The following is a 57671-nucleotide window of genomic DNA, read 5'->3' on the forward strand; positions in this document are numbered from 1 at the left end:
GAAGTTGTCGACATTGCGGTTGAGCGTCATGCGTCCGATGATCTGCACCGGCACGTCCTCTTCGGGGACCAGCTTGGTCGCATCGAGCACGTCATACGGCTGCGCGGCGGCGAAGTCCTCGTCGAACACCTGCACGCCCAGGTCCCACGCCGGGAAGCTGCCAGCATCGATGCTTTCGAACAGGTCACGACGGTGGAAATCGGGATCGGCACCGGCAATCTTTACCGCCTCATCCCAGATCAGCGATTCCATGCCCAGCACTGGCTTCCAGTGGAACTTGACGAACTTGCCCTCGCCCGCCGCATTGACGAAGCGGAAGGTGTGGACGCCGAAACCTTCCATCATGCGCAGGGTGCGCGGGATGGCGCGGTCGCTCATCGCCCACATCATCATGTGCATGGTTTCGGGCATCAGGCCGACGAAATCCCAGAAGGTATCGTGAGCGCTGGCTGCCTGCGGATAGCCGCGGTCGGCTTCCATCTTCACCGAATGAACCAGATCGGGAAACTTCAGCGCATCCTGGATGAAGAATACCGGGATATTGTTGCCGACAAGGTCCCAGTTGCCTTCGTCGGTATACATCTTCACTGCGAAGCCGCGCACGTCGCGCGGGGTGTCAACCGATCCGGCGCCACCTGCCACGGTCGAGAAGCGCACGAAGACCGGACAGGTCTTGCCCGCTTCCTGGAACAGCCCGGCCTTGGTCAGTTCGGGAATGGCCTTGGTCACCTCGAACACGCCATGTGCGCCCGATCCACGGGCGTGGACGATGCGTTCAGGGATACGTTCGTGGTCGAAGTGGAAGATCTTCTCGCGCAGAATGAAGTCTTCGAGCAACGTCGGTCCGCGGGTGCCGGCCTTGAGACTGTTCTGGTTGTCGGACAGGCGATGGCCGAAATTGTCGGTCAGGTAGGCAGAGGCAGGCGCTCCGTCCTTCGCGTCCTGATGCGTTTCGCCGGCATTGCCGGTCTCGGTTGCGTAGGGCGCCTTGCCTGCGCCAGGCTGATGGTCTGACAAGCCATTGTCGAGGGCGGGCGAATGCTGCGCGTCGGAAGCTTTTTTGCCGGTTTTGGCCATGGGAAATCCTTTTCGTTGGGCGCGTCGCGCGCGCAAAAAAACACCCTCCACGCCGGGGCGCGAAGGAGTTGCAGGCCTGTGTGGCCTGATCCGGTCAGACCGCCGCGCGCCGGGGGAGGGGGGGGTAGCGCGCGACGGTCCTAGGGGGTTAAATCAGTAGGTGCGGCCGAATTCCCGGGCCTGCTTCTTCTTCATTGCACGAGAGATGGCCCAGGTGCCGCCTGCTGCGGCAATCATGCCCAGCGGGCCCATACGGCGGGCCAGCGTCGCTGCGGCCAGACCGACTATGGCGCCGGTGCCTTCACTCATGCCAGGGGTACGTTCGGCAATCTTCTTGCCGACAACTGCGGAAATGATCTTGCCAATCATGGATTACCTCTTTGGAACTCCTCCAGAACCGTGGGGCGGGGATATGGTTCCGGAAGGGCATCAACATCCTTGACCGCCACGGCGAAGAATGCGAACATGCATTCCAATAAAGTAGCGGCCCGCTCGCCGCCAGGCAAACATGCGCTAGCATGGGGCCGCCGATTGGGAGATCGACGTGCCTGCTGCTTATCCGCTTTCATCCTGTATCGAATGGCAGTTCGCCGAAGCCGGTGACCTTGCCCAGCGTATCCGCGCTGCGAAGGCAGGGGGCTTCGACCTGGTCGAATTCCACCTCTGGCGCGACAAGCCGGTGCAAGAAATCGGCGCTGCACTGGCCGAAACCGGCATCCAGCTCACCGGGATTTGCGTCGATCCGCGCCGCTCGATCGTAGATCCGGTCGAGCGTGCCGAGATGGTCAACGCCGTGGCAGAAACCATTGCCATCGCCCCTGCCCTCGGCAACCCGCCGCTCATCGTCGCCTCGGGCTTCAAGGTCGAAGGCATGAGCGAGGAAGATCATTTCATCAACGCCGTCGCCGCACTGAAGGAAGCCGCCGCGCTCGCCGAAGCGGCAGGTGTCACCTTGCTCCTCGAACCGCTCAACACTCGACTGTTCTCGGCGATGTACCTTGTCAGCACTACGCTCGGGCTGGACCTGATCGAGGCCGTCGGCAGTCCCGCCCTGCGCCTGCTCTACGATGTCTGGCACAGCGCCGTTATGGGTGAGGACATTGCCGAAGTGCTGAAAGACCGCATCCACCTCGTCGCGCACGTTCAGGTCGCCGATATGGACGACCGCAACGAGCCCGGCACCGGCACCCTGGATTGGGCCCATGTGATGGGGACCCTCGAAAGCCTTGGCTACAACGGCAGCATAGGGATGGAGTACTTCCCTACCCTGCCGATGGACCAGTCACTGGAGTTGACCCGCAAGACGCTGGCGCTCTGACAAGACCCAAGCTGCGATCCGGGAGAGGGATGTGGCAAACGACAGACTGAGCTTGGCCGAACGCGTCAGCTACGGCATGGGCGATATGGGCACCAGCCTTGCCTACAACATGGCGAGCGGATTTCTGCTCTTCTACTACACCAACGTCGTCGGCATGCCGGCGGCAGGTGTGGGCACAGTGTTCCTCATCGCACGCCTGCTGGATGCGGTTATCGACCCCGTGGTTGGCATCCTGGTTGACAAGACCCGCAGCCGCTGGGGCCGCACGCGGGGCTACTTCCTGTTCACCGCCCTCCCCTATGCCCTGCTCACGGTGGCGCTATTCCACGTTCCCGCGTGGAGCCACGGCGCGCAGCTGGTCTATGCTTTCGTCACTTTCAAGGCGCTGGGCATCCTGATGTCGGTTCAGGCGATCCCCTATACCGCGCTCATGCCGATGATGACGCTCGACCCCAAGCAGCGCCTGAAGCTCTCAGGCATGCGCGGCGTCGGGACCTCGATCTCGGTAGTGCTGGGCACCGCGGCCGTGATGCCGCTGGTCGGCGTGTTTGGCGACGGAGACCAGAACAAGGGTTTCCAGTACGTGGCAATGCTCTTTTCCGCGATCGGCCTTGCCTGCACGCTTGCCCTGTTCGCCAATTGCAAGGAACGCTTCGAGGACGGGTCCTCACCCGATTTCGCCATCGGCCCTGCAGTCAAGGAAATGCTGCGAAACAAGGCGTGGGCCGTCGTCTTTGTCTCGTGCCTGCTCTACTTCATCCGCTTCGGCCTGATGATGAGCGCGACCGCCTATTTCGCGATCGACGTGATGCGGCAACCCTGGCTGATCTCGGTCATGCTCCCCGCCGTCTCGGGCATGCTGCTGCTGTCCTCCTTCGTTGCACCGCCGATCCTTGCACGCACCGGCATCAGGAAGGGCAGCGCCTGTGTTCTCGGCCTGGCCGCGCTGATCTTCGCGGTCTTGCCATTGGCGCAGAGCAACACGGGCCTGTTCCTCACTCTCTACATTGCCGCCTGCCTTGCCACTTCGATCACCATCACCGCCGCCTTCGCGATGATCGCCGAGACGGTGGACTACCACGAATGGAAGTTCGGCACCCGGCGCGAAGGCCTGCTCTCGGCAGGCATCAGCCTCTCGACCAAGGTCGGCATGGCCATCGGCACAGCCGGGTTTGCCTTCATGCTCGGCGCGGCAGGCTATGCTCCCGACGCCGTGACCGAGACCGCGCGCGAGGCGATCCGCTGGACCTACTACGGCAGTGCCGTCGTCTTGCTCGCCCTGCAGACGGTCGTCGTGCTGATGTGGCCAATGGATGGCATGCACGTCACCATCCGCAACGACATCGCCGCACGCCAGCCCGCAGCTGCGGAGTAAGGTGGAACGTCCGTTGAGACTCTGCAGGCCGCCGCGCCGGCTTGTCACATAAGCCCGAGCTTGCCGCCGCTTGCGGCATAGGCCCTGAACGCCTCGAACCGTTCGGGTGAGGAGACGGCGGCTCGCATGCCCTCACGGTCGCCCAGCAACATCACCGTCGTGCTGCTCTTGCCAACCTGGGTCCAGCCCTTGCCTGGCACCGCGCCGCGCATGAAGGCCAGAATGCGGTCCTGCCACTGCCTGACCACGCGGCTGTCAGCCGCTGTCCACGAGCGGTCGCCGAGGCCGATGTTGCCGAAGACATAGGGCAGTTGCGAACTATGGAACGCGCCCCACGATTGCCCACCCTTCACCACCGGGTAGGCATAGTCGTAAAGGTAGGCATAGACCGGCTGCGCTGCACTACGCGTGCGCTCCTTCGACCACAGCAGCAGCCCTGCCATGTAGCGATCCCGCGCGATCAGCGCGTTTGAAGCAACGGCTTCCTCATCGGTGGCATGGGGATAGAGCGCCAGCAGGCGATCTGCCGAAGCACCATAGCGCGCGCGAACAGCCGCTGCGAATTGCGCCGGGGTGCGCACCGAGATGTCGATCATCTCGGCGCTGTTATAGCCGGTGATCAGGGGCACCAGGCTTGCGACCGGGCCGCTGGCGCGGATCGGATCAAACGGCACCACCTTGCCATCGACGTTGGGCACAAACATCAGGCGCGGCGGACCGCTGTTCGCGCCGGGAACGTAGCGCGTCGCCTCGATCAGAACTTCGGGCGGAACATCGCGCATCTGCGCCACTGTGATCTTGCCCAGCCTTGCGGCAAGATCGCTGCCGATCTTCTCGTTCTCGGCAAGAGGTGGTACGTCCACCGCCATGCTTGCGCCGCTGAACGCAATAGCCTTGTCAAACAGGCCCCTGACCATGGGAGAGATCAGCAAGTCCGCCACGGAGGCCGCACCGGCGCTCTCGCCAGAAACGGTCACGTTGCCCGCATCGCCGCCAAAGCGCGCGGCATTGGCGCGGACCCATTTCAGCGCTGCGATCTGATCGAGCAGACCGTAGTTCCCCGAAGATCCGAGCGGCGATTCCGCCGTCAGCGCCGGATGCGCCATGAAGCCCAGCACGCCGACGCGATAGTTGATCGTCACAACCACCGCCCCACGCGACGCCAGTTTCGCGCCATCGTAGATCGGCAGGCTCCCTGCCCCACCGCCGAAGCCGCCACCGTGTATGAACACCAGCACCGGCTGCTTCTTTACGGCCGCGCCTCTGGGGCGCCAGACGTTCAGCGTGAGGCAGTCCTCGCTCATTGGCGGGGCGGCAAGAAATTCGGCCGTGTAGGGTCCCCATGGTGCAGGCACGCCCTGCTGGCACACCGGTCCGAACGCCGAGGCATCGCGTACGCCCCGCCAGGATATCGCTGCTTGCGGTTCCCGCCAGCGAAGCGACCCCACCGGTGGCGCGGCATAAGGAATGCCTAGAAACGCCTCGGCCCTGCCGCTCGCCTTGCCACGAATTTCGCCACCGGTCGTGGTAACCACGGTTTGCGCCGTGGCCTGCGCGCTGAAACCAAGGGCAAACGCCCCCAAAAGCGCCAGCCTGAAGTGCTCGCGCTCGGCAAGTCCGCCGAAGGTGCGAACGCTGGTCGAAGACAGCGCGGCAGCGCCCCTGCGAATCCTGGCCGATATCATCTCGCTCTCCCATCCTTGCGCTCTCGCCGCGAGATTTCCTCACGCTCGCAAGGGCATGTATGAGAATAGTATGATTATTCTAAATAGGCGGTCAAGCGGCACTTCCACGGCGGAGGATCGTGCTGAAACAAAAAAGGGGGACGGTGCGATCGCTCGCGCCGCCCCCTTGAAGTTAAAGAACTCTGGTCATCAGAGCCCTTCGGGTCGCGGGGCCTGATTAGCGCCAATCCGGACCGGTGAATGTGAGACAATTCACACGTGCGGAAAATTTCACGCACTGATATCGTTTGCAAAGGGCCCGTTCAGCCTGACGATCGCGAAGTTCAGGCACGCGGCAAAGCTCACCCACGCAAGGTAAGGCACGATCAGCCAGGTCGCGAGCACCGAGAAGGGTCGCAGCATCACGCACAACGCCAGAACGGAAAGCCAGAGCGGCACCACCTCGATCAGCGCCCAGTCGGGCCGCTTGCGCGTGAAGAACAATGGTGACCACAAAAAGTGGCACACGAAATTCGCGGCAAACAGCGCGATGACGGTCATCCGCCCTGCCTCGTTGCTCGCGCCGTTCCAGCTCAGCACGGCAGCCCAGGCGGCAAGGCCGAGAATGACCGTCCACGCCGGGCCGAACAGCCAGTCGGGCGGTTGCCATGACGGCTTCTTGAGATTGCGATACCAGGGGCCGATTTCGGTCAGGATTCCGCCCGCCCCGCCGAGGATCAGGGCCCAGAGGACGGCGGCAATGACATGAGGCTGCATGGGGCAAGGGTCTGCGCGTTATCGCCCGGTCATGCAACCTGCATCTGCAGGCGGCGTCTTGCGCACAAAGGCGGATCAGCTATGCCACTGCAATGATGCAGTTTTCCTGCCATTGCGGCGCAGTCACAGTGCAGATCGCGAAAATGCCTGCCTTCGTTCACGCCTGCAACTGCTCGCTCTGCCGCAAATCCGGCGCGCAGTGGGCCTACTTCGCCCCGACGGAAGTCCGGACCGCTGGAGTAACGAGCAGCTACGTCCGCACCGACAAGCCCGGCGCGGGAGCACAGATCCACTTCTGCGCCGCCTGCGGCAGCACCACGCATTTCGTGCTCACGCCAGAGACGATTGCGCAGCACGGCAACACCGTGACCGGCGTCAACATGGCGCTGGCCGATGAAAGCCAGCTCACAGGCCTGGAAATGCGCTTTCCCGACGGTGCCGCATGGGCCGGCCAGGGTCCGTTCGGCTACGTACGGGAAAGCGTTGTCATCGGCTCGGCGGATCAGCCGCAAAGCTCCTGAATGTAGGCGAACGCCTCTGCCGAAGGCTTTGTCGGCTGCAGTTCCAGCCCGACCGTTCCGGCATACCCAAGTCGCTCGAACAGCGCGAGCGCAGCCGGCCAGTCGATCTCGCCTGATCCTGGCTCACCCCGACCCGGCGCATCGGCGATCTGCACATGCACCACCTGATGCATCGCTGCGGCGAGCGCTATTTCCGGGTCCTCACCTTCGACGACCGAGTGGTAGAGGTCGTAGAGCACCTTCACGCGCGTGCTGCCTACCATATCGGCCACCACCACGCTGTCCTGCGTGGTCGAACACAGCACGCCGGGGTGATCATGCCGGGTGTTCGCGGATTCAAGCAGGATGGTCACATCGAGCTTTTCGGCGATCGGCACGATCTTGCGCAGCGCATCGGCAAAGATCGCAAGCTGCACCGGCCGCTTCAGCCAAGGCACGCCGCGCCCCGAAGTGACCACGACGTTCGAGCAGCCAAGGAACTTCGCCGCCGAAGCCGCCTCGCGGAAGGTCTCGAGAAAGCCCTCATGCGTGGCAGGATCGACCAGCTGCGTCACATAGTCCGCTACCGTGCTGATCAGCTCCACGCCATGTGCGTCGAGCGCCGCCTTGATCGCGACGAGATCGCGGCCCTTGAGCAGGAAGAGTTCGACCTTGCGGAAGCCCGCAGCCGCTGCTGCGGCAATGCGGTCTTCCACTTTCTCGCCGGCTTCGGTGAAGCCATATTCGAGGTTTACCGAAAGTTCGAAGGCCATCGCTCACGAACCCCAGATGCGGCGGGCCATCGCCTGGTGACGGCGGACCTGCTCGAAGGCATCGCGCATGTCATAGGCATGGCCTTCCCACTCGGAGACCATCGTGCCGGTGAACCCGCCATCCTTGAACAGCGGCAGGATCGTGTCGTAATCGATCGCTTCCTCGACCAGATCCTCGCTCACGCCATAGAACTTGCCGTGGATGTGGATGGTCCGGTCGACCAGCGCCGCCCAGCTCTTGGGATCGTGGTTGGAGAGGATGAAGAACGCGAGGCAAGCCGCCTGGATTTCCAGCGGGCCGTGACCCTTGGGCGCCGCCCATTCGCGCAAGCGCCCGGCCTTCTCGTGGCTCATCCCGTCCTCGAGCCAGACTTCCTTGAGCTTGTCGAGCAGGTCTTCCTTGGCACCCTTGGCGCGCGCGGCATCGAGCATCGATTCCGGAATGCGGCTTGCCGTGCCGCCGAAGTCGGGGATCCAGCCAAGGTACGGCGTATCCAGCTTGTCGTACATCTCGCCATAGGCCTGCACGGCGGGGTGCCCGGCCCACATCGGCGCATGGACTTCCACCCCCATGCGGATGTCCAGTTCCTCGGCATAGGGCGCGATTTCGGGCAGCAGGTGCACAGGCAGAGCAAACTGGTAGCGCACCAGGCTGAATCCCAGCTTCTTGGCCGAGCGGAGCTGGCGCTTGTGGTATTCGACCAGCGCTGCATCCTCGATCGGCTGCGCGCCCGGCTTGAGGAAGCGGTCGGAATTGATTGCGCAGGAAACGGGGTTCAGGCCGGTCTCAGCGATCATCTGCCTGAACTCTTCGGCGAACTTGTCCGAAACGTCCGGAAACTCGCGGAAGTTCTGGAAACCGATGATCTCGATATTCGGGCCCAGCCCACGCTTGGCCACTTCGGCCAGCAGCGTATCGAGTTCGAACTGGCGGGTCAGATACTCGTTGGTGAAGGAATAGAGCGTGACGCCCGTCTGGGGGCCGGTTGCGGTCGTGGTCATATTGCCGGTCCTCTCTCAGGCAGCTTCGACGGTGAGCGTGGAGGTTTGCGGATTGGTGCGCCGCATCCCCGGAATGTAGGGTGGGCTGATGAACAGGTTCAGCGAAACCTCGCGGGTCTCGCCCACCTCGGCGCGCAGCGAAGGCAGCACCAGGAACGCCGAATCACGGATGAACCAGAAGGTGTCGACCTTCTCGCCGTTCTGGGACAGCGGCCATTGCTGGCCGTCGTATTCGATCAGTGCGTCAGACAGATCCACAGCTTCGCCGTCCACCGCCAGCGGCCCCACTTCCACCACCGAAAACGGCAGCGAGCGATACCACGGCAAGCGCATCGCCAGCTTGAGCCCGCCTGCCGTGGCGGCAAGACCTTCTTCCCCGATCACCCGTTCGACTGGCAACACACTCGCTCTCCCGATAATTAGAATTTGCCTTCTAATCACCGCTTGACAGTGGGTCAAGGCCTGTGCAGATAAAACGGAACTTCAGTTCTATTCTAATAAACGGGCAGGTGCCAGAGGGTCATGGCGGAATTCGATTACATCATCGTGGGCGCAGGCTCGGCTGGCTGCGTTCTTGCCAACCGCCTGAGCGCCAACCCCTCAAATCGCGTGCTCCTGATCGAAGACGGCGGTGACAATCAGCACCCCTTCATCAAGATGGCCGGCGGCTTCATCAAGATGATGGGTAACCCCGATTACTTCCGCGTCTACCAGACCGAGCCGCGCCCCGGCATGCGCGGCGGCATCCACACTTACGGGCGCGGGCTTGGCGGCTCCTCGGCGATCAACGGCACGTGGTATCTCACCGGTATGCCCAAGGATTTCGACAGCTGGGCCGACCACGGTCTCGCGGGCTGGGGCTGGGATGAGATCGCCCGCTGCTACACCAAATTCGAGGATTACCGCGATCCTGGCGCCCACCCCGGCAGGGGCAAGGGCGGCGAACTGCAGGTCACCGCCTCAACCTACCAGTCCCCGGTGCTCGATGCACTGGTCGCTGGCTTCGGCACGCAAGGGATGCCCTGGCTGGATGACATCACCACGCCGGGCAAACAGGGTGTGGGCCGCAGCCAGTATACTGTCGACCGCAAGGGCGTGCGTGAAAGCTCGTACAAGGCCTTTGTCATGCCGATCCTAGGCCGCCACAATCTCACGATAGCCCAGCACACCGCCGTTTCGCGCGTGATGATCGAGAATGGCTGTGCCACCGGCGTCGTCACCGAAGCCCACGGGCAAGAGCGCATCCATACCGCCGCCAGGGAAGTCATCCTCTCCACCGGGGTCTACGGATCGCCCCAATTGCTCCAACTGTCGGGCGTCGGCCCCGGCGCGGTGCTGCAGGAGTTGGGCATCCCGGTGATCAAGGACCTCGTCCGCGTCGGTCAGAACCTTTCCGATCACACCAAGTTCGGCGTCTCGTTCGACTTGACCAACCACCCCGGCACCAACCGCGAATTCTTTGGCTGGCGGCTTTACCGCAATGCGCTGCAATACTTCCTCACCGGCAGCGGCCATCTTGCCCGTGTCGGCATGCCGATCACCGGCCTCTATGCCAGCGAGGGCACGCCCGAGGACTGGCCCGATCTCCAGGTCGGCGCTGCGCCCTTCGCCATGCGTACGGTGAACGAAATGGCCGCCCGCCCCGGCAGCCCGCTAACGCCCAATCCCGGCCTCACCTTCTCGGGCTATCACCTGCGCCCGAAAAGCCGCGGCGCGATTCGCCTCACCTCGCCCGATTATCGCGACGCCCCGGTCGCGGACGCCGCGATCTGGTCCGACCCGTCGGACCGGGCCAAGAGCCTCGAACTGTTCCGCCTCTTCCGGGCCATCGCCGGGTCGGAACCGTTGAAGACTTACATCGGCACCGAACGCATGCCCGGCCCCGACGTGCAGGATGAAGCCGCGATCCTTTCGGAACTGGCCAAGATGGTCGAAGTCGGCCTTCATGGCACCGGCACCTGCGCCATGGGCACCGATGAGACCAACTCGGTCACCGATACCCGCGCAAGGGTCCACGGCATCGGGTCGCTGCGCGTTGTAGACTGCTCGATCATGCCCACGCCCATCTCGGGCAACACCAACGGTCCGGCCATGGCCGTGGCGGAGCGGGCTGCGGAACTGATCCTCGAAGACGCGCGCTAGAGCGCCACAAAAAAGGGGAAGGCGGCGGTGCCCCCTTCCCCGATCGAGTGCCTGTCACGTTGGTGGAGGTGACGAGGGTGGATTGGGTCTCAGCCTTGCGGCCTCCAGATCCCCGCCATCGGCCCCCCTTCACCGAACAGCGCGTTCAGTGGCTCGTTGCTTTTGGCGGCGCGGGAGAGTTTGTCGGCGAGTGGGTCGTCGACGGGTCCGTTGTGGCCCTGGAGGTGGTGGATCCATGCGCTGAGGCCCTCGCGGATGGCGGGGCAGGTGCGGCCTTGCGCCTGGTTGTGGGCCAGCGTTTCGAGCCAGCGCTGCGGGATCTTCTGCGATCCGTCCATGGCGATCTGGATCAGGCGGTGGTTGAGGCTGGGGTTGGCAAAGCGGGCGATCAGCGCGTCGGCATAGGCGTCGAGGTCCTGGCCCGGTGTGGGCGTGATCGTCGGCGCGGCCTCGTTGCGCATCAGCTGTCCGGCAAGGCGGCGCAAGTCCGGGTCGGCGATGGCTTCGTGCACGTAAGCGTAGCCGGCGCGCAGGCCGCAATAGGCGAGCAGCGAGTGCGCGCCGTTGAGCATGCGCAGCTTGGCGGTCTCGTAGGGCGCGACCTCGGTCACCAGTTGCGCGCCGACCGCTTCCCAGCGCGGGCGCGGGGCTGCAAAGCGGTCCTCGATCACCCACTGGCTGAACGGTTCGGTAACGACGCAGGCCTCATCAAGAAGCCCACCCAGCGCCGCGGCCACGCTGGCGCGGTCTTCGTCGGTGGTGGCCGGCACGATGCGGTCGATCATGGTCGAGGGGCAGGTGCAGTTCTGGCTGAACCAGTCCACCAGATCAGGCTCGTGCCGTTCGAGGTACTGCAGCATGAGGCTTTCAAGCTTCGCGCCATTGTCGGCCAGGTTGTCGCACGACAGCAGCGTCACGCCCGGCAGGCCCGCCTTGGCCCGCGCCAGCAGCCCTTGCGTGACGAAGTAGTAGAAGCTCAAGGAGTGGGCGAGGTCGAAGTCCAGGCTGCCATCCGCAGCGCGGCAATAGCCTTTCTCGGTCACCGTCAGGCTGACGATGTGCGTGGATGGCGCGGCGACGGCAGCGATCACCGCATCGGGCTCCTCGCTGGCCACCAGCACATTGCGCACCGCGCCGACGATGCGCAGGGCCATGCCTTCGGCAGACTGTTCGGCCACGCTGTAGAGCCCGCCTTGCGGGTTCATCTGCCGCGCAACGCCGGGCGAGCGCAGCGAGACGCCGGTGATCATCCAGTCGGCATCGTCCCTGCGCTCGGCACCCAGGTTCATCGCCGCATCGGTGTACCAGGCCTGGTGCGCGCGGTGGAACGCGCCGATGCCGAAGTGGACGATGCCCACGGCTTGCGCGTCGCGATCGTAGAGCGGGCGGGCGATGGCAGCAGGCAGTGCGGCCAGCGCTTCGGGAGAGAGCCTCACAGCTTGTAGGCCTTCCTGGCAAGGTTGTACGACAGGTCCTGCGCCAGTTCAGCCGCTTCCCAGTCCTCGATGCGGTGTTCGGCGACAAGCTGCGCCAGGAAGCCGCAGTCGATACGCCGGGCAACGTCGTGCCGCGCCGGGATCGAGAGGAAGGCGCGGGTATCGTCGTTGAAGCCGACGGTGTTGTAGAAGCCGGCCGTCTCCGTCGTCATCTGGCGGAAGCGCTTCATGCCCTCGGGGCTGTCGTGGAACCACCATGCCGGGCCGAGCTTGAGGCAGGGGTAGTGCCCGGCGAGCGGCGCCAGTTCGCGGGCGTAGGCGCTCTCGTCCAGCGTGAACAGGATGATCGAGAGGTCCCGCTCGTTGCCGAACTTGTCGAGCAGGGGCTTGAGCGCATGGACGAAGTCGGTCCGCGTCGGGATGTCGGCGCCCTTGTCGCGGCCGAAGCGTTCGAACACCTGGGCATTGTGGTTGCGGAAACTGCCAGGATGGATCTGCATGACGAGGCCATCGTCAAGGCTCATGCCCGCCATCTCGGTCAGCATCTGCGCGCGGAACAGTTCGGCCTCGGCTGCGGTGAAGGTGCCGGCCACGACCTTGCCGAACAGCGCGGCAGCCTCGCTGGCCGAGAGGTTGGCGGTCGCCGCGGTGGGATGGCCATGGTCGGTGCTGGTCGCGCCCATCGAAGCGAAGAAGGCGCGGCGCTGGCGATGCGCGGCAAGGTAGCCGGTCCAGCTGCGGCAGTCCTCGCCGGTCAGGTGCGAGAACAGGTCGAGGTTCGCCTGGAAGCCCCCATGGTCATCGACGTACTCGGGGTCGATCACCGGATCGGGGCGATAGGCGGTGATGACGCGGCCCTGCCATCCGCCCTCGCGCGCATTCTCGGCGCGGATCGCGGCATGGTGCTCGAGCGTGTCGAGCGGGCTCTCGGTCGTGGCGATGACCTCGATGTTGTAGCGATCGAACAGCGCGCGCGGGCGGAAGGCGTCCGTGCCCAGCATCTCGGTGATCGTGTCGAAGTAAAGATCGGCAGTCTCGGCGCACAATTGCACGCCCATGCCAAAGGCCTCGGCAAAGACCCAGTCGAGCCACATCCGCGAGGGCGTGCCGCGAAACAGCCAGTAGCTTTGGGCAAAGAGCCGCCACGCCGCGCGCGGATCGACAGCCTTGTTGCGCACGCCAAGGTCTTCAAGCGCCAGCCCTTGCGAATAGAGCATGCGGAACACGTAATGGTCGGGCACCAGCAGCAGGTCGGTCGCATTGCCGAACGTCTCGTTGCCGGCAAACCAGCGCGGATCGGTATGACCATGCGGCGAAACGATCGGCAACCCCGCCACGCTCGCATAAAGCGCACGCGCAAGACCGCGCACCGAAGGATCGGCCGGCAACAACCGGTCGGGATGAAGCTCAAGATTGCGGGGCATTTCTATTCTCTCAGGCAATATCTGCGGTGATCAGGCGGCAGTCACGCCGTAGCTTTGGCGTATCGTTCGCGTTTGGCTTGAGTGGCTCTTCGTGCTTCGGCGAGGAGGCGTTCTTCGGTGGCGAAGAGGAGGCCGTCGAGCACGGCGGAGAGGTGGGCGCGCATGGCGGCGCGGGCGGCGTTGGGATCGCGCGCGCGCAGGGCATCGAGGATGGCGGTATGCTCCTCGACCACCGGCTTGATGTTGGCGTGGCGCGCCTTCTCGTGCAGCAGTGCGGCCTCGGGCGAGGTCCCGCGCAGGTCCCACAGCTGCGCCACGGTGTTGTAGACCGCAACGTTGCGGGTGGCGCGGGCGATGGCGAGGTGGAACGCACGGTCGGCGCTCTCGGTGCCGTTGGCGCTGCGGTTCTCCTCGGCGATCTGCTGGACGAGGTCCTCGATCTCGGCAAGGTCCTCGTCGGTCATCTGCGTGGCTGCCAGCGCCGCCGCCTCGCCCTCGAACAGCAGCCGCGCCTCGGTCAGCTCGAACGCGGTCACGTTGAAGCCGGGGCGGTCGTTCTCGCCCGGCAGGCGCTTCACATAGGCGCCCGAGCCAACCTTCACCTCGACCAGCCCCTGCACTTCCAGCGCAATGATCGCCTCGCGCACCGTCGGCCGGCTGACCTCGTAGCGCAGCGCCAGATCGCGCTCGGCCGGAAGGCGGCTGCCGACCGGATAGCGCCCGCCAGCCAGTTCATCGAGCAGCGAGCGGGCGAGATCCTGATAGAGCCGGTCGTGGGACTTGCCAGTTGCCATATCAACTTTCTGGTAATACCAATTCAGGGAACTTGACAGACCGAAACTGGTCCGTCAATCGGTATTACCACAAGCCGCCTGTCCTTAGCGAGTGCAACTCCCATGAAAATCACCGCCGCCCGCGTCATCGTCACCTGCCCGGGCCGCAACTTCGTGACGCTCAGGATCGAAACCGACCAGGGCGTCTACGGCATCGGCGATGGCACCTTGAACGGGCGCGAGCTTTCGGTCGTCGCCTATCTTGAAGAGCACGTCATCCCCTGCCTCATCGGCATGGACCCGCGCCGCATCGAGGACATCTGGCAGTATCTCTATCGCGGCGCCTACTGGCGCCGGGGCCCGGTCACCATGCGCGCGATCGCCGCGGTCGACATGGCGCTGTGGGACATCAAGGGCAAGATGGCCGGCATGCCGGTCTACCAGTTGCTCGGCGGCCGCAGCCGTGACGGCGTGATGGTCTATGGCCATGCCAATGGCTCGGACATTGCCGAGACGGTGGAGGCCGTCGGCCACTACATCGACATGGGCTACAAGGCGATCCGCGCCCAGACCGGCGTGCCCGGCATCAAGGATGCCTATGGCGTGGGCCGCGGCAAGCTCTACTACGAACCGGCCGATGCCGCGCTGCCCTCGGTCACCGGCTGGGATACGAGGCTGGCGCTGAACTATGTGCCGAAGATGTTCGAGGAGCTGCGCAAGACCTACGGCTTCGACCATCACCTGCTGCACGATGGCCACCACCGCTACACCCCGCAGGAAGCGGCCAACCTCGGCAAGATGCTCGAGCCCTACCAGCTGTTCTGGCTGGAGGACTGCACGCCGGCAGAGAACCAGGAAGCCTTCAAGATCGTGCGCCAGCACACCGTCACCCCGCTGGCCGTGGGCGAGATCTTCAACACCATCTGGGATGCCAAGGATCTCATCCAGAACCAGCTGATCGACTACATCCGCGCGACCGTCGTAGGCGCCGGCGGCCTTACCCACCTGCGCCGCATCGCCGACCTTGCCAGCCTCTACCAGATCCGCACCGGCTGCCACGGCGCCACCGACCTCTCGCCCGTCACCATGGGCTGTGCGCTCCACTTCGATACCTGGGTCCCCAACTTCGGCATCCAGGAATACATGCGCCACACCCCCGAAACCGACGAGGTCTTCCCCCACGACTACCACTTCGAAAAGGGCGAACTCTTCATCGGCGACACCCCAGGACACGGCGTCGACATCGACGAAAAGCTCGCCGCCAAATACCCTTACAAACCCGCATACCTCCCAGTCGCAAGACTCCAGGATGGAACCATGTGGAACTGGTAGAACCAGGCACGGGGAGAGGATAGCAAGGCATGAACTGGAAATCAGCGCGGCTGCGCATCCTGGCGCTGGTGATGGTCGGGACCATCCTCAACTATATCGCGCGCAACTCGCTGGGCGCGCTGGCCCCCCAATTGAAGCTCGATCTCCAGATCACTACCGAGCAGTATTCCTACATCGTCGGCGCATTCCAGCTTGCCTATACCGTGATGCAGCCGATTGGCGGCATGCTGATCGACCGGATCGGTCTGACCGCCGGCTTCGCGCTCTTCGCCGTCGCGTGGAGCGTTGCCAACATGGCGCACGGATTCGCCCGGGGCTGGCTGTCGCTCGCGGCCTTCCGGGGCCTGCTCGGCATGGCCGAGGCCGCCGTGATCCCCGCCGGCATGAAGACCATCGGCGAGTGGTTCCCTGATCGCGAACGCTCGGTCGCGACTGGGTGGTTCAACGCCGGGACGGCGCTGGGGGCGGTGATCGCGCCGGTCATGGCTGCCTTGCTGGCCAAGCACTATGGCTGGCAGGCCGCCTTCGTGGTTACCGGTGGCATCGGGCTGATCTTTGCGGCGGCATGGTATCGCTGGTATCGTTCGCCGCAGGACGCATCGTACGTCAGCGCCGAAGAATTGGCCGCGATCCAGGATGGGCAGCGCCCTGTTCCGGTCTCTGCCACGACCATTCGCTCGATCATCGGTTCATCGCGCTACTGGGCCATCGCCGTGCCCCGCTTCCTTGCCGAACCGGCATGGCAGACCTTCAGCTTCTGGGTGCCGCTCTATTTCGCCAAGGAGCGTGGCTGGGACCTGACGCAGATCGCGATGTTCGCGTGGGTGCCATTCCTTGCGGCGGACGCAGGCGGCATCCTTGGCGGCTATCTCGCGCCATGGCTGCAGCGCTGGAAGGGGCTGTCGCTTGAAGGGTCGCGCATTGCCGGCATCTGGATCGGCGCCATCCTGATGATCGCCCCGGGCTGCGTCGGCCTCGTCGCCAGCCCCTATGCCGCGATCGGACTGCTCGCCATCGGCGGCTTTGCGCATCAGGTCATCTCCGTCCTGATCAACACCCTGTCCGCCGATGTCTTCCCCAAGTCAGACATTGCCAAGGCGAACGGCCTCGTCGGCATGGCCGGATGGACCGGCGGCCTGCTGTTCTCCCTCGCCATTGGCCAGTTCGCCGACAAGATCGGCTTCGCGCCGCTGTTCGCCTGCCTTGGCCTGTTCGACCTGATCGGCGCGATCTGGCTCCTCGCCCTGCGCCGCCGCCTCACTTTCGCGAAAGCCTGAGCTGATGAACGAAGTCTCCCCGCCCCGCCGCGCGCGCCTTTCTGCACCGCCGCGCTTCGCCGTGACGCAAGTCGAAGGGCCACGCATCACGCTCGGCTCCGACACCGGAGCGGTCGCCCATGTCTTCGTGCTGGAAGACGACATGATCCGCGTGCTGCTGCTGGCCAAGGGCGAGGTCACTTCTCCGCCAAGCTGGACCATCGCGCCCGGTGCCGAAGACATTGCCGAACCGGGGCGTGACCGCATGGACACGAGCGGGTTTTCCGCGCCTGCATTCACGCTGCAGGACTCGCCCGACGGGATCGTCATCGCAACCGCGCGGCTGAAGCTCACGATCAGGCCCGAAGGCCTGCTTTGCACCTGGCATCAGGCGACAGCAGATGCCTGGCAGCTCATTTCCGAAGACCGCCCCACCCAAGCCTACAACTTCGGTTGGTGGGATGAGGCCACCTATCATTACGTCAAGCGCCGCCCAGGCGAGCGCTACTTCGGCCTTGGCGAACGCAGCGGTGACCTGGACCGCGCCGGCCGCCGCCTGCGCCTGACCAATCTCGATTGCATGGGTTATGACGCGCAGAGCGACGATCCGCTCTACAAGTCGATCCCCTGGGTGCTCGTGGTCGATGGCGAAGGCGCGGCGCATGGCGTGTTCTACGATACGCTGGCCGATCCGGTTTTCGATTTCGGGCACGAGCATTCTAACTACCACCCGCATTATCGCTACATGCGCGCCGAGAGCGGTGACCTCGATTACTACATGATCGCCGGGCCCGATGCCGGCGCAGTGGCAAGACGCTTCACCTGGCTGACCGGCCGCCCCGCCTTCATGCCGCGCTGGTCGGTGGGCTATTCCGGCTCGACCATGCTCTATACCGATGCGCCCAACGCGCAGGAGCAGATGGGCGAGTTTCTCGCAGGGCTCGAACGGCACGGCGTGCCCTGCACCTCGTTCCACCTGTCATCGGGCTACACCTCGATCGGCGACAAGCGCTACGTCTTCAACTGGAACCACGACAAGTTTCCCGACATTGCGGGCTTCGTCAAAGGCTACGCCGATGCCGGGGTGGAGCTTGTGCCCAACATAAAGCCGGCGCTGCTCCTGTCGCACCCACGCTACGCCGAATTGGCGGCGAAGGGCTGGTTCGTCAGCGACGAGAACGGACAGCCGGTGGAATGCCTGTTCTGGGATGAACTGGGCAGCTACCTCGATTTCACGAACCCGGATGCCGCCGCGTGGTGGCGTGAGCAGGTGACCGCGCAGTTGCTCTCCTATGGCATGCGCGCCACGTGGAACGACAACAACGAGTACGAGATCTGGGACACGAGCGCCCGCTTCGCCGGGTTCGGAGCGCCGCGCCCCGCCGCAGCCGAACGCCCGGCGCAGACGCTGCTGATGATGCGCGCCTCGCGCGCCGCGCAGATCGCCTATCGCCCCGAAGAGCGCCCATATCTGGTCACTCGCAGCGGCATGGCCGGGATGCAGCGCTATGCACAGACCTGGTCTGGCGACAACTTCACCGCGTGGAAGACCCTGCGCTACAACCAGAAGATGGGGCTTGGCCTTGCCCTTTCCGGGGTCTCAAACACCGGGCACGACATCGGCGGCTTTGCCGGCCCCTCGCCCGAACCCGAACTGCTGCTGCGCTGGGTCCAGGCGGGCATCATGATGCCGCGCTTCTCGATCCACAGCTGGAACAGCGATGGCACGGTAAACGAGCCGTGGATGTATCCCGAGACCACCCCGGCGATCGTCGGCATGATGAACCTGCGCCGCGCGCTGGTGCCGCTCCTGCACGATCTGCTGTGGCGACATCACGCTGCTTGCGAGATCGTCACCCGTCCGCTGTGGCTGGACTTTCCGCAAGACCCGCAGGCGTGGGTCGATGGCGACAGCTACCTGCTCGGCCCGAACCTGCTGGTCGCCCCCGCGCTGGACAAGGGCGTGACCACGGTTCAGGCCTACCTCCCCGGCCCGGCCCGCTGGATAGACCTGCGCGACGACCGGATTCTGGATGGCGGGAAGATGCACGATCTGCCCGCCCCCGCCGAAGGCCTCCCTCCGATCCTCGCGCGCGAAGGCTCGGCCCACCTCGTCGACATCGCGCCGGGCGGCTTCGCCCCGCCAGCGCCGCAACCTGCGGTGCTGCTGACTCTGGCACCGGGCGAGAGCCGTCTGGAGTGGACGGGTTACGATGAAGCCAGCGACGCCTGGCCCGATCCGGATCAGCCCCCGCTATGGCAGGCGACCATCCAGACCTCGGACAACGCCATCGCAATCGAGGCCGCATGGTGCGGCCCCGGCGCAGCGCCTTCGACGGTCCTGTCGTTTGTCGTGCCGGAGCGCGAAAAGCGCGAGATCACCGTCAACGGCACCACACCGCCAGTTCGCTTGGCACAGGTGCTGGGTCTCCAGCGCAAGGTCTTTGACTGGCAGATCTGATCGCAAAAAAGGAACCGGCCCGAACGCGTTCCGCATACGGGCCGGTTCGTGAACTGCCAGATGGCAGGGTGGACTCTGTGGTCTGAAGCTAGCGGCCAGTGATGCCGTTTGCCTTGAGCCAAAGGGCGTACTGGTCAAACCAGGCATCGCTCGTCGTGCCGTTGGGCTGCGAGGCGAACCCGTGCCCACCTGCGCTGTAGAGGTGAAACTCCACCTTTGCGCCGGCCTGCCGCCAGGCATGGAACAGACCGAAGTCCTGCTTGATGAAGAAGCGGTCGTCCGCAGCAATCGCTGCGAACAGCGGCGGCGCATTGGCGGGCACTTCGGACTTTTCGGTAGGCCCATAGACCATGCCGACAAAGTCTGGCCGCGCATCTTCGGCATTGGCCTGCGTCGTTGCCAGCGTCGTCATCGCTCCGGCCGAAAAGCCGAGGATCCCGATCTTTGCAGGATTGACGTGCCAGCGCGCCGCTTCCTTGCGCACCATGCGGATCGCCGCCTGCGTATCGGCGACAGCATAGTCGCGGTTCGTCAGGTCGACCGGCGCGCCCTTCTGGAACAGGTTGCTGAGCGCTTCCCTGAACCCGTCGATGCTGCCTGGCACCGGCTGCGTCCGATACTTCACGATGAACACGCGCACGCCCAGCTTGTCGAGACGGCGCGCAACGTCAAAGCCCTCATTGTCCATGGCGAGGAACTGGAAGCCCCCGCCGGGGACGAGCAACACTGCAGGCGCATCGCTATCGGCCGGCAGGCTGCTCGGCCACGCGATGAGTTGCGGCTTGCTAACGTTGTAGACCAGTCGCTGGTCCGGCGTCTGCTGCGCCCAGGCCTCGTGCGCAGGGTTGGCGCGCGGCAAGGTCACTGGCAGGTCCACGCTGGGCAGCGCCGGGGGCGTGGCCGCGGGCAGCACGCCTTTGACCCAGTCGCCCGGCGCGGCAAGCGTTGGCGCTGCCGCAAGGCTCAGCACTACAGCAAGAATACGCTTCACTTCGTCGGCTCTCCGGCTTTGCGGGCAAAGTATTCCGCCAGCACGCTGAACGCCTGCTTGCGCTGGCCCGTCTCCGAAATCAGGCCCTTGCGGTTGAAGCCCATCTGGAAATCCGGATTCTGACGGCGTGGCGAACGGAAGTCCTTGAGGATCCAGGGTGAAATTCCGCGCAAGGTCGGCACGCGATCGGCCATTTCCAGCGTCTTGCGATAGAACTCGGCCTGAAATTCTTCCGAGAACTTCTGCATGCCGTCCGGACTGTGGAACCCGGCCTTGGCGTCGGCACCGAATTCCGAAAAGATCAGCGGCTTGTCCGCGGGCAAGTTCCACACGCTGCCCGGCAAATCTGCGAGGCGGTCCGAGGTGTACCACCCGTTGTAGGTGTTGATCGACACGATATCGAGATCGTCCGCCAGGGGATCGGCCATCGTCATGGTCGGCACCGAGGCTGCCTTGTCCCGCTCGACCAGCAGCGCCGCACTGACCAGGCGGCTGGGATCGAGGCGGCGCACATCACCGATCAATGTGCGCAGGAAGGTGTTGCGCGCATCGCTGACCGGGGTTTCGTTGGCCACGCTCCAGATCACCACCGATGCGCGGTTGCGATCGCGCAGGATGTTCTCGGCCAGCATGTTGCGCGCCGTTGCCAGGGTCGAGGGGTTCGACCACGCCACCATCCAGTAGACCGGCACCTCGCTCCAGACGAGCAGGCCCATCTCGTCGGCGGTGCGGGTCATCACCTCGGAATGGGGATAGTGCGAAAGGCGCACGAAATTGCCGTGGAGGCCGCTCTTGATCTCGCCCAGCAAGGCCTTGGCATTCTCGGGCGTAATCACGCGGGCAGGATTTGCCGCGATCTCTTCCTCGTGCATCGAAATGCCGCGCAGGAACACGGGCTTGCCATTAAGCAGGATGTCCGCGCCCTTGCGCTCGATCGTGCGGAAGCCGATGCGGTCGCGCCAGGTGTCCTCGCCCGCCGCCAGCGTCACATCGTAAAGCTTCGGGCTTTCCGGAGTCCAACGCATCAGCGCGCGCGGCGCCGTGGCGCTGGCGCGCCAGTTGCCCTGCGCATCGGTCCGCCCTTTCAGCTCGAACGGCAATCCCGCGACCTTGAGCTGCAAGGGCTGGTTGGCGGCCGCTGGCCCATCAAGATGCGCATCGACCGCGATCTTGCCTTCACGCGTCAGCCGCACCCATGCGCTGTCAACAAAGGTGTCGCTGGTGTGGACGAGCTTAACTTCGCGCGTCACGCCGCCATAGTTCTCCCAGTCGGTCACCGGTGGCGGAACCGTCGCAGCGGTGGCCGCAGAGTCTACGCCGATGGTGATCTGGTTGTCGCCATCGCGCAGCAGCTTGGTCACATCGAAGGCAAACGGGGTGAACCCGCCTTCGTGCCGCCCCACTGGCTGGCCGTTGACGAAGACGACGGTGGCGTAGTTCGACGCCCCGAAACGCAGGAAATAGCGGCCCTTGCGGCCCACCGGACTATCGAAATGGCGGCGGTACCACACCAGCCCCTGATAATGGCGCATCTCGGGCGAGGCGGCGAGCCATGATCCCGGCAGCTTCACCTTGCGATCATGATCGAGATCGAACTCGAACAATTCGCGATTGTCCTGCGCCAGCGTCTTGCGCACATCAATGTCGAGCCAGCGCTGTTCGGTGCGGTTGGGCGCTTCGCCATGGAACCCGGCAATTCCTGACCGGTAAGGATCGATCGACCAGTTCCACTCGCCCGAAAGGTCCATGCCCTCGCGCATGTCGGCTGAAACGAGCAGCGGCGCGGTGTCGACAGTGGCGAGTGGCAGCGTCGTGAATACGGACTCGGCGGCAAGGGCATGCGTCCCGAATGCAAACGCGCCCGCCAGCAGCGGGCCAAGAATTGCTCGATCAAATCGTGCCACGCGCATGCTCTCTCCTGCCACTGTTTACCGGGCGCAATTCGGCAGCCGGGCCTGCTCTTGCAGTACGATCCGGCCGCCAGTCCTACCAAGAAAAAAGGCCGGGCGATCATCCCGCCCGGCCATCCGTGATCAGAAGTTCAGGCTGGCCCGAACCCCGCCGTAGCGGCGGAAATCACGAGGGAGAATTGTTGCCGTGGCGATGTTGCTGCCGCCGCCCCAGACGCCCGAGTTGTTGATCAGGGTGGGGTAGTACTGCACGTCGAACAGGTTGTTGACGAATGCCGCCACTTCCCACTTGCGGCTCTCGTCACGCGCGCCGACCGAAAGGTTCACGATCGTGAATTCCTTCTGGAAGGTCTGCGGATCGCGGGCCACGTAGAACACGCTGCCGGTGTACTGCACGTTCGCCTGGATCAGGCCGCGGATGTTCTCGGTCAGCGAAGGCGTCACTTCGCCGGTCACGTTGAACTTCAGCTTCGGTGCCTGGACGGCGCGCTCGCCGGTCAGGTTCTGGAAGGCCGGGGACTTCGTGCGGTCGCAACCCTGTGCTGCCGACTGGTTCGGGAAGCAGGGCGACGAAGGGAAGCTGATGTACTTGGTATCGAGGATCGCGATCGACGAATTCAGGTTGAACACGTCGCTCGGCCGGAAGCCCGCATCGATTTCCACGCCCTTCGTGCCCAGCTTGCCGACGTTGGTCAGACGGAAGTTGGTGGTCAGGTCGGGCAGCACTTCCACAGCCTGCGCCTGCAGGTTCTTGTAGGTCGTGTCGAAGTAGGTGACGTTGAAGGTCAGCTTGCGATCGAAGAGCTGGGTGCGCAGGCCGAATTCGATGTCGCGCGAGGTTTCGGGCTTGATCGGGCCGGCATTGGCGCGGTTCGCGTTGAAACCGGTGGTGAGGTCATAGGTCTGACCCTTGTAACCGGTCGAATAGGTCACGAATGCGTTGACCGTCGGCGTGAATTCATAGCGCAGGCTGGCGCGATAGGTCGCCGCGGTGTCCGTGGCATTGCCGGCGAACTGCGCGTTGCCGTTCTGGATATCCTTGAAGGTGTAGCCGATCCGCTCGTTCTGGATGCGCGCACCACCGGTCAGGGTCGCCTGCGGCATGAACTGCCAGTCACCCTGCACGAAGGCCGCGATCTGGCTCGACTTCGATGTGGCGAACCAGTTGGCCAGCGAGAATGCCGGGCCGCGATAGAACGGTCGCTCGAAGTCGACATTCGCGTAATAGGCGCCGACCGTGTAGCGGAAGGGCTTCGAACCGTCTGAAAGGAGACGCAGTTCCTGGGTGAACAGGTTCGAACGGAACGTGCCCGTCTGGATGTTGTTTTCCGAAGCGAGGCTCGACGATGTTTCGTCGGAGTCGAAGTAGTCGTTCAGCTCGAAGCTGTCGTACGACGTGATCGACACCAGGGTGTGGTCACCCAGCGTGAATTCGCCGCGCAGGTTGCCGCCGCCACCTTCATAATCGGTGCGCGCGTTGTAGTTGTTGCTGACGTTGGTATTTTCCGGCCCCGGCGTGACGCCCGGCATCACCACCGTTGCAGACTGGCCGGTGCCACGGAAACGCAGGCCCGGAGTCATGCGGATGTAGGGGCGGCCGACCGTCGTGTTGCCCGTCATGTAATTGAGCGACAGCGTCAGGCTGGCATCAGCCGACGGTTCCCAACGCAGCTTGGTGCGCACGCTGCCGGATTCCCGACCGTTGACCTTCTTGCCGTTGAAAAGGTTGCGCGTATTGCCGTCCCACTGCGAATAGGCACCCGAAACGACGAAGCCGAGCGTATCGCTGATCGGGCCCGAAACGCTGAAATTCGCGCCATATTCGCTGTCGGTGGTTCCCGTTGCGTTGACGCGGATCTTCAGTTCGTCGGTCGGGTTGCGGGTGATCAGGTTGATCAGGCCGGCCGAGGCGGCCTTGCCATAAAGCGTCGACTGCGGACCGCGCAGCACTTCGATGCGCTCGATATCAGGCAGGTCGCTGAACGCGCGAGCCTGGAAGGCCAGGGGAACTTCGTCGACCAGAACCGCAACGCTCGGCTCGACGCCGATACCGAAGGCGAACGTGCCCACGCCGCGCAGCGAGACGTTGGCGTTGACGGGGTGTTCGGCCGGACGAATGGTCAGCGAGGGCGAAATTTTGCCGAGGTCGCCAAAATCACGGACGCCTGCAGCGGCAAGCTGGGTCGGGCCGACGACAGACACGGCCAGCGGCACGTTCTGCACGTTTTCCGCGCGCTTCTGGGCGGTGACAATGATCTCGCCCGTGTCTGCCGGAGCAGCAGCTTCATCGGCAGCGGTCTGGGCACATGCCGCCTGGGCTCCAAAGGCGATGGCCATGGCCATGGCGCTGACACCCAACGAATTACGGAAGCACTTCATGAAATCCCCTCCTCCTCGGCGGCCTGTTAGCCACCACATACGAGGGTCTATTACCAAATGGCCTAGCCAGATGCAAGACTGGTTTTACAGATATCCATGCCTATTGGTCAGATGCCTGCATGAAACGGCCAAACTGCCGAATATGCTGGAAATTCTAACTACGAACGATTTCACATCGGCAGCCAGCGCGCGAGACAGCGCCGAGCATTGGTCATACCAGAAGGTGTCGGAATTTATCAGGTCATGGTCGCGCGACGGATCGCTGCCTGCCACTCGCTGGTGAGACGGGAGCGCTGTTCGGGCTCCATCGCCGGCGTGAAGCGGGTCAGGCCCTCGTCCGCAGCGGCCCCATCAAGTACGTCTGGCCACCCCCCGCAGCGGTGCCCCGCAAGCATGGCCGCGCCCAGCGCGGTCGTTTCCAGATTGACGGGACGCTCGACGGGAATGTCGAGCAAATCGGCAAGGAACTGGCAGAACCAGTCGTTGGCCGCCATCCCGCCATCCACGCGCAATGACGAAAGCGGCCCTGCACCGTCTTCCGCCATGGCCGCCACCAGGTCCGCCGTCTGGAATGCCACGGATTCCAGGGCCGCCCGCGCAATGTGCGCTGCACTTGAATCGAAGGTGAGGCCGGCAAGCATGCCGCGCGCCTCGGTGCACCAGTGGGGCGCGCCAAGCCCGACGAAGGCCGGCACCATGTACACGCCGCCATTATCGGGCAGCCGCGCTGCCATCTCCTGCGTCTGCCGCGCCTCGACGATGATGCCCAGCCCGTCGCGCAGCCACTTGATCGCCGCCCCTGCCACGAACAGCGACCCCTCGACGGCATAGTGCGTCACGCCATCGATGCGATAGGCAATGGTGCTCAGCATCCGGCTGCGCGAGCGCGCCACGGTCGTGCCGGTGTTGAGCAGCATGAAGCCGCCCGTGCCGTAGGTGATCTTGGCCTGGCCTTGCGCAAAGCAGGACTGCCCGACCAGAGCCGCCTGCTGATCCCCTGCCACGCCGCAGATCGGAATGCTGCCGCCGAGCAGGTTGGTGGTGCCGAAATCGTCCGCGCTGGCGCAGACTTCGGGCAGAAGCGCGGCGGGCACGCGGAACAGCTTGCACAGGTCGGGGCACCAGCGCTGCTCGACGATATCGAACAGCAGCGTCCGGCTGGCATTGGTCACGTCGGTCTTGTGGCTGCGGCCTTCGGTCAGCCGCCACAGCAGGAACGTGTCGATCGTGCCGACGGCAAGTTCGCCGTTCTCCGCACGCTCGCGCGCGCCGGGAATGGCGTCGAGAAGCCATGCGATCTTCGTCGCCGAGAAATAGGGATCGAGCAGAAGGCCGGTCTTCTCGTGCACGAACGGCTGGTGCCCCTGCCCCTGCAGCCCGGCGCAGATGTCGGCCGTGCGCCGGTCCTGCCAGACGATGGCATTGTGCAGGACTTCACCGGTGGCGCGATCCCACAGCACCACGGTCTCGCGCTGGTTGGTGATGCCGATGGCGGCGATATCCTGCGCGGTCAGGCCAGCCTTGGCCATTGCGTCGCGCGCGCTCTGCAGGGTGTCGCGCCAGATTTCCTCGGGGTCATGCTCCACCCAGCCATCGGCCGGATAGTGCTGCGCGAATTCCCGCTGCGCGCTTGCCACCACGCGCCGCGCCCCATCGAACACCAGCGCGCGCGTCGAAGTCGTGCCCTGGTCGATCGCCAGTACGAGGTCACCCATTTCCGTTACTCCCACAATCTTTTCCGGCGCAATCGCGTCAGGCGTTAGCCTTGAACCAGAACGCCAGCTTATCCGCCACCTCGGGTGCCGCCGTCAGGCCAAGCTTGCTGCGCCGCCACAGCACGTCCTCGGCACTGCGCGCCCACTCCCAGGTTTGCAGATAGCGCACCTCCGCCTCGGTCAGGCCATTGCCGAAATCACTGCCGAGGTCCTGCCAGCCTTGTGCATTGCCAAGGATCATGGCGATGCGCGTGCCATAGGCGTGCGCCATCCGCTCCATGGTCGCGGCCGGAACGAACGGCCAGCGCTCGCGTGCCTGTGCCAGAAATGCCGCAAAGCCCCCGGCCCCCAGATCGCCACCGGGAAGCGGCGCCGAATCGGTCCAGGCGCCGCTCGCGCCGGCCATCCACGGCTTGAGATCGTCGAGTGCATGCTCGGCAAGGCGCCGGTACGTCGTCAGCTTGCCGCCGAACACGCTCAACACCTGCGGGCCTTCCGACCGCCCGAGCTTGAGCACATAGTCACGCGTCACTGCCTTGGCGTCCTCCTGCCCGTCATCGAACAGCGGGCGCACGCCCGAATAGGTCCAGACCACATCGCCGGGCGTTATCTGCCGCTCGAAATAGCTGTTGGAGGCGGCACAGAGATACTCGATCTCCTCGGCACTGATCTTGGGCCGCGCGCGCTCCTGTTCGTCCACGGCAACATCGGTCGTGCCCACCAGGGTGAACTGGCCTTCGTAGGGAATGGTGAAGACGATGCGGCCGTCTTCCTGCTGCAGGATGAAGGCATGGTCGCCCGGGTAGATCTGCGGCACCACGATATGGCTGCCCTTGACCAGCTTGATCGCGCCATCGCGCTTTGCCCCGGCGAGCGAGCCCAGCATGCTAGCCACCCATGGCCCGGCAGCATTGACGATCGTGCGCGCGCGCACCGTGCAGGGCGCAGCTATGGCGGGAGCGGGTGCGTGGACATTGGGCTCGAGCGTCACCGCCCAGGCGTCGCCCTGCTGCTCCGCCCCGGTCACCGCTGTGCCGGTCAGGATCGTTGCGCCACGCTGTGCCGCATCGATGGCATTGAGGACGACAAGGCGGGCATCATCGACCCAGGCGTCGGAATAGACGAATCCCTTGGCAAGGCCGGGCTTTAGTCCCTTCCCCCAGCGCGGGTCGCGCAGGTTCACGCCGTGCGATTTGGGCAGGCTGTGCCGTCCGGCGATATGATCGTAGAGGAACAGGCCGATCCGGATCATCCACCCCGGACGCCCGCCCTTGGGTTGCGGCAGCACGAAGCGCAGTGGCCAACTGATCTGCGGCGCTATCCGGATCAGCCGCTCGCGCTCCTGCAGCGATTCCCGCACAAGGCGGAACTCGTAGTATTCGAGATAGCGCAGGCCGCCGTGGATCAGCTTGGTGCTGGCCGACGAGGTGTGCGCGGCCAGATCGTCGCGTTCGACCAGCAGTACGCGCAGGCCCCGGCCCGTCGCATCGCGGGCGATGCCCACGCCATTGATGCCGCCACCGATCACCAGCAGGTCATAGACCTGGCCCGGGTCGAACGCGGGGTAGGACACTGTCATTGAACTAGCTCCGAATTGCATGCAGCTGGCGCCGGGATTGTGCTTGCGCAGCCTTTTGCACAGACCGGGTCCCTGACCCAAGCCCTCACTTTTCTTTCGTGAACGCGCCGCCCCTTATGCCGTAGCTTTGGCGTATCGTTCGCGTTTGGCTTGAGTGGCTCTTCGTGCTTCGGCGAGGAGGCGTTCTTCGGTGGCGAAGAGGAGGCCGTCGAGCACGGCGGAGAGGTGGGCGCGCATGGCGGCGCGGGCGGCGTTGGGATCGCGCGCGCGCAGGGCATCGAGGATGGCGGTATGCTCCTCGACCACCGGCTTGATGTTGGCGTGGCGCGCCTTCTCGTGCAGCAGTGCGGCCTCGGGCGAGGTCCCGCGCAGGTCCCACAGCTGCGCCACGGTGTTGTAGACCGCAACGTTGCGGGTGGCGCGGGCGATGGCGAGGTGGAACGCACGGTCGGCGCTCTCGGTGCCGTTGGCGCTGCGGTTCTCCTCGGCGATCTGCTGGACGAGGTCCTCGATCTCGGCAAGGTCCTCGTCGGTCATCTGCGTGGCTGCCAGCGCCGCCGCCTCGCCCTCGAACAGCAGCCGCGCCTCGGTCAGCTCGAACGCGGTCACGTTGAAGCCGGGGCGGTCGTTCTCGCCCGGCAGGCGCTTCACATAGGCGCCCGAGCCAACCTTCACCTCGACCAGCCCCTGCACTTCCAGCGCAATGATCGCCTCGCGCACCGTCGGCCGGCTGACCTCGTAGCGCAGCGCCAGATCGCGCTCGGCCGGAAGGCGGCTGCCGACCGGATAGCGCCCGCCAGCCAGTTCATCGAGCAGCGAGCGGGCGAGATCCTGATAGAGCCGGTCGTGGGACTTGCCAGTTGCCATATCAACTTTCTGGTAATACCAATTCAGGGAACTTGACAGACCGAAACTGGTCCGTCAATCGGTATTACCACAAGCCGCCTGTCCTTAGCGAGTGCAACTCCCATGAAAATCACCGCCGCCCGCGTCATCGTCACCTGCCCGGGCCGCAACTTCGTGACGCTCAGGATCGAAACCGACCAGGGCGTCTACGGCATCGGCGATGGCACCTTGAACGGGCGCGAGCTTTCGGTCGTCGCCTATCTTGAAGAGCACGTCATCCCCTGCCTCATCGGCATGGACCCGCGCCGCATCGAGGACATCTGGCAGTATCTCTATCGCGGCGCCTACTGGCGCCGGGGCCCGGTCACCATGCGCGCGATCGCCGCGGTCGACATGGCGCTGTGGGACATCAAGGGCAAGATGGCCGGCATGCCGGTCTACCAGTTGCTCGGCGGCCGCAGCCGTGACGGCGTGATGGTCTATGGCCATGCCAATGGCTCGGACATTGCCGAGACGGTGGAGGCCGTCGGCCACTACATCGACATGGGCTACAAGGCGATCCGCGCCCAGACCGGCGTGCCCGGCATCAAGGATGCCTATGGCGTGGGCCGCGGCAAGCTCTACTACGAACCGGCCGATGCCGCGCTGCCCTCGGTCACCGGCTGGGATACGAGGCTGGCGCTGAACTATGTGCCGAAGATGTTCGAGGAGCTGCGCAAGACCTACGGCTTCGACCATCACCTGCTGCACGATGGCCACCACCGCTACACCCCGCAGGAAGCGGCCAACCTCGGCAAGATGCTCGAGCCCTACCAGCTGTTCTGGCTGGAGGACTGCACGCCGTCAGAGAACCAGGAAGCCTTCAAGGTCGTGCGCCAGCACACAGTGACCCCGCTGGCCGTGGGCGAGATCTTCAACACCATCTGGGATGCCAAGGATCTCATCCAGAACCAGCTGATCGACTACATCCGCGCGACCGTCGTAGGCGCCGGCGGCCTTACCCACCTGCGCCGCATCGCCGACCTTGCCAGCCTCTACCAGATCCGCACCGGCTGCCACGGCGCCACCGACCTCTCGCCCGTCACCATGGGCTGTGCGCTCCACTTCGATACCTGGGTCCCCAACTTCGGCATCCAGGAATACATGCGCCACACCCCCGAAACCGACGAGGTCTTCCCCCACGACTACCACTTCGAAAAGGGCGAACTCTTCATCGGCGACACCCCAGGACACGGCGTCGACATCGACGAAAAGCTCGCCGCCAAATACCCTTACAAACCCGCATACCTCCCAGTCGCAAGACTCCAGGATGGAACCATGTGGAACTGGTGAGACAACAACAAAACCGGTGAGGATACGATGAAGAAGGCATTTCTTGCGGCGACCGCACTCGTCGCCCTGACCGGGGCGGCGTCCGTTCCCGCCCCCTCGCTCCAGCTTGGCAGCCTCGCGAAAGTCGGCACCGTCAGCGATCGTTACCAGTCCTACAACATTGAGATGGTCGAGGTTACCGGCGGCCGCTTCTGGGCGCCCTATGGCGGCCCGGCCGACGAACGCTATCGCCAACGCCCGCCGATTGACCTCACCGACCCGACGCTTGTCGCACTCGCCAAGGCGCTCGGCCCCAGCCTCGTGCGCGTCAGCGGCACCTGGGCCAACAACACCTACCTCGAAGCCGAGGGCGAACACCTCTCTGCCCCGCCAACGGGCTTCGTTCAGGTGCTGACGCGCGAGCAGTGGAAGAACGTGGTCGCCTTCTCGAAGGCGGTCGACGCGCCCATCGTCACCAGCTTTGCCGTCAGCAACGGCACGCGCGATGCCAACGGCACGTGGACGCCCGCGCAGGCGCAACGCCTGGTCGATCTGACGCGCACGGCGGGCGGCACGCTCTACGCCGCCGAGTTCTTCAACGAAGCCAACATGCCCAGTGCCGCGCCGCAGATGCCCAAGGGCTATACCGCCGCCAACTACGGCGCTGAATTCCGCCTGTTCCGCGACTGGGCGCGCAAGGCCGTGCCCGACATGAAGATCCTCGGCGTCGGCGGTGTGGGTGAGGCAGGTCTGCTCAAGGACGTGCCGGTGCCTGCCGAGATGGGCGCGCATGTCAGCAGCGAAGACATGATGAAGGCCAACCCCGGCAGCGTCGATGCTGTATCCTACCACTTCTACGGCAGCGTGTCGCAGCGCTGTGCGGGCCTTGGCATCGGCACCGCCCAGAAGCAGGACGCGCTGAGCGCCCAGTGGCTCGACATGACCGTGCGCGACTATCGCTATTACGCGGCGCTGCGCGACAGGTTCGAACCCGGAAAGCCGATGTGGAACACCGAAACCGCGCAGGCCGCGTGCGGTGGCAGCCCATGGGCCTCGACCTTCCTCGATACCTTCCGCTATCTCAACCAGAACGCCGCGCTGGCGCAGCAGGGCCTTCAGGTAGTCATGCACAACACGCTTGCCGCCAGCGACTATGCCCTGATCGATCGCGATACCATGACCCCGCGCCCCAACTACTGGGCCGCGGTGCTGTGGAAGCGCACGATGGGCAGCACCGTGCTGGCCTCGCCCGCCTCACCCTCCCCTGCCCTGCGCCTCTACGCCCAGTGCCTGCCCGGCACGCGCGGCGGCGTAACCGTCATGGCGCTGAACACCGGCGAGGCCGCGCAAGGCATCGACCTTGGCGGCAAGGGCACCGGCTGGACGATGACCGGCCAGCCGCTCGACACACGCAGCGTGCTCATCAATGGCAAGGCCCCGGCTCTCTCGGCGGACAACAAGCTGACCGGCCTTGATGGCGTCGCCGTCAACGGCAAGGTCACCCTGCCCGGCCACGCCATCGCCTTCTACGCCATGCCCGGCGCCGCCAACCCGGCCTGCCGCTGATGCGCGCAGTCCTTGTCGGCGAGGCGATGCTCGAGCTGTCGCAGGAAGGCGGCCTCTGGCGCCTCGCCTATGGCGGCGACACGTTGAACACCGCGATCCACCTCGCCCGCAGCGGGGTGGACACGGCCTATCTCACCGCGCTCGGCACCGATCCCTTCAGCGAGGACTTGCGCTCGCGCTGGACGGCGGAAGGCCTTGATACCGCGCTGGTCCTCGCCAACCCCTCCCGCAACCCCGGGCTCTACGCGATCACGTGCGACGATCTGGGCGAGCGCAGCTTTACCTACTGGCGCGGCGAAAGCGCCGCGCGGGCGCTGTTCGATTGCGCCGGGATCGAGCCCGCGCTGGCCCATGCGGAGAGCGCAGACCTGCTTGCCTTCTCGCTGATCTCGCTGGCAATCCTGCCGCAAAGCGGGAGGGATGCACTGCTGGCGCTTGCCCGCAAGGTGCGCGCAAATGGCGGCACGGTCGCCTTCGACGGCAACTACCGCCCCCGTCTCTGGCCCGATCACGCCACCGCCAGCGCCGCGCGCGATGCCGCGATTGCCGTCGCCAGCATCGGCCTGCCCACGCTCGAGGACGAGACCATGCTCTCGGGCGAGATCGATGCCGCCGCAGTCGCCGCCCACTGGCAGGGCCTGGGCTGCAGCGAAACCATCGTGAAGCTTGGCGCCGAAGGCTGCCGCCTGCCAGACGGCCAGATCATCCCCCCCGCCGAAGTCTTGCGCCCGGTGGACACCAGCGGCGCAGGCGATGCCTTCAACGCGGGTTACCTCGGCGCGCGGCTGCGTGGCGAAGCACCAGCACAGGCCGCAATCGCGGGCCACGCGCTGGCGGGCTGGACCATCATGCGCCGGGGCGCGATACCGCCGGGGATTCTCAGAGCGGGTGAACGCGCCCGCCATGATGTGAACGTCAGCTAGCCGCCGCTTTTTGCTGAAAGCTGCCTTTCCGGACACGACGCCATTGCTGCCGTTGGCTTCCGAAAGCTAAGTAAGGTCAATGGAAATCCCTGACAACCTACTGCCACAGGAAATCCTTTCGCGGGCTACCCTACGTGGGAAGGAATATGCTTGGCGATTGGAAGATATTCCGAAGGTGATCGCAGCGGCGAGAAATTGTAATCTCGCCAGTGTCGGAGGCCAGCTTCAATTTCGGTTCCCGGAAGGAGGCACCTGCGAATGCTACTGGATAGAGGTGGACACCCACCAATGGCTGTCTTCTGATTTGTCTTGGGCGGAGCGAGTTGCACTCACTTCAGAAACAGCACTCGCCGAATTTCAGAAACTTCAATCCAAGTGGGACTTCATTTCAGAAGGTCGCTCGGCCTTCGGCGAGCAGTTCGAAAAATGGGAAGTGGCGGGTGGCGATCCTGCTGAAGCAATGTGCTTCGTCTGGTATGTCGCCACCCAAGCTGAAGTGGCGCAATGGAGCTAGCCATCGGTGGCAGCTCCCCACCCCATTCCAGCCGTTCACTGCCCTCCCGGCAATGGACAATAACGGTCTTCTCGCGAGCGCCTGAAACTCTCCAAGCCGCCTAGGTTCTCGCCCTAAGCAGGCTCCACAGCACCACTGCCGCGAGCAGGTCCAGCCCCGCCAGCGCCACGAACAGCGGGTTGTAGCCGAACACATCAGCGCTCTGCCCGATCAGCAGCGTGAACAGCATGCCGCCGATCCATGCCGAGGTCCCCGCCATGCCGCTCGCCGTGCCAACGGTCCGGCTGTCGAACACATCGGCGCACAGGGTGATCAACGCACCGTTCAGAAGCTGGTGGGCAAAGCCGCCGATGCAGAACAGGGCAATCGCCATCTCGGGCGAAGTGGCAAGGCCGATGCAGGCAGGCCCCACCATGCACAGCGCCCCCATTGTCATCGTGATCTTGCGCGATGACAGCATGGAGGAGCCCCGCTTCATCAGCCATGGCGGCAGCAGGCCCGCCGCCAGGCTACCGAAGTCGGCAGCGAGGAACGGCAGCCACGCCCACAGCGCGATGGACTTGAGATCGAGCTTCCACACCGCGACGAGATAGAGCGGGATGAAGAAGTTGAAGGTCTGCCACGCCGGTTCGGCCAGGAAGCGTGGCACTGCAATCGCCCAGAACGAACGGCTGCGCAGGACTTGCGCCTTGGTGGCGGGCTTGGTCGCATCAGGCTGGTTCATTGCGACGATTGCGTCGCGCTCCGCCTGCGACAGGCGCGGGTGCTCGGCCGGATCGCGATAGGCCACCCACCACATGCCCGCCCAGACGAGGCTGAGCGCGCCGGTCACGATGAACGCCGCCTGCCAGTTCCACGCAAGGATGCAGAATGCCACCAGCGGCGGCGCGATCATGTTGCCAACGCTCGTGCCCATCTGGAACAGGCTGGTGGCCAGAGGCTTTTCCTTGGCCGGAAACCACTGTGCCACGGTCTTGGTGCCCGCCGGGATTGCTGCGGCTTCCGAAGCGCCGAGCAAGGAGCGGAAGAAGGCAAGGCTCATCCACCCGGTCGAAAAGGCATGGGCCATGTTGCTCAATGCCCAGCCTACCGCGAACAGGAAGAAGCCGATCCGCGTGCCCAGCGCATCGAGCACGGCCCCCGCCACGGTCTGCATCACCGTATAGCTCGCCTGGAAGGCCAGCACGACCCAGCTGTACTGCTCGGTCGTCATCGCGAACTCGGTCTTGAGCGTGGGTGCAGCCACCGACAGCGTCGAGCGCGCAAGATAGTTGAGGATCGTGCCGAGCGTGATCAGCGCGATGATCCACCAGCGCAGCGGAAGCTTCCTGAGCATCGTTTGGGTCCGTTGCCTTTAGGGTCAGCGCAGCCGTTCGATCTCGATCATCGAGACCCGCGCTTCAGCAGTCCGGCTCACGAAATCAAGCTGCAGAACGTCCTTCGCCGTGATCGTGAACACCTTGGACTGCGCCGCCACGCCGCTCGCCGGGATGGTGGGCTGGAACCCGCGAAGGAGCAGCTTGCTGCCACTGCCAATGTCGAACGTGCCCGGCTTCTGGGCCGAACTGGTGGCGAACCACAAGGTCACCTTGTAGCGCCCCTTTTGCACCGGCACGCGATACGAGAAGACACCGCTTCGATACGTCGCCAGCGCGTCGCGATCATTGGTTCCGGCGATCGCGGTCGGCACGGCGGGCTTGCCGTAGTCTGCCGGCTTGTCGAGCGATGCCGCCTCGCCCCCTTCGAACCAGTTGTCCGAGCCGAGCAAGCGGCCCTCGCTCTTCGCGGCCAGCAGCGCGCCGGCATCGATCACGAAATGCCGCGCAGTTTCAGGCGCCAGCGTCCAGCTTGCACGGTCCTCCACCGTGCCGCCGGCATGAAGCCCGCGCGCCATCAGCGCATTGCTGCCTTCGTCCAGCCGCACCCCGCTCCACACGCAGGCCTTCTGTGGGCAGTCCTTCTTCACGCCCAGCGAGCGGCCATTGAGCAGCAGTTCGGTGCTGCCGGTGTTGCTGTAGACCTTCACCTCCGTCACCGGATAAGCGCGCTGGACATAGCGCTTCAACGTGATGTGGACCATCGGCGCCGGGTTCCAGTTCGCCTTGTAGAAGTAGTAGGCGTCCTTGCGGGTCTTGTGGTCGTAAGCGATCAGGCCCTTGGTGTTGATGTCCTGCGCATCGCCTTCGGTGCGCACGGTGGTGGCAAAGTCGAACGAGTTCCACAGCCATGTGGCGTAGAGCCAGGGACGGGCGTCAAGCTGCGCCAGCGCGGTTTCGTGGATGTGGCTTTCGTATTCCTCGGGCTGCGCCGCACCGCGTGAATCGACCGGGCCGCCCAGCACGTTGTCGGTGTGCATGGTCAGCGCGCCACCCGCACCATACTCGGTCACCGCCAAGGGCTGCTGCGGCCGCTTGGCATGCAGGCCATCGAGATGCGGCCCAAGATCGCCGGCCTTGCCGAAGTACCAGCCGAAATAGCGGTTCGCGCCGCCAAGGTCCGCCGCCACCGCCGTGGTCGGGATCTCCACATCATTCCCGAAGGCGCGCGCCTCGCAGCACGTGGCAAGCGCCGTCGGGCGCGAGGGATCAAGCGCCTTGGCCGTCTTCTGCAGTTCGTTCAGCAAGGGCAGTGGATCGACCTCACGCCCGTCAGCCCCGCCGAACAGGAAAGCGGGCAGCGAATTGCCGAAGTCCACTTCGTTGGCGATGCTCCAGATTGCGCTTGCCGCATGGTTCTGATTCTGCCGGACCAGTTCGGTGAGTTGCGACTTCGCATTGGCGACCAGCGCCGGATCGGCAACCTTCTTGCCGCCAAGCGTCCACACCGAAACCAGCGGGATCTCGTCCCACACCAACATGCCGGCACGGTCGGCCAGATCGTGGACGTCCTGCCCGTGCTGATAGTGGGTCAGCCGGATGGTGTTGGCGCCCATCTCGCGCAGGGTCGCAATGTCCTCGGCCACATCGGCGCGGCTGATCGCCCAGCCCTTGCCGTCGCGGTCCTGATGGTAGCCCACGCCATGCAGGCGATAGGGCTGGCCGTTCAGCAGGAATCCGCGATCGGCATCGAACGCCATCGTGCGCAGGCCATAAGGCTGGCGCACCTCGTCCGACACGGTGCCATCGGCCTGCACCACCTGCGTCACCAGATCATAAAGGTATGGATCGGCGGTGCCCTGCCACAAGTGCGGATTGGCCAGCGCAAGCCGTGCCGCAACGTCGCCGGTCTTGCCCGGCACCAGCGTTGCAGGAACCGTGGCGGCCGCCGCCTCGCGCCCTTGCGCATCGAGCAGCATCACCTTCACGCTGGCCTTGGCGGCTTTCGCGCCGTCGTTGGCCACCCGCACCACCAGATCGACCTGCGCCTGATCCTTGTCGGCCCTGATGGTCGTTGCGCGGATACCAGTCCCACCGGCATCGCCTAGATCGATGTGCAGCGGCGCGGTCGATATCAGTCGCACCGGCCGATAGAGCCCGCCATGCACGAAGAAGTCGCCCGAAAGCGGCAGCACGTCCGCCGTGGAGCTACCCGCCTTGGGCTGCGTATTGTCGACGCGGACCACCAGCACGTTGTCGCCCGCAGGCTTCATCGCCGCAGTCGCGTCCAGCCGGAAGCGCGAGAAGCCACCCCGATGCTCGCCGAGGTACACACCGTTGAGCCAGACCTTGGCCACGCGGCTTGCCGCGTCGAACTCCAGCCAGTGGCGCTTGCCCCGGGCATCTGCCGGCGATGCGAAATGCAGCCGGTACCACCCCCTGCCCTGCCGCTTGTCCACCGTCGCGGCCGTGTTCGTGCCGCCAAGGTCATGCTTGTAGTAGCCCACCCGGTTCCAGGTGTGCGGGACCGAGACCGGCTCCCACGCAGCATCGGCAAAGTCGGGCGCAGAAGCCTGCGCCACATCTTCAGCGCTGAAGCGCCAGCCCGATTCCAGCACGGTGACGCTGCGCGCTCCCTGCGCCAGGGCAGGCCCGTTCGCTGCGAGCGCAATCGCCACAGCAATTGCAGCCAGCGAAATCCGGTTGGCAAGGCGTGCAGTGCTCATGTCTCTCCCTCGGCAGAATCTGTCGTCAGATTGGTCTTACCGATAAGGAAGCAACATTCGCAAGCAAATGCAATGGCTTTGCGTCAATCCTGCCTTTTGGCCTGACCACGAAACCACATGGTTCTTGATCCAGGTGCTTCTCGTTCAGGAGCGGGCCGGTTCAGACCACCTCATGCCTCTGCACCAGCGCCTGAAGCCTGTCGGGTACTGCCGGATCCTCGATGGTCGGCGGGGTGGTCCATTCCTCGCCATTCACGATCTTGCGCAAGAGGTTGCGCAGGATCTTGCCCGAGCGGGTCTTGGGCAGGCCGCCTGCGACATAGGCCGTGCGCAGCGCCGCCACGGCGCCGAGTTCCGCGCGCACTGCCGCGATCACGCGCGGGCCGATCGTCTCGTCATGCTCGAAGCCCGCGCGCGGCACCACGAAGGCGATCGGCACCATGCCCTTGATCGCATCGTCCGCCCCGATCACCGCGCACTCGGCCACCCCGTCGGCGCTCGCCACGATCTGCTCCATCTGCCCGGTCGAGAGGCGATGGCCGGCCACGTTGATGATATCGTCCGTGCGGCCCATGATGTGGACGAATCCGTCCTCGTCGATGAAGCCGGCATCGCCGGTCTCGTAATAGCCGGCATAAGTGGCGAAGTTCTTCGCATAGCCGCTATGGTTGTTCCACAGCGTGCGGAATGCGCCCGGCGCCAGCGGCGCCTTGATCGCCACAGCCCCGCTTTGCCCCTCCGGCAGCGGCTGCCCGCCTTCGTCGAGAATGGCAAAGGCATAGCCCGGCACCGGAAACCCGGCGCTGCCACGCTTGCGCCGCAGATCGCCCAAGGCAAAGCACGATGCGATGGCCGGCCAGCCCAGTTCGGTCTGCCACCAGTGGTCGATCACCGGCAGGCCCGATTTTTCCTCCAGCCAGCTGATCGTGTCGGGATCGGCGCGTTCGCCGGCAAGGAACACCGCCTGGCATGTGCCGGTGCCGATGGCAGCCAGATGCGCAGCGTCGGGGTCTTCCTTGCGGATCGCGCGGATGGCGGTGGGCGCGGTGAAGAAGGTCTTCACGCCGTGGCGTTCGATCACGCGCCAGAATGTGCCCGGATCGGGCGTGCCCACCGGCTTGCCCTCGAACAGCACCGTCGTCGCCCCGACCAGCAGCGGCGCATAGACGATATAGCTGTGCCCCACGACCCAGCCCACATCCGACGCCGCCCAGAACACGTCCCCGGCGCCGATGCCGTAGATATTCTGCATCGACCAGGCGAGCGCCACCGCATGGCCGCCATTCTCTCGCACCACGCCCTTGGGCGTGCCGGTGGTGCCGGAGGTATAGAGGATATAAAGCGGATCGGCCGCCCCCACCGCCACCGCTTCGGGCATGGGGTCTGCCGCCGTCGCTGCGCGCAAGGCGTGCCAATCGGTGTCGCGGGCGCCGCCAAGATCGGCCTGCTGCCGCTCGCGCTGGCACACCACGACATGGTCGACCTGATGCTGCGCCAGCGCCAGCGCCTCGTCGACCATCGGCTTGTAGGCGATGGTGCGATTGCCCTCGATCCCGCACGATGCGGTCAGCAGGACCTTGGGCGTCGCGTCATCGATGCGCTTGGCCAGTTCCAGCGGCGCAAAGCCGCCGAACACCACCGAATGGATCGCGCCAAGCCGCGCGCAGGCCAGCATCGCGAAGACCGTTTCGGGGATCATCGGCATGTAGATGATCACCCGGTCGAATTTCCCCACGCCGAGCGAGGCCAGCATCGCCGCGACCCGGCCGGATTCCTCCAGCAGTTCGGCATAGCTGAAGTGGCGGATCAAGCCGGTCACCGGGCTGTCATGGATCAGCGCGATTGCCCCGCCCCGCCCCGCCGCCACGTGGCGATCAAGGCAATTGTGCGCGGTGTTGAGCGTGCCGCCGGGAAACCACCCTTGCGCCTCGCTGTAGGTCGAAGCCGGAGGGTTGATCCAGTCCACCGCCTGCGCCGCCGCTCCCCAGAAGGCGTTGGGATCGGCAATGCTCGCTTGCCATGCCCGGTCGTAGGCTTCGCTCATGATCTCGTCCTGCTTGCATGTCTTCAACAAATCGAAAGGCTGGCGCGGGGTGCTATGGGGGAGGAGACCCGCACCAGCCCGACCGATGGCGGGAGTTTCACCCCCTGCCGTCAGTCATCTATGCTGCGCTTGTAGGTTTCCGGCAGGAAGATCAGGCCGATCACGCAAGTCGCCGCCGCGACGATCACCGGATACCAGAAGCCGTGGTAGATATCCCCGTTGGCCGCCACCATGGCAAAGCCGATGGCCGGCAGCAGACCGCCCAGCCAGCCGTTGCCGATGTGATAGGGCAGGCTCATCGAGGTGTAGCGGATGCGGCTGGGGAACAGTTCGACCAGCATCGCCGCAATCGGACCATAGACCATGGTCACCAGCAGCACGAGGTAGAACAGGATCGCCACGACCAGCGGCTTGTTGATCTGGTCGGGGTCCGCCTTGGCGGGATAGCCAACCGTTTCCAGGTCTGTCGTCACCTGCTTGGCGAAGGCGGCAATCGCAGCTTTCTTGTCCTCGCCCGAGACCTTGGCCGGATCGGGTGCGGTCAGCGTCAGGTCGCCGATGCGGATTGCAGCGATGGTGCCGGCGGGTGCCGCCACGTTCTCGTAATTCACCGCGGCCTTGGCCAGTGCGTTCTTGACGATATCGCAGCTCGTCGTGTCGAACTTGTTGGCGCCGACCGGATCGAACTGCGATGAACATTCCGCAGGATTGGCCATGACCTGCACCGGCGCGCTCGTCTGCGCAGATGCCAGCGCCGGATTGGCCGCCACGGTCAGCATCTTGAACGCCGGGAACAGGGTCAGCGCTGCCAGCGCACAGCCGGTCAGGATGATCTTCTTGCGGCCGATCTTGTCCGACAGCCAGCCGAAGAACAGGAAGAACGGCGTGGCGCAACCCAGCGCGATGATGATCAGGGTGTTGGCGGTCAGGCCATCGACCTTGAGCATCTTTTCAAGGAAATACATCGCGTAGAGCTGGCCGGTGTACCACACCACGGCCTGCCCGGCGATCGCTCCGAAGAACGCGATCAACACGATCTTGAGGTTTTTCCATTCCCCGAAGGCTTCGGCCAGCGGGCGCTTCGACGAAGTACCTTCTTCCTTCATCTTCTGGAACACCGGCGATTCATGCAGCTTCAGGCGCAGCCACAGGCCAACCGCCAGAAACAGCCCCGAAAGCAGGTAGGGAATGCGCCAGCCCCACTGCTTGAACGCTTCCTCGCCCACGCCGGTCACGGGCGAGCGCACGAGGATGACAATCAGCAGCGCCATGGCCAGGCCCGCAGTCGCGGTGATCTGGATCCAGCTCGTATAGAGGCCGCGCTTGCCGTCAGGAGCGTGCTCGGCAACGTAGGTCGCCGCGCCGCCATATTCGCCGCCCAAGGCCAGCCCCTGGAACATGCGCAGCACCACCAGCATGATCGGCGCCGCCACGCCGACGCTTTCGTAAGTCGGCAGGCAGCCGACAAGGAACGTCGAAAGGCCCATGACCAGCAGCGTGACGATGAAGGTGTAGCGCCGCCCGACGATGTCCCCGATCGCGCCGAACACCAGCGCGCCGAACGGGCGCACGATGAACCCGGCGGCAAAGACCAGCAGCGCCATGATGAACGAGGTCGTGGGATTGAGCCCGGTCAGGAACTGCGCCGCGATGATCGCGGTCAGCAGGCCATAGAGGTAGAAATCGTACCACTCGAACACCGTGCCGAGCGAGGATGCAGTAATGATCAGCTTCTCGCTGTGGGTTGCCTGGTGGTGTCTTGGCAGGCCTTGCGCGTCATCGATTGTTGCCATCGGTCCTCTCCGTCGTCCTTCAGAACGTATATTTTGCCGCCAGCTCGAGGCGGTCCATCTTGCCGACCAGTCCGCTCGCAACTTCGCGCACGGCATGGCGATACTCTACCCCGAAATCGAGATTGCGCACCGGCGAGTAGAACAGGTTGCCGGCCACGCTCCACGCCTCGACATTGGCCAGACCCGGTACGGGCAGGCTATCGGGATAATCGGCGTGCTGGTAGCCCGCCATGAAGGTCGAGCGCAGCCGCTCGGTCCAGCCGAGCTTGACCGATGCCCAACCCGCGACATTGCTGACGAGATTGAGCCGGTCGGCCACGGCGCGGTCGTAGAGCGCGTCAGGCGCGAAGCCCACGGTGAAGTAGCGCCCGATGCCCCGCCCGGCCGAGGCGACGAAGCGGAAATCGTGGCGCAAGTCAGGCCCGAACAGGATCTTGCCGCCCACCGTCGCGCCATAGCCCAGCGCATTGTCGCCGGCGCCTGCGGAATGGACCGAGACCGAGCGCACCAGCCCGGCAACGTGCAGTTCCTTGGTCCTGTCCTTGAACGCCAGCTTGGCGACAAGATCGGGCATGCGGTCCTGATCGTTGTCGACCATCGCCGCCGAAGTCGTCGTCAGCGTTTCGGTCTGCGGGTTTTCGGCGGCAAGATAGAGATCCAGCCCGCTGCCCAATGGCTGGCGATATTGCACCATCATCTGCCGCACGAAGATCGATCCATCCATCGGCCCGACAAAGTCGGTCGTTTCGGGCAGGTGCGCCGCGTTCTGGAACGTCGTCCATTCCTGCCCGATCAGCAGGTTGCCATAGGAGATGAAGCCGCGGCGGAAGGTTGGCGTATAAGCGTTTGTCGAACGCTGGGCACCGAGCGGCGCTGCGGCAAGCGCGAAGTCGAATTCGACGTGGCCCTTCAGCTCCTTGCCGCCCAGCGGCGTGCTGGTGGAAAAGAACAGCCGGGTCTGGCGTGCATGGCCGATCAGGTCGGTGCTGGCAGCGCCGCCCACCGGGATCTGCTGCGGCAGGAAGAACTCCTTGCCCAGCGATCCGCCAGCCAGTTCGCCATTGGCGAAGCGCGTGGCACTGCCGACGACCTTCACGAAACCGCCCATCTTCCAGGTCGTGCCGCCAACCTTGAAGCCATCGGGCTGCGGCTTGGCCTCGAGCGCGGCGATCCGGCCGGTCGCGGCCTCGGCCTTGGCTTCGGCACTGCGCGCCATCGCCAGCGCCACTTCGCCATCAGTTGCGCTGGCCTGCGCGCGCTCGGCCCGCGCCTGCTGCAGCGCTGCTTGCATCTCGGCCATTTCTGCTTCGAGCCGCGCCAGCCGCGCTTCCAGCTCGGCCTCATGCCGTGATGGCGTTGCCGCCCAAGCCGTGCCCGGCAGCGCCAGCGACACCGTCAATGCTGTTGCGGCCAACAGTCCCGGCAGGCCTTTCACATAAGAACCCGACATCATCCCTCTCCCGGCGTGCGTCATTCACACTTTCCGGATTGCAGGTTCTGCGCGATCGACCCCGACCGCCAGCGCGCGAAAGGTCTAGGCTCTACGACCAAAGTCGCAGACTACGACCCCGCCCGCATGCGTCATCTTGCGAAAATCGCGCCAGACTTGCCGTTCGCGTCGCAATCGATAGTCTGGGCAGATGAGACCAAGGGCCGATGCGAAGGGCCGCTGGGGGAGCCTTGCGTGAACGGAACGATCCTTGTTGCCGATGACCATCCGCTGTTCCGGCAGGCCCTGTCCATGGCCATTGCCAGCGTCGCGCCCGCGGCCCGCGTGGTCGAGGCCGGTACGCTGGCCGCTGCCGCCAAGGCAGCCGGCGACGCGCCCGATCTGGCGCTGATAACACTCGATCTCAAGATGCCCGGCGCCATCGGCTATTCGGGCATCGCCCTGCTCCATGCCGAACGGCCCGACGTGCCGATCCTTGTCGTCTCCAGCGCCGAAGGGGCCAAGGTCGCCGATGAAGCCCGCGCTTTCGGCGCGGTCGGCTTCCTGCGCAAGGACGCCGATCTTGCCCGGATCGAGGATGCGATCCGCGTTGCCCTTGGTGGGCAGTCCGCCGTGCCGGCCAGTGCCGAACCGGTCGATCAGGTCCGCCGCGAGGTCGCCAACCTCACGCCCACCCAGCTCAAGGTCCTGCTCGCCGTGCTCGACGGCAAGCTCAACAAGCAGATCGCCTTCGATCTGGGCATGAGCGAATCCACCGTGAAGGCGCACATGACCGCAGTGATGCGCAAGCTCGATGTCCAGAACCGCACGCAGGCAGCGCTTATCGCCCGCTCACTCGGGCTCGACCTGATCGCCTGAACCGCGCGCGATCGCGCCCAGGAACGCCGCCAGCGCCGCCGGATCGGCGGGCTTCACGAACAGCGGCACGCGCCGCATGCGTAACCGGTTGCGCAAGGCTGGCCCGCTTTCGGCGCTGATCATGCCCACGGCCAGCGCCGGATGGCGGGCACGGGCCTGGTCGATCAGCCGCAAGCCGTCCTCGCCTTCGCCCAGGTGGTAATCGGCCAGCAGTACGTCGGCATCGCTGGCCAACGCCAGCGCCTGCGCCGCAGTGGCGGCCCCCATTGCGCGATGCCCCAGCGCCTCGACCAGCGCCACCGCCGCCTCGACGATGTCCGGCTCGTTATCGGCCACCAGCACCCGCAACACGCGCGCCACGTTATGGTCAGCGGCCCGCGCCACCTCCGTGCGCACCGCTACCGCCGGCAGCGCGTGCTCCAGCGCCGGCAACGATATGCTGAAGCGGCTACCACGGCCTTCCCGGCTGGCGAGCGTGACCTGCGCGCCCAGCAGCCTCACAATGCGCTCGACAATGGCAAGGCCCAACCCCAGCCCTTCGGCCTCGACCGCGCCGATCCGCGTGAATTCGCCGAAGATCTCGCGCTGGCGATCGGGCGCGATGCCGACGCCGCTATCGATCACGTCGATGCGCAGGTTCGCCCCGCGCCGCCGCACCCCCACCACCACGCCGCCATCGGGGGTATAGCGCACGGCATTGGTCACAAGGTTCTGCAACACCGAGCGCAGCAGCCCGGCATCGGTCATCACCGTGCCGGACAGCGGCCCGGTTCGCAGATGCAGGCCCTTCTCCTCGGCCAGCGGCCGCAGCGTCTCGACCACTTCGTCGATCAGCGGGGCCAGCGGCACCGCTTCCGGGCTGGGCTGGATACCACCTGCATCGAGCCGCGAGATATCGAGCAGCGCCCGCAGCAGCGCCTCTGCCGAAACGATCGACCGGTCGATCCGGCCGGCCAGCGCGCGCGCATCGCCTTCCAGCCGCCGATCCAGCGCCGAGGTGAACAGCCGCGCGGCATGAAGCGGCTGCAGCAGATCGTGGCTGGCCGCAGCCAGGAAGCGCGTCTTTTCCCGCGTTGTTGCCGCAAGCCGCTGATTTGCGTCGTTCAGTTCCTGTGTCCGCGCCTCGACCCGCTGTTCCAGCTGATCAAGCGTGCGATTGAGCTCGGCGCGCACGAGCGCTTCCTCGGTGATGTCGGTGAACGAGGTCAGGTAACCCCCACCGGGCATCGGCCCGCCGACCGACTTGATGACCCGGCCATCGCCGTGGCGCCGCTCCGACGAATAGGACCGGCGCGCACGCAAGTGGTTGAGCCGCTTGTCCACTTCCACCTGCACCGGGCCGGCAAAGGTTCCGCGGATCACATTGAAGCGGATCAGGTCGGCAATCGGCACGCCCACCCTCACCAGACCAGGCGGATAACCGAACAGGTCGACATAGCGGGTGTTCCACGCCACCAGCCGCAAGTCGCTGTCGATCACGCTCACGCCCGATTGCAGGTTCTCGAATGTGGCGGCCAGCAACTGCCGCGAGAAGCTCAGCGATTGGCCCCCTTCATCGAGCAGGCGCGTCACGTCGTCCATGCTCATGCGCCCGCCCGCCAGCGCCGAGGCGATCAGCGCACGCGCCGATGACGTGCCCACCACTTCGGCGATCAGATCTTGCGCCCGCCGCGCCGCACCCCGATCGACCGGCAGGGCATGGCGCTCGTCAGGGAAAGCCTCGACCGCGCGGGCCTCGCCCACGAACCGTGCCGTAAGTGCGGCAAGGTCGCCGATGTTGCCTGCGCTGCGCCCGCCCGCCAGCAGGCGCGGCAGGCTGGAGGTGCCGCCCTGCCTAGCGCGCCACAGCGCCAGCACCGCAAGGTTGGCCGAAAGGCTCCACGCCACGCCGTGGACCAGCGGCGTGGCCTGCCCGATTCCCAGCAGGCGCAGCGGGTCGAACGGCGTGCCCTGCAGCGCCCAAAGCACTTCGCGCGGCAGGATCGGCGGCAGTGCCAGGGTATAGAGCCAAAGCCAAAACCCGGTCAGCAAACTGGCCCGCGCTGCCGCCGGATCGTGCCCCGGTGCGTTCACCGCCATGATCAGGTGCGGCACGAACTGCACCATCGCGGCAAAGGCAACCAGCCCGATCGAGGCGAGCGAGCGCGCCGGATCGATCATCAGCGCCCAGAACAGCGCCAGCAGCACCACGCCAAGGATTGCCCCGCGCCGCACCAGCAACATCTGCCGGCCCAGGCTGCCCGAAGGGCCCTGTTCGCCGCGCACGTCGGTCCCGCTGCGCAACACCGCCGGAAAGATCAGGTCGTTAGAGACCATGATCGCCAGCGCCGTGGCATCGACGATGACCATCGCCGCGCCGGCGCTCAATCCACCCAGCAACGCCAAGACGGCCACCGCGTCATAGCCCGCGCTGGCCGGAAGCAGCAGCACGAAGCGATCGGGTGATGCGCCCGCCGGCAAGGCCAGCAATCCCGCCAGTGCAATCGGCACGACCAGCCCGGCCATCGCCAGCACATAGAAGGCAAGGCCCTTGCGCGCACGGGGCAGATCGCGCACCGAATGGGCCTCGGCCAGTCCCATGTAGAACTGGCGCGGCAACACGATCACGGCAAAGGCCGAAATCAGCCCGATCACCCCGGTTTCCAGCGTCACGTGATCAGGCGCGAACTGCCGGGCGATTGTGCGCGTGGCGCTGGCCAGCGCGCCCGCCTCGGCACGCCAGATCACCGCCACCGCAACCGCCCCGACAAGCGTGAGCGAGATGAGCTTGATCAGCGATTCCAGCGCAATCGCGAAGACCAGCCCCTCGCTGCGCCCGGCGATCTCATAGCGGCGCGCACCGAACAGGATGGCAAACACGCCCAGCACGAATGCGCCCGCGGCCATCGCCGGAATGGCGACGTCCTCGCCCGAAAACGCGGCAATGGCAGAGCCGATCGATCGCAGTTGCAGCGCGATGTAGGGCACCGTGCCGCACAGCGCGATCACCGTGATGATGCGCGCCACGCCCGGATCGTGGCGGAACCGCGCCGCGATGAAATCCGAAATGGTCGATGCCCGCTCGCGCTGCACTTCTTCCGCCAGCCGCGCCAGGAACCCCGGCGCCAGCAGCAGGAACAGCGCTGGCGCCACGTAGATCGGCAGGTAGTTCCAGCCCTCGCTGGCTGCCGATCCCACCGCACCGTAGAAGGTCCAGCTCGAACAATAGACGCCCAGCGCCAGCGTGTAGGCACCGTGCCGCAGACGCGGGCGATACCGCCAGCGCAGGCTGCCACGTTCGGTCAGCGCGGCCACGGCAAACAACAGCGCCAGAAGCGCCAGCGCCATCAGTCCCGCAACCCGTCCACTCATGCTGCCAGACTGGCCCGCGCCCGCCCCAAGGGCAAGCGCGAACAAGGTCTAACCATGGGGCCGGGGGATCAGTCCTTCCAGCTCTTTGCCGGCAGCCTGACCTTTACCGGCGTTCCCAGCGTTTCGGCGTCCTTGCCAAGGGCAAAGCTGTAATCACCGGCCGGCATGGTCCAGCCGCCGTCCTTCCAGTCGGCAAGGATGCGCGGGTCGATCGTCAGGCTGACGTTCTGCGATGCGCCCGCGGCAAGGTTCACCCGCTGGAATCCGGCAAGGCGGCGCTTGGCCTGTCCGGCGCGGTCGACAAGGTAGAGCTGCGCCACTTCGGCGCCCTCTCGCTTGCCGGTGTTCTTCACGGTGAAGCTGGCGGTCATGCCCTTCAGCTTCAGGCCCGCGCTCTCGAACGTCGTGTAAGACAGGCCGTGGCCGAACGCGAACAGCGGCTTGGTGCCCTTTCGCGCGAACCAGCGATAGCCCACGTCCGATCCTTCGATGTCATAATCAGACACCAGCTTGTCGCTGCCCGACGAGGGGTTTCCCGAGAAGTCGGGTTCGACCCAGTCGCTGCCATCGAGCTTGGGGCGCGGCAATTGCGCTTCGCTGGCCGGGAAGGTCAGCGGCAGGCGGCCCGAAGGGTTGGTGTCACCGAACAGCACCGAGGCAATGGCCGGCCCGCCGCGGGCGCCGGGATACCAGGCCTCGATGACACCTGCGACCTTGTCCAGCCACGGCATCTTCACAGGCCCGCCCGTTTCCAGCACGACGATGGTGTTGGGATTGGCGGCCGCAACCGCGGCGATCAGTTCGTCCTGGCCATCGGGCAGCGAAAGGTCGGGCACGTCCAGCCCTTCGGTGGTCCACTGCGTCGCAAAGACGATGGCGACTTCGGATTGCTTCGCCTTCTCCACCGCATCGGCAATATAGCGGCCATCGCGGTATGTAACCTTCGCGTCCTTGGCCAGCGCCTGGATCGCGTCAATCGGGCTGGAGCGGTGGTACTGCTGGGCGATGAAGCCGGCCCACACGCCCTTGCCGCCGATCGGACGGGTCACGGCAGGGCCGCCCTCGCCATGCACCTGGCTCGAGCCCGCGCCCGAAAGAACGCCGCCATCGGCATAGCCACCGATGATCGCAATCGCCTTGGCGCTCTTGGCCAGCGGCAGCGCGCCATTGTTCTTGAGCAGGACGATGCCCTGCCGCGCCACCTCTTCGGCAACCATGCCATTTGCGGCGAAATCGATCTTGCCAGCGGGCTTGGCGGGGTTCTTGTCGAGGCCCGAAGCATAGATCGCGGTCAGCACGCGGCGGTTCATGTCATCCAGACGCGCCTTCCACACCGGGTCTGCCGCCGCCTTGTCCTTGAGCTTGTCGCCGAAGAACACAGCCGGATCGAGCTGCTCGCCCGACTGCTGGTCAAGCCCCTTCAGCGCCGCCTCGATGTTCGGCACCGCGCCCCAGTCCGACATCACGAAGCCCTTGTAGCCCCACGCCCCCTTCAGCACCTTGTTGAGCAGCCAGTCGTTGGCGCAGGCCTGTTCGCCCCACACGCGGTTGTAGGCGCACATTACCGAGCCGGGCTGGCCCTGCTCGATACCGATCTGGAAGGCGAGCAGGTCGCTCTCGCGCGCGGCGCCCTCGGCAATCTTCACATCGACGTACTTGCGCCCGGTCTCCTGCCCGTTCAGCGCGAAGTGCTTGATCGTGGAAATGATGTTGTTGGACTGGATGCCACGGATCGCCGCGCCCACCAGCATGCCCGAAAGCAGCGGGTCTTCGGCAAGGTATTCGAAGGTGCGGCCATTGCGCGGATCGCGCATCAGGTTGACGCCGCCTGCCAGCAGCACGTTGAAGCCCTTGGCCCGCGCTTCCGATCCGATCATCGCACCGCCGCGATACATCAGGTCCGGGTTCCACGAAGCAGCCTGCGCCACGCCCGAAGGCAGCGCGGTTGCCCCGTCCTTGCGGATGCCCATTACGTAGGACACGCCGAGGCTGGCGTCGGTTTCCTTCAGCGCCGGCACGCCCAGCCGCTCGATCCCCGGAATGTAGCCCGCGCCGGCAAGCGCATCGGCGGGGATCGGCGGGGGCGGCCCGCCCAGCGGCAGCGGCATGATGCCATGGGTCAGCACCACCTTCTCGTCCGCCGTCATCTGCCTGACAGTCGCCGCTGCCCGCGCGTCGGCCGCTTTCATGTCAACCGCAGGAGCTTGCTGCGCGTGCGCGAGGCCGGCTGTCATCGCTGTCAATCCAGCCGCTGCGCCAAACGCAGCCTTCGCTGCCGAACTCATCCCGTTCATTCCTGCACCCTTCCCGTCATGGTTTCGACCAAGGCAGGAAAACCTGTGCGAAAGAGTCGCAAGCCTGGCCGCTTGCGCCCTTATCTCTCCCGTCACCTGCCTTTTGTCAACGCTGTCAAACGTGGCTCCTGCACCATCCTTGCTGATCCCGCACTGGCCGGAATCGAGGTGTAAGCGCTCCAGCAGCGTGAAAAAGTGCGCCAACAGCGTGAAAAAGCGCACGTGATTTGCCCCGAATATTGCCCCGCGCCCGAATTGCGCCAAGCACAGGCGGACAGGCGCACTTCGTATCCCCGGAGAAGCAACAGGAGCCAGGCAACCGTGGCCGACATCGTTCTCGAGCGTGACCGGGCGTGGACCAACTACCACGAGACGCAAGCCTTCACCGTGGCCGAGCACTATCGCTACATTCGCGGCAATGCGCCCGCGCCCGATGGCCCTGCGCTGTTCGGCGCCAGCGCACAGCGTCTTTGCGAACATCTCGGCGCCCTGCCAGGCCGCGCCGCCGCCGGCCTGCTCGGCCGCGCGTGGAGCCTCAGCGACATTGTCGGCAACCCTGCCCGCCAGCTCGAACTCGATCAGCTCGATGGCATTGCCTGGGTCGAGGGTGTGCACCTCCACCATCGGACCCGACTTGCCCCCCGGCAGGCGGTCTTCGTCGGCGGCGGGGCAACGTGGAAGCAGGTCGCCGATTTCGTCGAGAACGACCGGCAAAGCCCGCGCACCATCGTCACCAGCGGATCGCACCTGGCGCAGTCGGTGGCTGGTTCGATCGGCACCGCCACCGGCGGGTCGCGGCTCGGCTATGGCGGCGTGCAGAACCAGATCATCGCCATCCACTTCGCCAACGGTCCGGGCCGCTCGATCTGGGTGGAACGCGCATCCGATCCGGTGATCGGCCATGTCGCCGGCGATTTATGCGATACGGTGATCCGCAACGATGGCGTGTTCGAAGATGCGCTGGTGCATCTGGGGGGCATGGGCCTCGTCAATGGCGTCGTGGTCGAAACCGCGGCTCCCGCCCGCTTCACCATGCTGAAGATGACCAAACCGGTCGACGCCACCTGGCTGTCATGGCTTCAGGCCGGCGATTACGACGCCATCGCCGCCTGGCTCGGTTATCCGCAGGCGCCGGTCTATTACGAAGTGCAGGTCGATCCTTTCGCCTGGGACAAGACGCCGGCGATCCACACGCTTTACTTACGGACCGAAGCGCCGCTCATCGATACACCCGCGCCGACGCGGCCCAATGTCCCGGTGGCCGGGCTGCTCGGCAATCTGGGATGGGCCCTTTCGCGCACGGACCTTGGGGCCGAAGCGTGCACGGCTAGACCCGCGCCCGCTGCGAACCGGTTCCCAGACACCGAGCCCCATCCGGCATGGTGCCAGGACATGCGCAATGCGCTGGCCGATCTGCACGCCTATTACAGCACCTGCCTGATTACGCCGACTACGCCAGAACAGTCGGGCGCGCAGACCTGGGGCCAGCTTCACGCCACGCCGCCTGCCCCCTCGCAAAAGGCGCTGATCTATTCGGCCGCCTTCGCCTTCTCGCAAGACCGGCTGATGCGTGCCCTGCCGATCATGAGCAAGGCGGTGCAAGGACGCCCCCGGCACTTCCTGTTCACCTTGCGCTTCACGCGCAGTGCAGCCGGAACCATGGCCTATGCCCGCTTCCCGCGCAGCGTCGTGCTCGATTTCGAAGGGCTGAAAGTTACGCCTGAGATCGCCGCAGCCTGCGAGGAATCGCTGACCCTGATCCACCGTGCGCTGCGTTCGGCCCGGATCGCCTTCAGCCCACACTGGGCCAAGCTCGGCCCGATTGATCCCACCACCATCGCGCGCGGCTTCGGTCCGGAAACCGACCCTGAAAGCCGCATCGCCCGCTGGAAGGTCACGCGCGATCTGCTGCTGGGCGCCGAAGGCAAGCGCCTGTTCCGCAACGCAGCACTCGAACGCTGGGGCCTTGCCTGACCAGGCCCTCCGCTGATCCCGCGCTGCCACCTACCGGTCGAACGCGGCGTGATACTTCGGCGCGCGGACATCGCGGAACGACCGCGCGGTGCCGCGCATTGCCGCATTCATGATCACGACGTTGCGCATCGCCGGGCGAGACCGCAAGCGGCTCGAAGAGATTGTCGGCATCGCTTCGCGCTTTGGCCTTGGCATCCTGCTGGCCCGGCTTGGCATCGCGCGCGACGCGGCAGAGCCGACCGAAGCCGGCGAGCACAGCCCTGCCCAATCGCTGCCGCAGCGCACCCGCCTCGCTCTGGAAGAACTCGGCCCGACTTTCGTCAAGCTCGGGCAGATCCTGGCGACGAGGGGCGATCTCCTGCCGCCGGAATGGATCGCCGAATTCGAACAGTTGCACAGCCGCGCCCCCACCCTGCCGTTCGAGTATCTGCGCCCCTTCGTCGAGGAAGCGCTGGGCGAGCCGCCCGAGACCGCCTTTGCCCGTTTCGATTCTGCCCCCCTCGCCGCCGCGTCGATGGCGCAAGTGCACCGCGCCGCGCTGCACGACGGGCGCGAGGTCGTACTCAAGATCCGCCGACCCGGCATTCGCCCGCGCATCGAGGCCGACCTGCGCCTGATCGCCCACCTTGCCGCTCTGGCCGAACGCGCCAGCGCCGAAGCCCGCCGCTTTGCCACTGCGGCGATGATGCGCCAGCTTGCCGAGGCCATGCTCGAAGAGCTCGACTTCACGCACGAGGCCCGCAACGCCGACCGCCTGCGCGACGATTTCGCCACCAACCCGCAGGTGACCGTGCCCGCAATCCACTGGGACCTCACGTCCGAGACGCTGCTGGTGATGGACCATATCGCCGGTGTGCCCCCACGCGATCGGCAGGCTCTGCTCGATGCCGGGATCGACCCGGCCGCCATCGCCGCGCTTGGTGCCGACATCGTGCTCGACATGGTGCTGATCAACGGCCGCTTTCATGGCGATCCGCACCCCGGCAACCTGCTCTGCCTGCCCCGCAATCGCATTGCCCTGCTCGATCTGGGCATGATCGGCCACGTCTCGCCCCGGCGGCGCGAGGAATTCATCGCCTTCGTCCACGCACTTTCCACTGGCGATCCAGCCCGTCTGGCTGAAGTCCTTGCGGCTTGGGCGGGACAGGATCCGACCGCAGCAGGCACCGCGCCCACGCCGGACCGGTTGCTTGCCGCCTCGGAACGGCTAATCGCACGCCACGGCAGCGGTCGTCTCGTCCTCGGCGCGATGGTCGGGGATTTCCTTGCCCTGATGCGCGAGGAGCGCCTGACCATGCCTGCCGACCTGCTGCTGGTGTTCAAGGCGCTGGTCACCATCGATGGCGTGCTGGCGCGGATCGAACCGGGATTTGACCTGACCGGCGCGATGCGGCGATCCTCGCTGCGCATCGCCCGCGCCCGGCTGTCGCCCGAACACTGGTCGCCGATCCTGCAGGCGGTCGGTTTCGAACTGCTGCGCCTGGGCGAAGACGCCCCCCGCCTGATCCGCGCCGCCATCCGCCGCCTGGAAAGCGATCCTGTCCCGGCCCTGCCTGCCTCATCCCCCCGTGCAGCGGCGGGCTACCTGTGGATTTCCGCGGCGATCGTTGCAGGCGCAGCGCTTATCGCCGCGGCGTTGTGGGCGCAGTAACCAGCAATATCTCCCCACATTTTGCCGCCTTGCCCACTTGACCAGGCCAACCGTCTGCGCTTTCGCTATGGAATATAAATTCTAATAAGGTGCCACGATGGAATCGCGCAGGACCACAATGAAGCTGGCGCTCGGTGCCGTTGCCGCTGGATCGCTTGCCCCACAGGCTCTCGCCGCGTCCGGGCGACGCAGCGCCAGCACTCCCGAAGCACCATGCCGCGCTTTGGGATCCCCCACTTGGCGCGCCGGGATCGAGGGGCAGCGCATCGCCGACCTGGGCGATGGCCGCTACCTCAACCCCATCCTGCCCGGAGACTATCCCGATCCGTCAGTCCTCAAGGACGGCGACGACTACTACATGACGCATTCGTCGTTCGATTCGGCACCGGGTCTGCTGATCTGGCACTCGCGCGATCTGGTGAACTGGCGCCCGCTCGGACCGGCTCTGAGCAAGCCGCTCGGCACGGTCTTTGCCGTCGACATCGCCAAGCACGATGGGCGCTATTTCATCTACATTCCCTTCATGAAGGCGCCATGGTCGCCCGAACTGCCAAGCTTTGCCAATACCTTCGTCATCCACGCCCCGTCGATGAACGGCCCGTGGAGTGATCCGATCGACCTCAAGGTCGGCGGTCTGATCGATCCCGGTCATGTCGTGGGCGAGGACGGCCACCGCTACCTGTTCTTCAACGATGGCAAGCGGGTGCGGCTGACTGCCGATGGCCTTGCCACGGCTGGCCCGGTCGAAACCGCCTACGAAGCCTGGCGCTATCCCGATGACTGGATCACCGAGGCCTGGTCTCCCGAAGGACCGAAGCTGTTCCGCAAGGACGGCTATTTCTATCTCGTCAACGCGGTCGGCGGCACCAGTGGCCCGGCTACCGGACACATGATCGTCGCGGCGCGATCACGCTCGATCAATGGCCCGTGGGAGAATTGCCCGCACAATCCCATCCAGCGCACCCTCTCCAGAAACGAGATGTGGTGGTCACGCGGCCACGCCACCTGCGTCGAAGGGCCGGGCGGGCAGTGGTACATGGTCTATCACGGTTACGAGAACGGCTACCAGACGCTCGGCCGCCAGACCTTGCTCGAGCCGATCGAATGGACCGCGGACGGATGGTTCCGCGCGCGCGGCGGCGACCTGTCAGCCCCCTTGCGCAAGCCCGGCCCGGCGAAGGCCGGCCAGCCACATGGCATGCCGCATTCCGACAACTTCGAGAGCGACCGCTTCGGCACCTTGTGGAACCTCTACAACAGCGCGCCGGCAGAAAGGGCTCGGGTGGCCATTGCCAATGGTGCCCTCGCCCTCACCGCAAAGGGCGCCAGCCCATCGGACCGCGTCGTCGTGACCCAGCAGGTGGGCGACCGCGCCTACGAGGTCACCGTCGAAATCGAACTTGAAGGCAAGGCTACCGGCGGGCTGCTGCTGTTCTTCGATGACCGGCTCTATCTTGGCATGGGCATCGACGGTGCGCGGATGACCAGCTACCGCGGCGGCAAGGCCTCGTACTGGCCGGAGCCCGCTCCGCCGGCGCGCCGGATGTTCCTGCGCATTTCCAACCGCGATCAGATCGCCACATTCCACTACAGCGTCGACGGCAAGACCTGGACCCGCCATGGCGTGCGCACCGAGGTCAGCGGCTACAATGCCAACACGATGGACAACCTGCTAAGCCTGCGGCCGGCGCTCTTCGCTGCAGGCGAAGGGCGCGTGCTATTCCGCGATTTTCGCTATCGCGCGCTGGACTGACACCCCCGGGCGCGGGGCAGCGCGTCAGGGCACCAGCACCACCTTGATGCATTCGCCCCGCGCCTGCGCGGCCAATGCTTCGTTGATCTGGTCGAGAGGGAAGGTGGTTATCAGCCGGTCGAACGGAAAACGCCCCGCCGCATGATGCGCGATCAGTTCGGGGATGAAGGCCTGCGGATCGCTGTCGCCCTCGATGATGCCGATGATGCGGTGCCCCGGCGTCATCAGCGCGGCGATGTTGACGCTGATTGCGGCCTTTGCCTTCGCCGGCACGCCGACGAGGCCGATCGCGCCGTGGCTGCCCAGCGCCGCCATGCCCGCCTCGATCACCGGCACCACGCCGGTCGTGTCGAACGCGAAGTCCAGTCCCATAGGCTCGATCGCGCGCAGCGCTTCGGCGAGGTCTTCGGTACTGCCCGGATCGATCACGTGGGTCGCGCCCAGTTCCAGCGCGATCGCACGCCGCGCCGCCACCGGCTCGACGAGCACGATGGTCTTGCACTGCCTGATCACCGCGCCCATCACCGCAGCAAGGCCCACCGGCCCACCGCCGAACACCGCAATGCTCGATCCGGCCGTGCACGCGAGCGAGTTCATCACCCCGCCCGCGCCGGTCTGGAAGCCGCAGCCCAGCGGCCCCAGCAATGCGAGCGGCACCTTCGCGGTATCCACCTTCACCACGTTGCGCGCGCGGGTGACAGTCAGCGCCGAGAACGAAGATTGCCCGAAGAAGTGCGAGGTTACCTTCTCGCCGCCAGAGGCATAGGCGGTCGATCCGTCCTCCAGCCGCATCCCGGCATAGTTCAAAGGCACGAAGCTCTGGCAGTAGCTCGGCAGATGCTCGGCGCAGCGCGGGCAGGCGCCGCAGCTTGAAAAGCCGATGACCACCTCGTCACCCACGGCAAGGCCTTCCACCCCCTCGCCCACGGCATCGATCACGCCTGCACCTTCATGGCCTAGCACGCCGGGCAGGGCGAAGGGCGCGAACTGATCGCGGAAGATCAGGTCGGTGTGGCACAGGCCGACACCGGCAATGCGCACGCGCACTTCCCCCGCGCGCGGCTCCTCGACGTCGATCTGTTCGAGCAGGAATGCCCCGCCTGGTTCGCGCACCACGGCTGCAGTGGCTTGTGCCATCGTTCTCTCTCCCAATTGCCAATTCAGTCGGCGCGGCGCCGTTCCTGCTGGCGGAAATCGCTGGGCGCCATGCCGAACCAGCCGCGAAAGGCGCGGCTGAAATGGCTCTGGCTGGAAAATCCCGCCGCCTCGGACAGCGCCGCAAGGCTCATCTCGGTTTGTACGAGCATCTGCTGCGCCCGGTCGAGCCGCGCTTTCATGACATATTGATGCGGCGAGATGCCGACGGCCTTCTTGAACAGGCGGCAGAAGTGCGATGGCGTGACCCCGGCGGTGGCGGCCATCGCCTCGAGGCTGTGCTCGGCGGCAGGATCAGCCAGGATCGCGTTCATGATCTTGTGCAGGCGATAGGCCGAAAAGTCCGATACCGGGATGTCCACCGGGTTGCCGTGCGCCGGTGGCCCCGAAAGGATGTGCGCCTTGAGCGCGCCGACCATGGCCGAGACATAGGCCGTGCGCTCGTCGGCCTGCGGGGCGTAGATTTCCGACAGGATCTGCCGCGTTAGCGCCACGCCCAGCGGATCGGCAAAGGCAAAGCGCATCCGGTTGAACTGGTCGGCATGGGGCTGCCCGGCTAGCGCATCGGACGCCACCGACAGCGTCACCACGTCCAGCTCGCCGTCGACCAGCCAGCCGGTCGGCATCCCAGCCGGAACGATGGTGGCGCAGCCGGGGATCGAACTCGTCTCGGTCCAGCCGCCCTTGTCCCAGGTCTTGACCTGCGGCTTGCCGGCAAGGTGCACGGTAAAGATCGGCTGCGGCAGCGCCGGCAGGGTATAGGCGCCGACGAACTGCCGCCAGCGGCACAGCGACCAGCCTTCGCCGATCGAACCCATCTCGACGTCCGGGGACCGGCCGAGAACGTCGCAGATGATCGCCTTGTTATCCCAGGCGGCGCCTTGCGTCATGCCAGCAGCTTGACCTCCAGCCGCTTGAACCCGTTGATGAAGTTCGAGCGCACGCGCGCAGGCTCTCCCACCACTTCGATGCTGCGAACATGGCGCGCCATTTCGGCAAAGGCCAGCCGCAATTGCATCTCCGCCAGCCGCGAGCCGACACAGACGTGCGCGCCCGCTCCGAAGGCGAGATGGTGCTTTGCCGGGCGCGTGATGTCGAACCGGTCGGGGTCGGCAAAGATCGCCGGATCGCGGTTTCCGGCGGGGTAGAACACCACCACCTTGTCACCATTGCGGATCGTCTCACCGCCAAGCTCGGTATCGCGCATCGCGGTGCGGCGCATGTGGATGACAGGGCTTGCGAACCGAACCATTTCCTTGACCGCGCCGGGCAGCAGCGCCGGATCGGCACACAGCATGTCCCACTGGTCGGGGTTGTCGGCAAAGGCGATCAGCGAATGGTTGATCGAATTGCGCGTGGTCTCGTTGCCTCCCACCAGCGCGAGGATCAGGTTGGCGATGAAATCGCGCAAGGGCACCGCCTCGCCCCGAATCTGCGCATTGGCCAGCAGCGAGGCAATATCCGGCCCCGGATTGGCGCGGCGCTCTTCGTACAGCGCGCTGGCAAAGCTCATGAATTCGCCGAGCACCGCCTGCATGGCTTCTGGCGACTGGCGGAAATCGGGATCGTCCTCGCCCACGAAGGCATCGGTCCAGCGGTGCAGGTCGCCCCACATCTCAGGCTGCACGCCCAGCAATTCCGCCAGGGTCAGCAGCGGCAACGGCACGGTGAGCAGTGGCAGGATGTCGACCGTCTCGCCCAGCGGCACTTGCGCGAACAGACGCTCGACCCTTTCGGCAATGCGCGCCTCGATGCCTTCGAGCCGTCCCGGAGAAAGCGCGGGCATCACGAACTTGCGATACTGCGTGTGGCTTGGCGCATCGCGGCTGATGAAGGGAATGCCGATGGCCGATTCCCCTGCCCCGGTCAGCCCCACCTCGTTCTCGTTGAAGATGCGGTGCCCGCCGTTTTCGTGGGCCGAGGAGAACAGGTCGGGCTGGCGCGAGACGGCAACGATCTCGTCATGGGCAAGCACCGCCCAGAACCCCGCGCCATCGCTTTCCGGGTTCCAATGTACCGGTCCGCGCCCGCGCATCTCCGCCAGGGCGGCGTAGGGAACGCCGCCTGCGTAAGTGTCGGGGTTCTTCAGGTCCACCATGTCAGAAGCTGTAGCGCACGCTGGCGCCATAGGTGCGCGGCGCTGCTGGCACGAGGAAGTTGTACGGAAAGCCTGCCCCGCGCAGATCGAGGCCGTAGCCATAGGTCTCGCGGTTGAAAAGGTTGTTGGCAAAGGCCCGAACGGTGATCGCATCGCTGGTCCAG

Annotated in this window: 42 protein-coding genes (2 of these 42 cut by a window edge); 15 read left to right on the forward strand and 27 right to left on the reverse strand. The window is 65.3% G+C overall.

The annotated features are described in order from the left end of the window. A protein-coding gene (locus B9A23_RS04835; RefSeq protein WP_084277709.1) for a catalase crosses the window boundary here: on the reverse strand, positions 1-1077 show its beginning. The gene continues 1086 nt to the left of window position 1, outside the view; only the first 1077 of its 2163 coding nucleotides appear in the window; the start codon lies at positions 1075-1077; its stop codon lies beyond the left edge, outside the window. A 153-nt stretch (positions 1078-1230) separates the two neighbouring features. Then, entirely contained in the window at positions 1231-1446 is a 216-nt protein-coding gene (locus B9A23_RS04840; protein ID WP_084277710.1) for a hypothetical protein, read from the reverse strand. A 175-nt stretch (positions 1447-1621) separates the two neighbouring features. On the opposite strand from B9A23_RS04840, the gene B9A23_RS04845 reads away from it, so the two are divergent. Both B9A23_RS04845 and B9A23_RS04850 read left to right on the forward strand, forming a co-directional pair. Then, a complete protein-coding gene (locus tag B9A23_RS04845) occupies positions 1622-2395 on the forward strand; it encodes a TIM barrel protein (protein ID WP_084277711.1) in 774 nt (257 codons plus the stop codon). 31 nt (positions 2396-2426) lie between these two features. After that, positions 2427-3770, forward strand: coding sequence for an MFS transporter (locus B9A23_RS04850; RefSeq protein WP_084277712.1), 1344 nt, complete (start codon positions 2427-2429; stop codon positions 3768-3770). Between the two features lie 44 nt (positions 3771-3814). Here the strand turns inward: B9A23_RS04850 and B9A23_RS04855 are convergent, their stop codons facing one another. Further along, positions 3815-5455 (reverse strand): carboxylesterase/lipase family protein, encoded by a 1641-nt coding sequence (locus B9A23_RS04855; protein WP_084277713.1) that lies wholly within the window; start codon positions 5453-5455, stop codon positions 3815-3817. A gap of 270 nt (positions 5456-5725) precedes the next feature. Then, positions 5726-6211 carry a TspO/MBR family protein gene (locus B9A23_RS04860; RefSeq protein ID WP_084277714.1) on the reverse strand — a complete coding sequence of 162 codons (486 nt, stop codon included), beginning with the start codon at positions 6209-6211 and terminating at the stop codon, positions 5726-5728. Between the two features lie 92 nt (positions 6212-6303). Here B9A23_RS04860 and B9A23_RS04865 point away from each other — a divergent pair, with 92 nt between their 5' ends. Further along, positions 6304-6732 (forward strand): GFA family protein, encoded by a 429-nt coding sequence (locus B9A23_RS04865; RefSeq protein WP_084277715.1) that lies wholly within the window; start codon positions 6304-6306, stop codon positions 6730-6732. On the opposite strand, the gene B9A23_RS04870 is transcribed toward B9A23_RS04865, so the two are convergent. Genes B9A23_RS04870 through B9A23_RS04880 form a run of 3 tightly spaced genes read right to left on the reverse strand, consistent with a single transcriptional unit; the run spans position 6714 to position 8888 of the window. Then, the gene (locus B9A23_RS04870; RefSeq protein ID WP_084277716.1) at positions 6714-7484 is read right to left on the reverse strand and encodes a TIM barrel protein; all 771 of its coding nucleotides are present in this window, start codon (positions 7482-7484) and stop codon (positions 6714-6716) included. The genes B9A23_RS04865 and B9A23_RS04870 overlap by 19 nt on opposite strands. A gap of 3 nt (positions 7485-7487) precedes the next feature. Further along, complete coding sequence (locus B9A23_RS04875) at positions 7488-8486, reverse strand: sugar phosphate isomerase/epimerase family protein (protein WP_084277717.1); 999 nt, start codon at positions 8484-8486, stop codon at positions 7488-7490. A gap of 15 nt (positions 8487-8501) precedes the next feature. Next, positions 8502-8888: a C-glycoside deglycosidase beta subunit domain-containing protein gene (locus tag B9A23_RS04880; protein ID WP_084277718.1), complete on the reverse strand. Its 387-nt coding sequence runs from the start codon at positions 8886-8888 to the stop codon at positions 8502-8504. A gap of 120 nt (positions 8889-9008) precedes the next feature. Between B9A23_RS04880 and B9A23_RS04885 the strand changes: the two genes are divergently transcribed. Continuing rightward, entirely contained in the window at positions 9009-10628 is a 1620-nt protein-coding gene (locus B9A23_RS04885; RefSeq protein ID WP_084277719.1) for a GMC family oxidoreductase, read from the forward strand. An 89-nt stretch (positions 10629-10717) separates the two neighbouring features. On the opposite strand, the gene B9A23_RS04890 is transcribed toward B9A23_RS04885, so the two are convergent. The 3 genes from B9A23_RS04890 to B9A23_RS04900 are packed head-to-tail and all read right to left on the reverse strand — an operon-like array spanning position 10718 to position 14282. Then, entirely contained in the window at positions 10718-12064 is a 1347-nt protein-coding gene (locus B9A23_RS04890; RefSeq protein WP_084277720.1) for a mannitol dehydrogenase family protein, read from the reverse strand. Next, positions 12061-13488 (reverse strand): glucuronate isomerase, encoded by a 1428-nt coding sequence (gene uxaC, locus B9A23_RS04895; RefSeq protein WP_084277721.1) that lies wholly within the window; start codon positions 13486-13488, stop codon positions 12061-12063. Before uxaC ends, B9A23_RS04890 begins: the two co-directional genes overlap by 4 nt. Positions 13489-13529: 41 nt before the next feature. Then, positions 13530-14282, reverse strand: a complete 753-nt coding sequence (locus tag B9A23_RS04900; protein ID WP_084277722.1) for a FadR/GntR family transcriptional regulator — start codon at positions 14280-14282, stop codon at positions 13530-13532. Between the two features lie 102 nt (positions 14283-14384). Here B9A23_RS04900 and manD (B9A23_RS04905) point away from each other — a divergent pair, with 102 nt between their 5' ends. Genes manD (B9A23_RS04905) through B9A23_RS04915 form a run of 3 tightly spaced genes read left to right on the forward strand, consistent with a single transcriptional unit; the run spans position 14385 to position 19310 of the window. Further along, the gene (manD, locus tag B9A23_RS04905; protein WP_084277723.1) at positions 14385-15593 is read left to right on the forward strand and encodes a D-mannonate dehydratase ManD; all 1209 of its coding nucleotides are present in this window, start codon (positions 14385-14387) and stop codon (positions 15591-15593) included. 29 nt (positions 15594-15622) lie between these two features. Continuing rightward, the gene (locus B9A23_RS04910; RefSeq protein WP_084277724.1) at positions 15623-16870 is read left to right on the forward strand and encodes an MFS transporter; all 1248 of its coding nucleotides are present in this window, start codon (positions 15623-15625) and stop codon (positions 16868-16870) included. A gap of 4 nt (positions 16871-16874) precedes the next feature. Beyond that, positions 16875-19310, forward strand: a complete 2436-nt coding sequence (locus tag B9A23_RS04915) for a glycoside hydrolase family 31 protein (RefSeq protein WP_084277725.1) — start codon at positions 16875-16877, stop codon at positions 19308-19310. An 88-nt stretch (positions 19311-19398) separates the two neighbouring features. Here the strand turns inward: B9A23_RS04915 and B9A23_RS04920 are convergent, their stop codons facing one another. The 6 genes from B9A23_RS04920 to B9A23_RS04945 form a co-directional block, all read right to left on the reverse strand. Next, positions 19399-20301 (reverse strand): alpha/beta hydrolase, encoded by a 903-nt coding sequence (locus B9A23_RS04920; RefSeq protein WP_084277726.1) that lies wholly within the window; start codon positions 20299-20301, stop codon positions 19399-19401. After that, the gene (locus B9A23_RS04925) at positions 20298-22205 is read right to left on the reverse strand and encodes a glycoside hydrolase family 2 protein (protein ID WP_254894994.1); all 1908 of its coding nucleotides are present in this window, start codon (positions 22203-22205) and stop codon (positions 20298-20300) included. The genes B9A23_RS04920 and B9A23_RS04925 overlap by 4 nt, the downstream gene beginning before the upstream one ends. 129 nt (positions 22206-22334) lie before the next feature. Next, positions 22335-24590 (reverse strand): TonB-dependent receptor, encoded by a 2256-nt coding sequence (locus tag B9A23_RS04930; RefSeq protein ID WP_254894995.1) that lies wholly within the window; start codon positions 24588-24590, stop codon positions 22335-22337. A 236-nt stretch (positions 24591-24826) separates the two neighbouring features. Next, a complete protein-coding gene (gene glpK, locus B9A23_RS04935; RefSeq protein ID WP_084277729.1) occupies positions 24827-26305 on the reverse strand; it encodes a glycerol kinase GlpK in 1479 nt (492 codons plus the stop codon). A gap of 37 nt (positions 26306-26342) precedes the next feature. Next, positions 26343-27884, reverse strand: coding sequence for a glycerol-3-phosphate dehydrogenase (gene glpD / locus B9A23_RS04940; RefSeq protein WP_084277730.1), 1542 nt, complete (start codon positions 27882-27884; stop codon positions 26343-26345). Positions 27885-27998: 114 nt separating this feature from the next. Next, positions 27999-28751, reverse strand: a complete 753-nt coding sequence (locus B9A23_RS04945) for a FadR/GntR family transcriptional regulator (RefSeq protein ID WP_084277722.1) — start codon at positions 28749-28751, stop codon at positions 27999-28001. 102 nt (positions 28752-28853) lie between these two features. Between B9A23_RS04945 and manD (B9A23_RS04950) the strand changes: the two genes are divergently transcribed. The 4 genes from manD (B9A23_RS04950) (at position 28854) to B9A23_RS04965 (ending at position 33044) form a co-directional block, all read left to right on the forward strand. Continuing rightward, on the forward strand, positions 28854-30062 hold the full coding sequence (gene manD, locus B9A23_RS04950) for a D-mannonate dehydratase ManD (RefSeq protein WP_084277731.1): 1209 nt from the start codon (positions 28854-28856) through the stop codon (positions 30060-30062). 27 nt (positions 30063-30089) lie between these two features. After that, the gene (locus tag B9A23_RS04955) at positions 30090-31607 is read left to right on the forward strand and encodes a hypothetical protein (RefSeq protein WP_084277732.1); all 1518 of its coding nucleotides are present in this window, start codon (positions 30090-30092) and stop codon (positions 31605-31607) included. Next, on the forward strand, positions 31607-32530 hold the full coding sequence (locus B9A23_RS04960; RefSeq protein WP_084277733.1) for a sugar kinase: 924 nt from the start codon (positions 31607-31609) through the stop codon (positions 32528-32530). Before B9A23_RS04955 ends, B9A23_RS04960 begins: the two co-directional genes overlap by 1 nt. Positions 32531-32609: 79 nt before the next feature. Continuing rightward, a complete protein-coding gene (locus B9A23_RS04965) occupies positions 32610-33044 on the forward strand; it encodes a hypothetical protein (RefSeq protein ID WP_084277734.1) in 435 nt (144 codons plus the stop codon). 100 nt (positions 33045-33144) lie between these two features. Here B9A23_RS04965 and B9A23_RS04970 read toward each other — a convergent pair whose 3' ends face one another. The 5 genes from B9A23_RS04970 to B9A23_RS04990 all read right to left on the reverse strand — a co-directional run bounded on the left by B9A23_RS04970 (position 33145) and on the right by B9A23_RS04990 (position 42373). Then, the gene (locus B9A23_RS04970; protein WP_084277735.1) at positions 33145-34380 is read right to left on the reverse strand and encodes an MFS transporter; all 1236 of its coding nucleotides are present in this window, start codon (positions 34378-34380) and stop codon (positions 33145-33147) included. Between the two features lie 24 nt (positions 34381-34404). Further along, positions 34405-37086, reverse strand: coding sequence for a glycoside hydrolase family 2 TIM barrel-domain containing protein (locus tag B9A23_RS04975; protein ID WP_084277736.1), 2682 nt, complete (start codon positions 37084-37086; stop codon positions 34405-34407). 160 nt (positions 37087-37246) lie between these two features. Continuing rightward, a complete protein-coding gene (locus B9A23_RS04980) occupies positions 37247-39130 on the reverse strand; it encodes an AMP-binding protein (RefSeq protein ID WP_084277914.1) in 1884 nt (627 codons plus the stop codon). Between the two features lie 110 nt (positions 39131-39240). Next, positions 39241-40923 (reverse strand): MFS transporter, encoded by a 1683-nt coding sequence (locus tag B9A23_RS04985; protein WP_084277737.1) that lies wholly within the window; start codon positions 40921-40923, stop codon positions 39241-39243. 19 nt (positions 40924-40942) lie between these two features. Further along, a complete protein-coding gene (locus B9A23_RS04990) occupies positions 40943-42373 on the reverse strand; it encodes a DcaP family trimeric outer membrane transporter (RefSeq protein WP_139797327.1) in 1431 nt (476 codons plus the stop codon). A gap of 234 nt (positions 42374-42607) precedes the next feature. Between B9A23_RS04990 and B9A23_RS04995 the strand changes: the two genes are divergently transcribed. Continuing rightward, complete coding sequence (locus B9A23_RS04995) at positions 42608-43231, forward strand: LuxR C-terminal-related transcriptional regulator (RefSeq protein WP_084277915.1); 624 nt, start codon at positions 42608-42610, stop codon at positions 43229-43231. Here B9A23_RS04995 and B9A23_RS05000 read toward each other — a convergent pair. Together B9A23_RS05000 and B9A23_RS05005 are read right to left on the reverse strand one after the other, a co-directional pair. Further along, positions 43205-46582 (reverse strand): PAS-domain containing protein, encoded by a 3378-nt coding sequence (locus B9A23_RS05000; protein ID WP_084277739.1) that lies wholly within the window; start codon positions 46580-46582, stop codon positions 43205-43207. The genes B9A23_RS04995 and B9A23_RS05000 overlap by 27 nt on opposite strands. A gap of 68 nt (positions 46583-46650) precedes the next feature. Continuing rightward, positions 46651-48816: a beta-glucosidase gene (locus B9A23_RS05005; protein ID WP_176217899.1), complete on the reverse strand. Its 2166-nt coding sequence runs from the start codon at positions 48814-48816 to the stop codon at positions 46651-46653. Positions 48817-49197: 381 nt separating this feature from the next. Here B9A23_RS05005 and B9A23_RS05010 point away from each other — a divergent pair, with 381 nt between their 5' ends. The 3 genes from B9A23_RS05010 to B9A23_RS05020 all read left to right on the forward strand — a co-directional run bounded on the left by B9A23_RS05010 (position 49198) and on the right by B9A23_RS05020 (position 54254). Beyond that, positions 49198-50850, forward strand: coding sequence for an FAD-binding oxidoreductase (locus B9A23_RS05010; RefSeq protein ID WP_084277740.1), 1653 nt, complete (start codon positions 49198-49200; stop codon positions 50848-50850). Between the two features lie 109 nt (positions 50851-50959). Continuing rightward, positions 50960-52501 (forward strand): ABC1 kinase family protein, encoded by a 1542-nt coding sequence (locus B9A23_RS05015; RefSeq protein ID WP_084277741.1) that lies wholly within the window; start codon positions 50960-50962, stop codon positions 52499-52501. 97 nt (positions 52502-52598) lie between these two features. Next, the gene (locus tag B9A23_RS05020; RefSeq protein WP_084277742.1) at positions 52599-54254 is read left to right on the forward strand and encodes a family 43 glycosylhydrolase; all 1656 of its coding nucleotides are present in this window, start codon (positions 52599-52601) and stop codon (positions 54252-54254) included. Positions 54255-54278: 24 nt separating this feature from the next. On the opposite strand, the gene B9A23_RS05025 is transcribed toward B9A23_RS05020, so the two are convergent. The 4 genes in view from B9A23_RS05025 to B9A23_RS05040 are tightly spaced (at most 23 nt apart) and all read right to left on the reverse strand, a layout consistent with a single transcriptional unit that may run on beyond the window. Beyond that, positions 54279-55391, reverse strand: a complete 1113-nt coding sequence (locus tag B9A23_RS05025; RefSeq protein ID WP_084277743.1) for an NAD(P)-dependent alcohol dehydrogenase — start codon at positions 55389-55391, stop codon at positions 54279-54281. Between the two features lie 23 nt (positions 55392-55414). Further along, positions 55415-56299, reverse strand: coding sequence for a helix-turn-helix domain-containing protein (locus B9A23_RS05030; protein WP_084277744.1), 885 nt, complete (start codon positions 56297-56299; stop codon positions 55415-55417). Continuing rightward, on the reverse strand, positions 56296-57507 hold the full coding sequence (locus B9A23_RS05035) for a cytochrome P450 (protein ID WP_084277745.1): 1212 nt from the start codon (positions 57505-57507) through the stop codon (positions 56296-56298). The genes B9A23_RS05030 and B9A23_RS05035 overlap by 4 nt, the downstream gene beginning before the upstream one ends. Before the next feature lies 1 nt (position 57508). Then, positions 57509-57671, reverse strand: the 3' end of a protein-coding gene (locus B9A23_RS05040) for a TonB-dependent receptor (RefSeq protein ID WP_084277746.1). Its footprint extends 2051 nt past the window's final position; 163 of the gene's 2214 nt are visible here — the last part of the coding sequence; its start codon lies off the right edge, out of view — the gene reads right to left on this strand; the stop codon is at positions 57509-57511.

It is taken from the genome of Novosphingobium sp. B1 (assembly GCF_900176395.1).
Lineage (GTDB): Bacteria > Pseudomonadota > Alphaproteobacteria > Sphingomonadales > Sphingomonadaceae > Novosphingobium.

Excerpts from the sequence above, each read along its gene's own strand:
- B9A23_RS04840 (WP_084277710.1), bottom strand. The coding sequence starts at position 1,446 with ATGATTGGCAAGATCATTTCCGCAGTTGTCGGCAAGAAGATTGCCGAA.
- B9A23_RS04855 (WP_084277713.1), bottom strand. The coding sequence starts at position 5,455 with ATGATATCGGCCAGGATTCGCAGGGGCGCTGCCGCGCTGTCTTCGACC.
- B9A23_RS04860 (WP_084277714.1), bottom strand. The coding sequence starts at position 6,211 with ATGCAGCCTCATGTCATTGCCGCCGTCCTCTGGGCCCTGATCCTCGGC.
- B9A23_RS04865 (WP_084277715.1), top strand. The coding sequence starts at position 6,304 with ATGATGCAGTTTTCCTGCCATTGCGGCGCAGTCACAGTGCAGATCGCG.
- B9A23_RS04870 (WP_084277716.1), bottom strand. The coding sequence starts at position 7,484 with ATGGCCTTCGAACTTTCGGTAAACCTCGAATATGGCTTCACCGAAGCC.
- B9A23_RS04875 (WP_084277717.1), bottom strand. The coding sequence starts at position 8,486 with ATGACCACGACCGCAACCGGCCCCCAGACGGGCGTCACGCTCTATTCC.
- B9A23_RS04885 (WP_084277719.1), top strand. The coding sequence starts at position 9,009 with ATGGCGGAATTCGATTACATCATCGTGGGCGCAGGCTCGGCTGGCTGC.
- uxaC (WP_084277721.1), bottom strand. The coding sequence starts at position 13,488 with ATGCCCCGCAATCTTGAGCTTCATCCCGACCGGTTGTTGCCGGCCGAT.
- B9A23_RS04900 (WP_084277722.1), bottom strand. The coding sequence starts at position 14,282 with ATGGCAACTGGCAAGTCCCACGACCGGCTCTATCAGGATCTCGCCCGC.
- manD (WP_084277723.1), top strand. The coding sequence starts at position 14,385 with ATGAAAATCACCGCCGCCCGCGTCATCGTCACCTGCCCGGGCCGCAAC.
- B9A23_RS04910 (WP_084277724.1), top strand. The coding sequence starts at position 15,623 with ATGAACTGGAAATCAGCGCGGCTGCGCATCCTGGCGCTGGTGATGGTC.
- B9A23_RS04915 (WP_084277725.1), top strand. The coding sequence starts at position 16,875 with ATGAACGAAGTCTCCCCGCCCCGCCGCGCGCGCCTTTCTGCACCGCCG.
- B9A23_RS04930 (WP_254894995.1), bottom strand. The coding sequence starts at position 24,590 with ATGAAGTGCTTCCGTAATTCGTTGGGTGTCAGCGCCATGGCCATGGCC.
- glpK (WP_084277729.1), bottom strand. The coding sequence starts at position 26,305 with ATGGGTGACCTCGTACTGGCGATCGACCAGGGCACGACTTCGACGCGC.
- glpD (WP_084277730.1), bottom strand. The coding sequence starts at position 27,884 with ATGACAGTGTCCTACCCCGCGTTCGACCCGGGCCAGGTCTATGACCTG.
- B9A23_RS04945 (WP_084277722.1), bottom strand. The coding sequence starts at position 28,751 with ATGGCAACTGGCAAGTCCCACGACCGGCTCTATCAGGATCTCGCCCGC.
- manD (WP_084277731.1), top strand. The coding sequence starts at position 28,854 with ATGAAAATCACCGCCGCCCGCGTCATCGTCACCTGCCCGGGCCGCAAC.
- B9A23_RS04955 (WP_084277732.1), top strand. The coding sequence starts at position 30,090 with ATGAAGAAGGCATTTCTTGCGGCGACCGCACTCGTCGCCCTGACCGGG.
- B9A23_RS04960 (WP_084277733.1), top strand. The coding sequence starts at position 31,607 with ATGCGCGCAGTCCTTGTCGGCGAGGCGATGCTCGAGCTGTCGCAGGAA.
- B9A23_RS04965 (WP_084277734.1), top strand. The coding sequence starts at position 32,610 with ATGGAAATCCCTGACAACCTACTGCCACAGGAAATCCTTTCGCGGGCT.
- B9A23_RS04970 (WP_084277735.1), bottom strand. The coding sequence starts at position 34,380 with ATGCTCAGGAAGCTTCCGCTGCGCTGGTGGATCATCGCGCTGATCACG.
- B9A23_RS04975 (WP_084277736.1), bottom strand. The coding sequence starts at position 37,086 with ATGAGCACTGCACGCCTTGCCAACCGGATTTCGCTGGCTGCAATTGCT.
- B9A23_RS04980 (WP_084277914.1), bottom strand. The coding sequence starts at position 39,130 with ATGAGCGAAGCCTACGACCGGGCATGGCAAGCGAGCATTGCCGATCCC.
- B9A23_RS04985 (WP_084277737.1), bottom strand. The coding sequence starts at position 40,923 with ATGGCAACAATCGATGACGCGCAAGGCCTGCCAAGACACCACCAGGCA.
- B9A23_RS04990 (WP_139797327.1), bottom strand. The coding sequence starts at position 42,373 with ATGTCGGGTTCTTATGTGAAAGGCCTGCCGGGACTGTTGGCCGCAACA.
- B9A23_RS05000 (WP_084277739.1), bottom strand. The coding sequence starts at position 46,582 with ATGAGTGGACGGGTTGCGGGACTGATGGCGCTGGCGCTTCTGGCGCTG.
- B9A23_RS05005 (WP_176217899.1), bottom strand. The coding sequence starts at position 48,816 with ATGACAGCCGGCCTCGCGCACGCGCAGCAAGCTCCTGCGGTTGACATG.
- B9A23_RS05015 (WP_084277741.1), top strand. The coding sequence starts at position 50,960 with ATGATCACGACGTTGCGCATCGCCGGGCGAGACCGCAAGCGGCTCGAA.
- B9A23_RS05020 (WP_084277742.1), top strand. The coding sequence starts at position 52,599 with ATGGAATCGCGCAGGACCACAATGAAGCTGGCGCTCGGTGCCGTTGCC.
- B9A23_RS05025 (WP_084277743.1), bottom strand. The coding sequence starts at position 55,391 with ATGGCACAAGCCACTGCAGCCGTGGTGCGCGAACCAGGCGGGGCATTC.
- B9A23_RS05030 (WP_084277744.1), bottom strand. The coding sequence starts at position 56,299 with ATGACGCAAGGCGCCGCCTGGGATAACAAGGCGATCATCTGCGACGTT.
- B9A23_RS05035 (WP_084277745.1), bottom strand. The coding sequence starts at position 57,507 with ATGGTGGACCTGAAGAACCCCGACACTTACGCAGGCGGCGTTCCCTAC.